Here is a 57671-nt window from a genome sequence, read left to right as displayed (position 1 = left end):
TTCTGCTATCGAGTTGTTTTCTCTTAGATACTCTGCTAATTCTAAGTAAAACTTGATCGCTGATGTCATATCTGTCTGCAGAATAAAGCATTACTAAGTCAGAGGATCTGTCAAAAACGAAATCATATTTTTTATTTTTGGCAAGTTCTTGTACTGCTACAAATACTTGATCTTGTACTGGTTGAACTAACCTTTTCTTTTGGATGAATAGATCTCCATTAGGACCAAATCTTTTTTGTTGATATTCCAGTATTTCTTTTTCTTTAAAAGTAATGTCTTCTTCTCTTTCTTCAATAAGTTCTTTTGTCAATAGAACACGTTCATTATTGAGATCTTTTCTCATCTGTTCTACTTCTTTTAATTCTGCTTCAATTTCGACTTTCCACTTTTGTACTTTGGTTTCTAGATCAGCAGAGGCTTCATTGTATTCAGGTACATTCTCTAAAATGTAATCCATGTCGATGTAGCCAATTCTAATTCCTTTTTGAGCTTCTACAGAATTAGTAAACGATAACCAGGTTATCGTCATCATAATTAAAAGAACTTGTGTTTTCATAATTCAGTTTTGTTAATAGAAATAATCGTGCCAAAATTAAAACTGTTGCCCTATGATAAAGTGAGTTTCCCACCCGTTAGCTCCTGTGTTTGTTCCAGGAATAGGATCAAAACCATATCCAAAATCAATACCAAGCAATCCAAATGCTGGCATAAATATACGCAATCCTAAACCAGTGGATCTGCTTAATTGAAACGGATTAAATTCTTGGAAGCTATCATATGATGCTCCTCCTTCTAAAAAACCAAGCATATAAATTGATGCAGATGGTTTTAAAGTTATAGGGTAACGAAGCTCTAACGAATATTTATTATAAATTGTTGCCCCATCTAATCCAGAATTTATATCATTTGCTCTACTCGCAGGTACTAGAGATTGATTTGGGTACCCTCTAAGCGCTATATTTTCACTTTGGTTTTGCACACCAGTACCTAGTCCATCACCTCCTAAACGAAATCTTTCAAAAGGAATATTTCCTCTATTGCTATTATATGCCCCAAGAAAACCAAATTCAGCTCTGGTTCTTAGAACCAAAGGTTGTTTGCCGATATTCATAAGACGTGTATACCAAGTACCATCAAATTTTATCTTGTAATATTCTAACCACTTAAAACGTTCCTGATCTATTTCTGCGATTTCATCATTGATTTCAGTAAAACGTATGCTTTGCTGAGCATCGGCCGTGTTTAAGTTAGCTTGTTCATTGATTAAATTTTCTCTTTCATTAGCTAAAGCTTCGTAGTCATTTCCATCCCATAAAGAATAAGGTAAAGAAAACTTTGCTACCACATTAAATTCTGATCCTCCCGTTGGAAATATTGGATTAACAGATGTGTTATTTCTATTAAGACCTATTGTATACGCTAAATCATTAGATGATCCATTACCAAATGTAAATAATCTTGTATTATAATTTTTAAGATTATAATGTCTGATACTTATTGCTTGGGATAAAGTGAAATAATTATCAGGCCAGTTTAGTCTTTTGGCAATACCAATTGACCCTCCTGTAATTAAAAACTTACTATCCCTATCAACATCACGATTTCTACTATCAAATAGAAACTGAATAGTATGCGAAAATGAGGTAGAAAGCTGGAATGGTCTTTTACCCCCAAGCCAAGGTTCTACAAATGATAGGCTGTATGTTTGGAAAAATTGACTAGCCTGTGCTCTTACTCTGAGTGTTTGGCCATCACCCATAGGAAGAGGGCTATAAGCCTCTTTATTAAAAATGTTTCTTATAGAGAAATTATTAAATGCTAGTCCTAATGTTCCAATGAAGCCTCCTCCACCAAAACCACCTTGTAGTTCTATTTGACTGGCACCTTTTTCTACTACCGGATAATTAATGTCAATTGTTCCGTCTTGCGGATTTGCATTCTGGAATTGAGGTTCTAATTGTTCAGGATCAAAGAAACCAAGTTGTCCAATCTCACGAACTGTTCTTACGACAAGGTCTTTGCTATATACCTCACCCGGTCTGGTACGTAATATTCTATAAATTACGTGGTCATTGGTTCTATCATTCCCTGAAACAGTAATGTGATTAAAATGAACTAGTTTTCCTTCTCTGATTCGTATCTCAAAATCAATAGTATCATTTTCTACACTTGTTTCTACAGCATCAATAGAAGAAAATAAATATCCATTGTTTTGATATAGATTTGTTAGGTCATTAGCATCAGGTTTAGTATTATCTGCAATTTGTTTTTCTAATAAAACACCATTGTATACTTCTCCCTTTTTGATTACTAATTGCCTTGCCAATTGTCGATCTGTATAAACACTATTGCCTAAAAACGTAATGTCTCCAAAATAGTATTTGTTTCCCTCTTCTACATTAAGGTTTAATGATACACTATTATCATCTTCTACAATTAAGCTGTCTGAAACTATACGAGCATCTCGATATCCTTTTTCTTTATATTTAGATACGATATTTTCTTTGTCTTCCTGATAGTCAGCTTTTATGTATTTTGATCTTTTCCAGAATCTCCAAAACTTCTTTTGTTTTGTGTTTTTCATGGCACCTTTAACTTTGGCGTCAGAAAATTTAGAGTTTCCATTAATTGTAATACGATCCACTTTCACACGATCTCCTTTATCAATACGGACCACCATGTTTACTTTGTTAGTAGGTACAGTGTCTTTTACAGGAGTAGTGTTAATAAGAACTTTAGTGTTAAGAAAACCGTCTTTTCTATATTTGTTAGAAATGAAATTGCGAGTAGTAGTCAGAAGGTTTTCGGTTACTTTGGCCCCTTTAGTTAAGCTATTTTCTTTAAGTAGCTCTTCTGCTTTACGCTTTTTTATTCCTTCAATACGAACTTCTTTTAGCTCGGGAACTTCCTGGATGTTGATTTCTAGATCAGCAACTTCTCCTTCTACCTTAGTTATATAAAAATTAATATCACTAAATAATTCAAGGTCCCATAGTTTTTTTATTACACCACTAATACGATCTCCTGGTAAAAATATACGTTCACCTTTTTTTAGACCGGTAAAAGTAATAACGGTACTCTCATTATAGCTAGTTGTCCCCGTTACTTTTATTTCACCTATAATATAGGATTTTCCATTGGTTCCGGGTAAATTCTGCGCTGAAACAGATATTATATTGATTAAAAATACAAATAATACAAAATGCTTAATAGGTAATTTTTTTGCCATCTTTTTAACTAAGCTGCTCACTAGTTTTTCCAAATCTTCTTTCTCTTTGTTGATAATTGTATATGGCTTCAAATAAATCTGATTTTTTAAAATCTGGCCATAATATCTCTGTAAAATATAATTCTGCATACGCTATCTGCCATAACAGGAAATTACTAATACGTTGTTCACCGCTGGTGCGTATTAATAAGTCTACATCTGGCAGGTTTTTGGTATACAAATGCTTATTAATGACTGCTTCATTTATAAGATGTGGCGAAAGTACATTATTTTTAACTTTATTGCTTATTTCTTGGATAGTTTTTATAAGCTCTTCACGACTTCCGTAACTAAGTGCTAAAGTCAATGTCATTCGATCATTAGTCTTAGTGTTTTCAATAACTTCCAGGAGTTCTTTTCTTGCTTTTTCAGGTAAAGCTTCCAGGTTTCCAATCGCGTTAAGACGGATGTTATTTTTTTGAAGTGTTTTTATTTCTTTTTTTAGAGCACTTACCAGAAGCTTCATTAAGGTTTCTACTTCTAGTTTTGGTCTATTCCAGTTTTCTGTAGAAAATGCATATAGTGTTAGATATTTAATACCTATTTCTGCACTGCCTTCTACAGCTTGTTTTACCGCTTTAGTTCCATTTTCGTGGCCAACTGCTCTAAATAATCCTTTCTTTTTTGCCCATCTTCCATTACCATCCATTATAATGGCTACGTGTTCTGGTATATTGGAATTAAGGTGTTCTTTATCAATCATTTTCTAGAATGCACAATAGCAAGGTATTCTACCCCATGTATAGGATAGTGTTATTCCGGTAAATACATACCAATCATTATTATCTAAATTTCCAAATCCTTGACCAAAACCACTATTAGGGTCACTACCATCAAGGTTATCTGTAAATGTATATCTGGCTCCAATTTCTGCTCCAATTACAAAATCACGACCTAAAGTTTTCTTAATACCAATTACCATTGGAATGGCAAAATTCCATTGGTCACCGTATTCCGTAATTTGGTTACCATTATTCGTATCTACTGATTTTGCCTTATAATTAAAAGCTGTAATCCCAGAATATAAGTATGGAGTGAATTGAGACTCTCCATCATATAAGAACCAATCCCAAAAGTTGAATTCCATACCCACTGATAATTCTTTTACAGAATTATTAAAGCTTAGTCCTCTCTGTTTTCTTCTATCATCACCATTAGAGTCATCTGCATTAAGTTGTGCGTATAAAAATGATGCTCTAAACGCATGTCTCTTACTACGATTCCATTTTCCTATCGCTCCTAATGCAAAATCATTAGGGGCTATGTAGTATGAAGATCCTACATCTCCAATGTAATTAGAACCTCCAGCCATTATACCAACCTCATATGTTTGGGATGCGGCAGAATGTATAAAAAATAAGACGAATACAAATGATATTAAGTATCTCATAGATTTTCAAAAGTTTGCAAATATAACAATTAACTTTAGTACACAAGAATTTGATTGAAATTGTATGAATTAAAAAACACTATTTAGTAGATTTTATTGCCTAATTGCGTTTATCTTCTCCCCAAAGCATTTTTTTGCGCAAAGTTTTAAGGAAACTTTTATCTTGTAAAACCACCATATTAATCTTAAAAGGTGCTTTTTTAATAATTACAGTGGTTTCATTGGGTAATGTATGAATTCTGGAATCTAATGAAACTAAATATGAGTCTTCTCTACTGGATATCTGAAGCTTTATTTCCTGATTGTCCTGTATAACTAAAGGTCTGGCGTTAAGATTATGAGGAGCAATTGGTGTTAGTACCATGCTTTCTGCTTCTGGAATAATCACCGGACCCCCACAGCTAAGTGAATATCCTGTGGATCCAGTAGGAGTAGCAACAATCAAACCATCCGCCCAATATGAGGTTAAGAATTCATCATTAAGGTTCGTATGTACAGTGATCATAGAAGTAGTGTTTCTTCTACTAACAGCAATTTCATTCATTGCAAAATTTAATACTCCGAATTCTTCATTTTTAGGTAATGTCTCTATGGTAAGGATACTTCTGGAAGAAATGTCAAATTGTTTGTTTAAGATTAAATCTATACTATCCTGTATTTCTTCTTTCTGAATAGTAGCCAGAAACCCTAATCTACCTGTATTTATCCCTGCTATTGGTATCCCAAGATCTCTTACATAAGTTATAGTTTTTAGAATTGTGCCATCACCACCAATACTAAAAAATAAGTCATATGAATCGTCTAATTCTTCAAAAGTGCTAAAGTGGGAGTACGTTTTATCAATTTCGTCATGAAGATTAATCAATTCCAGAAAATTCTTTTCTATAACCACTTCGGCCTGATTTTTATCCAAGGTTTCCAGTAATTGCTGAATATATATACCCGAATTCTTGTGGTAAAACTGTCCGTAGATACCTATCTTCATTATGGATTTGTGTTTTCTGGTTGAATAATTCTCTTAGATATTTAGGTATTTTTCTAAATATTGAGATCTTTCCTTTAGGTTTGTTAAGAAAGTATCTTCGTGATGTCTTGAGACGATATTGTAACTATATCTTCTAAAGGTTTGCACTATATTATTAATATCAGTATCACTAATTTTAACTGTTATCTGCGCTACATCATTCTCCATATTTGAAATAAATAACCCTAATACTTTAGCATTGTTAGATTCTACAATTTGTGCTATTTCGCTAAATGAATAGTCTAACACACCTTTTTCTACAGTTAAAATATTACCCGGTTCGCTTAAGAAAGGAGTTTCGTTAAACAAATTCATAATATCTCCAAGTTCAAAAAAGCCTAGGTAATTATTATTGTCATCAAGGACAGGAATGATATTGGAATTGTTCTGTGCAAAAGACTCTAAAATATCTAGCCAGTTATCACCTTCTCTTACATAGAAACCTTCTAAGGCATATTGGTATGCTTCTAATGTTTTTTCAGTTTCAAAACATCTGATATCAGCTTCAGATATACAACCCAAGTATATTTTATCTTTCGTTACTGGAAAATGAGTATAAGTAAGCTCATTAAATAATAATTGAACATCAGCAACTTTTGCAGCTATGTCAACTGGCTCTATCTCGTTTACTATGTATAAGTTCGTCTTCATAATTCTGGGAGCTATATTATGCAAAATAATCAAAAAATATACAATCGAGGCGTTCCCAAGTTTGTATTTTTGTTTTTTTAAAGAAAGTATATCAAAAACTATGACAAAGTTAAGTGTTAACATTAATAAAATAGCAACATTAAGAAATTCTAGAGGAGGAGATGTGCCGAATTTGATTCAAGTGGCTAAGGATATTCAGCGGTTTGGTGGAGAAGGAATAACGATACACCCTAGACCCGATGAGAGGCATATTAGATATCAGGATGCTTATGATTTAAAGCCAATCGTAACCACAGAATATAACATAGAAGGAAATCCCATACCTAAGTTTGTGGATTTGGTATTAAAAGTAAAACCTACTCAGGTTACTTTAGTTCCTGATGCTGAGGACGCGATTACTAGTAATGCTGGTTGGGATACAAAGAAGCATAAAGGTTTTTTGCAAGAAGTTATTTCGGAGTTTAAAAGAAATGACATTAGAACCTCAATTTTTGTTGACCCTATTGTTGACGTTATCGAAGGAGCAAAGGAAACAGGGGCGGATAGAATTGAATTGTATACTGAAGAGTTTGCTTCAGAATATGCAAAAGGAAATGAAAAGGCTATTAATTCTTATGTAGAATGTGCTCAGAAATCTATTGATCTTGGCTTAGGAGTAAATGCAGGACATGATCTTTCTTTAGATAATATAAAGTTTTTTAAAGAAAATATACCTGGATTGCTTGAAGTGTCTATTGGTCATGCTTTGATAAGTGAGTCCATTTATTTGGGGCTGGAAAATGTAGTTAATATGTATTTGCATCGCCTTAAATAATTTGGATTTATGAAGTTACATGCTAATGTTATTGGAGAAGGAAACTCTTTCGTTATTTTACATGGTTTTTTAGGGATGAGCGATAATTGGAAAACTTTGGGGAAAAAGATTTCTGAAGAAAGTTTTCAGGTGCACCTCATAGATCAACGTAATCATGGTAGAAGCCCGCATAGTGATGAGTTTAGTTATGAAATTATGGCTGAGGATCTGGCCGAGTATTGTTCGGATCATAATTTGAAGAATATTATCTTGCTTGGACATTCGATGGGAGGTAAAGTGGCTATGTTGTTTGCGGTAAAATATCCCGAATTAATTAGTAAACTAATCATTGCAGATATTGGTCCAAAATATTACCCTTTACATCATCAGGATATTTTAGATGGATTAAGTGCTTTGGACTTTGAAGTTTTAAAATCCAGAGGAGAAGTAGATAAAGAATTAGATGCTTACATCCCTGATTTAGGAGTTCGAATGTTTTTATTAAAAAATCTGTTTTGGAAGGAAAAAGGGCAACTTGATTTAAGATTAAATCTTGAGGTTTTGGTTAAGAATGCTTCTCAAATAGGAGTTGAGCTTCCATTACATTATACCTACGAAGGAGAAACCCTTTTCTTAAAAGGTGAAAAATCCAATTACATCATTGAAAACGACGAAGTTAGGATTGGTAGGCAGTTTCCAGATTCAAGAATTCAACAAATTTCTTCTGCTGGTCATTGGTTACATGCGGAAAACCCTACTGAATTTTTGACTAAAGTATTAGGATTTGTTAAAAAATAGATTTAAAATACTATGTATGCATAATATTTTAATGATTTCGTTGGATAATTGGTATTTTCTACTAAATTTGGAACATCAATTTTACAAAATCCTAAAAAACAAAAACAATTCTAAATTAATTATGAGAAAACTTTTATTATTAGTTCTATTTGCCTCAACTACTATGGCTACATATGCTGGTGGGTATAGGGTTAGTGTCCAAGGACAGAGAGCTATGGCCATGGGTCATACTGGTGTTGCGGTGGTTAATAGTGCAGAGCTTGTATTTTTTAATCCAGCAGGTTTAGTGTACTTAGAGAATAAATTAAATATCAGTGCGGGAGCTAGTGGTATTTTTACTGATGTTATTTATCAAAATGAAGACCTTTTGTTGTCTTCTGAGACGGATAACTCGGTAGGAACTCCTCTTAATCTTTATGGGTCTTACAAAGTAAATGATTGGATGTCTATTGGTTTAGGGGTGTACACTCCTTACGGTAGTGAGGTTACTTGGCCAACAGATTGGCCTGGTTCTCATTTGGTTAATAATATTGATTTGGCTGCTATCTATATTCAGCCGGTTTTATCATTTAAACTTTCTGATAAATTTAGTATCGGTGGTGGTCCGATTTATGTTACAGGTTCGGTTAACTTTAATCGTAATGCTAGTAGAACATTAACCGATTTTGAAGGGAATCGTTCAAATATAACAGTTGATGATACAGGTGTTAGTAATTGGGGTTGGAGCGTAGGAGCTATGTTTAATCCAACTGAGAATTTTAGATTAGGATTTAGTTATCGTAGTGAGATTATCCTTGAAGCAGAGGATGGAGAAGCTGTATTTAGTAATTTTCCTAATTCTACAAGTTTGCCTGCTAATGGAACAACTACTTTTAGTGCAGAGTTGCCTTTACCTGCAGAGTTGACACTAGGACTTTCATATCAGTTCCATAAGAAATGGTTATTTGCTTTTGATTATAACAGACAATTCTGGGATGTTTACGAATCTTTAGATATTCAATTTGGTAATGGTTCTACCTCTCTTAATCCTCGTGATTATAAAAATTCATCAGTATACCGTTTTGGTTTACAATATCAGGCAACAGAAAAGATTGCGTTGAGAGCGGGTTACTATCGTGACGAGTCTCCTGTTCAGTCTGGTTTCTTTGCGCCAGAAACTCCTCGTAATGATTCTGATGGATATTCTGGAGGTTTCAGTTTTGCAATTACTTCTAAGTTGGCAATTGATGCTTCTTTCTTTTACCTGAGATTTGAAGAAGTTGATGAATCTTATGATTTTGCAACAGATCCTGCCACAGGAGCAAGATCATCTTTTGGAGGGACATATAAATCAAGCGCATTTGCGCCGGGACTTGGTTTAACTTATAAATTGTAATACTGATGATAAAGAATAATATAAAATACTTAGCGGTTCTGGCATTAGGTTTAGTGGCTTGCGAACCAGAATTTGACAATCCAATTGATGAAACAACTTCATTTACAAGTGGAGAAGCCGATTTTAGTAAATATGTAGCTTTAGGAAATTCGCTTACAGCTGGTTTTGCTGATAATGCATTGTATATTTCCGGTCAGGAAAATTCATATCCTAATATTTTGGCAAAACGGTTAGCTTTTGCTGGAGGGGGAGAATTTACCCAGCCGTTAATGAGTGATGATATTGGTGGTTTTAGCAATGATCCTCTTAGATTTCCTCCAAGACTAGTGTTGGAATTTGATGAGAATGGTGAAAATCCTAGCCCAGGTGTTTATGCTGGTGGGGTTCCTACTACAGATTTTACATCTAATTTAGGAAGCTCATTTAACAATATGGGGGTTCCGGGAGCTAGAGTATATCATCTTGGTTTCCCTGGTTATGGTACAGCAAATCCTTATTTTGGACGTTTTGCAAGTGCTGCAAATGCGACAGTTATTGGTGATGCTTTAGCACAAAATCCAACTTTCTTTAGTTTATGGATAGGTAATAACGATATACTAGGTTATGCAACTTCAGGAGGTGTTGGAGAAGATCATAATGTTACTGGTAACACAGATCCAAGCACCTACTCAGTTGCTGGTCTTGATATAACTAATAATAATACATTTGCGGGAACATATAGTCAATTAATTACAGGACTAGTAGGAAGTGGAGCTAAAGGGGTGGTGTTAAACCTACCTAACGTTACTTCTTTGCCGTTCTTTACAACGGTTCCATTTGCTCCTTTAAGTCCATTAAGCCCAACTTTTGGTCCTCAAATACCAACACTTAATGCAACATATGCGGGGTTAAATCAGGCTTTTGCTTTCATAGGAGTGCCTGAAAGATCGATCACTTTTTCTGAAACTGCTGCAAGTGCGGTAGTAATTAAGGATGAATCTCTTACCGATATTTCTGCAGCATTAACGCAGGCGTTAACTCCTACTTTTGGAGCTGGTTTAGCTGGGATTTTAGGTGCGCAATTTGGACAAGCGCGTCAGGCGACTGCAAATGATTTATTAGTGCTTACAAGTTCTGGTATAATAGGTGAATTGGATGAGGATAGAGCTGCACAGTTAGTTGGTTTAGGAGTTCCTCAAGAACAAGCTGGTCAGTTTTCTATAAATGGAGTGACTCTGCCACTTGATGATCAATATGTATTGATTCCGGATGAGCAAGCTGCTATAGAAACTGCTCGTGTAGCGTATAATACAACCATACAGGGTCTGGCTACGGCTAATGGTTTAGCATTTGTTGATATTGCAGCGGCATTGTCACAGGCTGCTAACGGTGGTATTCCTTTTAATGGAGGAGTAGTTACTTCTGCTTTTGCTAGTGGTGGAGGATTCTCTCTTGATGGAGTACATCCAACACCAAGAGCACATGCTTTAGTAGCGAATAGCATCATGGATGCACTTGAAGAAACTTATGGAGCTCAATTACCTAGAGTAGATATAGGTGATTTTGGTACTATTACATTAAGTAATGACGTGATTCAGCCTCCGTCGAATTAAAAAAACTTTTTAAATTATAAAAAAACCTGTCGCCTAGACAGGTTTTTTTGTTGCTCTAATTTTTTACTATCTTCAATATCTAAAATATTTAAACTATGAAGTTTTTATTAAAGATGGTATTAAGCGCTGTCGCAGTATTAGTTTTGGCAGAAATACTACCAGGAGTAAGAATTGACAATTACATTAGTGCTTTGGTAGTAGCAGTACTTTTATCGATTTTAAATACTTTTTTAAAACCAATATTAGTGATTTTTACACTTCCTGTCACTATCGTTACATTAGGATTGTTTTTATTAGTTATTAATGCCGCGATCATTCTCTTGGCAGATTATTTTATATCTGGTTTTGGAGTTAAAGGATGGCTTTGGGCATTGATCTTTAGCTTTTTATTATCCATATTTCAATCTATATTATATTCTATTTTAAAGAAAGATAAAAGTTAACTGTTTTTCAGGTAGTTAAAACTTTGTCGGGTTGTAAAAATGTTTTACTTTTGCAACCCGATTTTTAGTACAAAAAAGTAGAGATAATGAATATTTCAAAAGAGCAATTAGACGAATTAAATGCTGTAGTAACTGTAGATATAGCTAAGGCTGATTATGGCGATAAGGTAGAAAAAATCCTTAAGGATTATCGTAAAAACGCAAATATACCTGGTTTTAGAAAAGGTCACGTTCCTATGGGACTTGTGAAAAAGCAGTATGGTAAAGCAGTTTTGGTAGATGAAGTGAATAAGTTATTGCAGGATGCTTTAAATAAATATTTAACAGAAGAAAAATTAGACGTTTTAGGTAATCCACTGCCTAAAGAGCAGGATAATTTTGACTGGGACGCAGATGATTATTCTTTTGAGTTTGAATTAGGTTTAGCACCAAAATTTGATGTAAAACTTTCAGGAAAAAAAGCAATTACTCATTATAAGATTACTGCAACTGAAGAAATGATTGATAATCAGGTTAAAACTATTCAGAAGCAATATGGGAAATTGGTTTCTAAAGATGTTGCTGAGAAAGATGATTTGATTAGAGGGACTTTTGTAAATGAAGAAAAAGAAATTGAAAATGAAACTACAGTTTCTTTGGATAAAGTAAAAGGCAAAAGAAATCTAGATAAATTTATCGGAGCTAAGGTTGGAGATGTTCTTAAGTTAAAAACTAAAGGATTGTTTAGTGATGATCACGATTTGATCAGCGCTTTAAAAGTTGAGCGCGATGATGCTGAAGATTTAGATATAGAAGTTACATTTACAATAGCTGAAGTTAATACCCAGGAATTAGCTGATCTTGATCAAGAGTTATTTGATAAGTTGTATGGCCCTGGTAATGTAAAAACGGTTACAGATCTTAAGGATAGAATTAAGCAAGATGCAGAACGTCAGTTTGAGCAACAATCTGATCAGCAATTGCTTAATGACATTACAGAGTATCTTTTAGATAGTACTAAATTTGAGCTTCCTGTAGAGTTTTTGCAGAAATGGATCCAAGCTACCGGAGAAGAGCCTTTGACAGCAGATCAAGCAAAAGATGAGTACGAAAAAAGTGAAAAAGGATTACGTTATCAACTAATAGAAGGTAAAATTATTAGTGATAACAACCTCCAGGTTACTTTTGAGGAATTAAAAGATTTTGCAAAAGACTTAATCAAAGGACAGATGGCTCAATTCGGTCAAATGTCTCCAGAAGATAAAGAACTAGAAGATATTGCAGCCAGGATATTATCTAATCAGGATGAGGTGAAGAGAATTTCTGAGCAATTAATGAGTCAGAAACTGCTTACTTTCTATAAAGAAAATACTAAATTGAAAGTGAAAGAAGTGAGTTTTGATGATTTTGTAAAAGAAGTTTACAAATAGTTATACTTATAATTTATACCGAATTTTATACTTATATTTAGGGCGTTAAACCATCTTTTGGTTAGCGCCTTTTTTATAAAAATAAATTCAGGAAAAGAAACATATGGATTACGGTAAAGAATTCGAAAAATATGCTACTCAGCATCACGGGATTAATAGTAACTACTACAATGAAATCATTAGTAGTATGTATCCAACCAATATGACCCCAAATATTATCGAAGAACGCCAGATGAATATTGCTATTTTTGATGTATTCTCACGTTTGATGATGGATCGAATCATATTTTTGGGTACGGGTATCAATGATCAGGTGGCTAATATAGTTCAGGCACAATTGCTATTCTTAGATAGTGTAGATTCTACAAAAGATATTCAGATTTATATTAATTCTCCGGGAGGTAGTGTTTATGCAGGTTTAGGTATTTATGACACCATGCAATTTATAAAGCCTGATGTTGCTACAATTTGTACTGGTATGGCGGCGTCAATGGGAGCTGTGTTGTTGTGTGCCGGGGAGAAGGGTAAACGTTCTGGACTACCTCATAGTAGAGTAATGATTCATCAACCTCTTGGAGGCGCTCAGGGACAAGCTAGTGATATAGAGATTACCGCTAGGGAAATTTTAACACTAAAAGAAGAGTTATATAACATCATCGCGAAACATTCTGGACAAACCTACGACAAAGTATATGAAGATAGTGATAGGGATTATTGGATGAAAGCTGATAAGGCTCTTGAGTATGGAATGATTGATGAAATTTTGACTAGAGAATAACTAAGGATTGTTTGCAAATTCTTATTGTAAATAATTTAAATTAAAATGACTATGGCCAAGGAAGATTTAGAATGCTCGTTTTGCGGGAGGAAGAAGCCAGAAACAAATTTATTAATTGCAGGACTAGATGCGCACATATGCGATCGTTGTATAGTTCAGGCACATGGTATTGTGGTTGAAGAGGCTAGAGAAGAAGATGCGGGTGAACTTAGCAGTGAGCTAATGTTGAGAAAGCCAATGGCTATTAAGAAGTTTTTAGATGAATATGTTATAGGGCAAGAGTTCACTAAAAAAGTGATGTCTGTAGCTGTGTATAATCACTATAAAAGGTTGTTGCAACCTGTAACTGAGGATGATATCGAGATTCAGAAGAGTAATATCATTATGGTTGGGCAAACCGGTACAGGTAAAACATTAATAGCAAAAACTATTGCAAAGATGCTTAATGTACCCCTCGCTATTGTTGATGCCACGGTACTTACTGAAGCTGGTTATGTAGGTGAAGATGTGGAGAGCATTCTTACCCGATTACTTCAGGCAGCAGATTATAATCTAGAAAAAGCGCAAAGAGGAATTGTGTTTATTGATGAAATTGATAAGATTGCTCGTAAAAGTGATAACCCTAGTATTACCAGAGATGTTTCTGGAGAAGGTGTTCAGCAGGCTTTACTTAAATTATTAGAAGGTACAGTGGTAAATGTCCCGCCAAAAGGTGGTAGAAAACACCCAGATCAAAAATTTATTGAGGTAAATACAGAAAATATTTTATTCATTGCCGGAGGTGCTTTTGATGGGATTGAGAAGTCAATCCAAAAACGATTAAATATGAAGGCAATTGGATATAGTGCTTCTAAGAGTGAAGATGCTATAGAGAAAGATAACTTGTTGCAGTATATTATTCCTAAGGACTTAAAGGATTTTGGATTGATACCTGAGATTATAGGACGTCTTCCTGTACTATCTTTTATGAATCCTTTAGATGATAATACGCTTAGAGCTATTTTGACAGAACCTAAGAACGCAATTATCAAGCAATATAAAAAGCTATTTGAGATGGATAGTATAAAATTCTCGATCACAGATGGTGCTTTAGATTATATTGTGCAAAAGGCAGTAGAATATAAGTTGGGAGCGAGAGGTCTTAGATCTCTTTGCGAAGCTATTTTAACTGACGCTATGTATGAGTTGCCTGAAAGCGAAGAAACGGATCTAAGAGTTACTAAAGATTATGCAGAAAAGAAATTGAATAAAGCAACAATAAATAAGCTTAAGGCTGTTTCTTAATCGGTATTTCATTTCAAAATAATAATAAAAAAAACACCTTTGTATCAGCGATACAAAGGTGTTTTTTTTCGGTTGGATAGTTGGATATCGATTTTAATCTAATCTTCTTCTGTATACAATATTTGATCTTTAGTTTTAGCTATAATCTCTTCTGTACTTTTAATGACCAAAGCATCACTCTCTTTTAACTGAATGTCAAAACCATTTTGACAAATCAAAGCTTCGTAAAATGCTACTTTCGACCCTTCACTATAACATACCTTATCAATAGATACTGTCTTTTTGTCTAAAATAGTAGAATCATCTTTAGTGATAACCTTATTTGCTGTGTTGCCAGAATCAACAATAGTTTTCTCTTGTGCGGTTAAGCCTACAATTGATAATAATAAAACAAATGTGAACATTAGGTTTTTCATACTTTGGGACATTGATAAGATTATAACTATCTGATTCCAAATTTAATATGAAAATGAATTGCTAGAAAGAGATTTTTTAATTTTTAGATCAAGCGTTTTTTTTGACCGATGAAATACTCAAATTTTAACCAAATACAGAAATTCTTACGTATATTTTTTATGGTAAAACCGTAAAATAAAATTGTTTTCTGAATCAAATTAGGGGAAAAAACTTCTAATTCATAGTGTTGTATTGCAAATAGTTGTCTTAAGAATAAAAAGAATCAACCTTTTTGTTTAGTTCTAACAACTCTTCTACATAAACCCGGGTATTTGATAAACGTGGTATTTTATGTTGCCCCCCTAGCTTGTCTTTCTGTTTTAGCCAATCATAAAATAAGTTTTGTCTGGCTTCACGAACTGTAAGCATGTTTAGTGTCGTGTTATTATATCTTTTTGCTTCATAGTCGCTATTCACATTTTGTAAATGTTGGTCTAGGATATGAGTAAATTGAGTAATACAATCCGGACGCTTTTTGAACTCAATCATCCATTCATGAGCTCCTTTTTCTTTTCCATTCATAAAAATCGGAGCCGCCGTGTATTCAACAATTTCACAATTAGTTTCTTTTGAAGTCCTCTTTAGAGCTTCTTCGGCATTTTCTATGATTAACTCTTCTCCAAATACATTGATATGATGCTTGGTTCTACCTGATACTTTTATTCTATATGGGTTGATAGAAGTAAAGCGAACAGTATCCCCTATTTTATATCTCCATAACCCTGCGTTAGTAGTAATAATAACGGCGTAGTTTTTTCCTACTTCTACATCACTTAGCGGAATTACCTTTTCTTCTTCTGAACCGTAAGTGTCCATCGGAATGAATTCATAAAAAATACCATAATCCAGCATTAAAAGAAGTTCTGAGGAATCATTGCGATCCTGTATAGCAAAAAAGCCTTCTGAAGCATTATATATTTCATAATATTTAAACGAGTGTCTTGGGAGAATTTTTTTGTATTGATCTCTATAAGGATCGAAACTTACTCCACCATGAAAATATACTTCGAGATTGTTCCATATCTCAAAGAGTTGTTCTTTTCCTGTGGTTTCTAATACCTGGTTTAACAATACCAGCATCCAGGAAGGAACTCCAGCTAAACTGGTTACATTCTCTAGAACTGTCTCAATAACAATGGCTTTCATCTTAATTTCCCAATCACTCATTAAAGATACCTCGCTACTTGGGGTTGAGCTAAAGTCTGCCCAAAATGGCATATTGTCGATGATAATGGCCGATAAGTCACCAAAATATGTTCCATTTTCTTTGTATAGTTCTTTACTTCCTCCTAAACGAAGACTTTTGCCAGTAAAGAGCTTAGAGTTTTCATTGTTGTTGAGGTACATGCATAGTAAATCTTTTCCAGCAGCAAAATGACAATCTTCAAGTGATTCTTGACTTACAGGTATGAACTTGCTTTTGGCGCTAGTAGTACCACTGGATTTGGCAAACCATTTAATATTGGTGGGCCAGAATATATTGTTTTCTCCATGCCGACTTCTTTCGATCATAGATTCATAGTCTTCATAAGATCTTATAGGTACACGTTCTGCGAAGGTCTCATAATTATGAATTGAAGAAAAATCATATTGCTTTCCTAGCTCAGTATTTTTTGCTGTATCTAATAAAAAATGTAATAATTCAAGCTGTACTTCATTTGGATACTTAAGAAAAAGTTCCATCTGATGAAACCGTTTTTTTAAGAACCAGCTGGCAATAGAATTAACTAAAGGGATTGGCATTTTTTAATGTATCTTTGACTGAAATTAATAATGATTTTGTGTTTATTCAGCTGCTTCGCTGGAAACTAAAATAGTAAAAATTATTACATCTGCTTTTTTACAAGCTTAAGATATAACAAAACTTTATATGCAATACCAAGGTGTACTTACTAAAATGCAAACCGAAATCGGTGAGCCAATTCAGTATTATTTAGTATTTGAATCAGATTTTATCCAGGTCAATCAATTATTAGATAAAACGCTGAATATTTCATTTGTTGGATATCAATGTTTAGCATGCGGTGAAAATAAGAAAATCTATCGACAAGGGTATTGTTATGACGACTTTTATAACCGTCCGGAAGTAGGAGATTGGGTAATGCGTCCGGAATTAAGTACTGCTCACTTAAATGTTGAAGATAGAGATCTTGAGTTTGAAAAAAAAGTACAGCTGCAACCTCATATAGTATATTTGGCTAATTCCAGTAATATTAAAGTTGGAGTGACTCGAAAGTCTCAAGTGCCCACCAGATGGATTGATCAAGGAGCTCATGAGGCTATAGAAATTGTAGAAGTGCCTAATCGATATCTTGCAGGTATTACTGAAGTTGCGTTAAAGGATCATATTGCTGACAAAACTAATTGGCGTAAAATGCTTACAAATCAAGTTATCGATGAGGATTTGTTAACTTGTAGAGATAGGTTAAAAGAGTTTATTCCTGCAGAGGTACAGGAGTATTATATAGCGAATAATAAAGAGACTGAACTTCATTTTCCGGTACTGAGATATCCTGAAAAGCTCAAAAGCCTTAACTTAGAGAAAACACCTGAATATTCGGGAGTGCTAAAAGGAATAAAAGGACAATACCTGATATTCGAAGATAACACTGTTTTTAATGTTCGAAATAATGAAGGGTATGTGGTGAAATTAACAGTTTCTTAGTTTAGAATTTCTAGTTCCTGAATCTCTTTTCTTCCATAATCTTCACATTTTTTTAGGGTGTCATTAATGTCTTCAATGGTAGTTCTAGGATTGATTAAACACATTCTAAGTACAACCTGACCCTGTAATACTGTGGTCACTAATAAAGCTTCTCCTGAATCAACTATTTTTTTAGAAATACTCTGATTAATTTGGTCTAATTGTTTTTCTGATAGCTTATGATTAATAGGATGGTATCTAAAATTTATTATAGCCAGTGTTGCGGGAGAGGTAACCTCCCATTGTGCACTTTTTCGAAGAATAGCTTCAGTTTGTTCACAGAGTTCAATATTGTATTGTATGGCTTTTTTAAAAGATTCTAAACCAAATGTTTTTAAAGACATATAAAACTTTAACGCACGAAAACGGCGTGTTAGTTGGATGCCGTGATCATAAAAATTGATTTCTGATTCATTACCTTCAATATCTCTTAGGTATTCTGGTTTTTCGCTAAAAGTGCTGCTTAACCAATTATGGTTTTTTACTAAAAGGCAACCTATTTCATAAGGCTGAAAAAACCACTTGTGTGGATCTACTGTTAGTGAATCTGCTCTTCGAATGCCTTTTAACAGTTTTTTACCGTTTTTCGATAATATGGCAGCTGCTCCATATGCACCATCTATATGTAGCCATAGTTTTTCTTTTTCGCAGATATCGGCAATTTCATCCAGTGGATCTACGGTTCCTGTATTTGTTGTTCCAGCAGAGGCGATAATGCAAAATGGTTTTAACCCTTCCAGGCGATCTCTGGCAATTGCATTTTTTAATTTATTAAGCGATACTTTGAATTCTAAATCTGTAGGGATAATACGGATCTGCTCTTTTTTTAAACCAATTACTTTTATGGCTTTTATATTAGATGAATGAGCTTGATCAGATAGGTAAATAGTGGCTTTAGAAAAATCACTTTTGCATTTAATTCTTCTGGCCGTAACAAGAGCTGTTAGATTGGCCATAGAGCCACCACTGGTAAATATACCTCCACCTTTTTTGGTTGGAAAACCAAAAATCTTTAGTAACCAGTTCATAGTTACTATTTCTAATTGTGCAGCAGCAGGCGATGCAGCCCAACCACCGGAGAATATATTGAATCCAGTGGCAATAGTATCCGCCATTGCACTTATATAATTGCTGGGTCCCGGGACAAAAGAAAATGATTTTGGATGAGATACAATATTGCTATGAGGAATAACATGATCCATAACAAAATCTAAGACTTCGTTGGCAGGTGTAGGGTTGTTAGGGATTTCTTCGGTTAACAATACATCCATTTCTTCTCTGGAAGCTTGATTAACGGGCGTTTTAGAATTCTGGTTTTCGAAATGATTTACAATAAGGTCTACAATCTTATAACCATATTGTTGCATTTTTTCTTTTGGTAATATGAGCTTGCTATTCAAGTCATTTTTATCCATCATAACTTTATTTATCTGTAATAGAAAGCAAATGTAGGAGTAATCACAGGAATGTGCTCGGATAATCCATTAAAAAAACAGTATATTCTTATGATATAAAAGCCTTACGCTATTAAAAATTTAATCCCTTGAAAAAAGGAAAGTGTAATCAATGCTGTGCCAATAATTTTAAAGAGTTTTGCTTTGGATCCGCCTTGTTTCTGTGCCATTTTGTTTCCCCATCTGCTATAAAGGTATAATGTGCTTATTTTTCCCAAATATATGCCTAAAAAGAAAAGAATAAGTGCTAACAGTGATATTTGTGTATTGAGTTTAAAAAGATGTTTGTTAGTAAGTGAGATCGCTATGATCCAGTAAATAATTACCGGAGGGTTTAAAAATGCTAAAGAAAAACCGGTTAAGAATTTAGATTTTCTCAAATTAAGTTGTAGTCGTTTTTTAGGCGTTTCCAATTTAGATTTAACCATTAAAAAGTAAATTCCGATGAATAAAAACAGAAGTATAAATACAATCTGTATCCATTGATTTTGTTCAAAGAAACCAGAAAGTTCCATGCTGCAATGCAATGCGAATAAAGCTAAAAAAACTTCTCCTATGCCTGCTGCGGCAGCTATATATAAAGCTTTTTGTGTGCTCTCTTTTATGGTAGTATTAATTACTGCAATATTTACGGCTCCTAGTGGTAAGGCTCCTAATATTGCCGTCAATAGACCTAAAATAAGATACAATGTAATCATGTTGTTTTAGTAGGAGTAATAATAAAGAACTTACAAGCATTTAATTCGTTTATAAAATTAGAAGCGGCATTAGCCGCTTCTTACCCTAAGTAAATAATACTTCTAGCACAATTATTTATAATCGTGTTTTTTTAAAAATTTCCCTTTACACCAATTCTCATCTTTTTTATGATTTCTTCATAATATAAGATGGTCCAGATTATTTTTTCTGTATCTGCATAAGGAACTAGTTCTTCTATAGCTATTTTCGTAGACTTCAAAGCGTCTTCAGATGCTTCCTTAGTTTTTTTTAAAGTTTTGAGATGATTTGAGTCTTCTTTAATGCCGACATCTCCTAATCTAACTCCTGCTTCATTAGTCAATGATAAAAAGGGCAGTACAGTCATGATCTCTTTTACTCTAGAGTAATACAATGTTAATAAATCTCCTTTTTTCATACTTTCTAAATCACCAATGGTATGAAATCTATTTATTTGGTCTTTTTTTTGAAAAAAAATAGCTTCATTATTATTTTGTGCAAAGGTCATGTTCACTATTATGATGAAAATAAAGCTTACTAATAATTTATGCATAATGTAATTTGTTGTTCTGTTACGTTAGATTAGAAAAACAGTTCTTTCCTCTTTTTGGGGTTTAGAAAAAAGTATTGTTTAACTTTTACTGCATAACCATATATTTATTCAAAGATTGTTTTAGTTGAAATTTTGGCATCACTTTACTTTGTGGGTCATTAAATAAATCATTAACAGCTACAAAATCTTTAGTGAATCTGTTATATTTCAGAATATCTAAAACTCCTGTACTTGGTTTGTAATCTACTTTTACTCCTTCACTATGAATATTAAAGAAGCTATTATCCATAGTAAAAGCTTTTGCTATAAAAGCTAATGAAGTGTATGATTTGTCAAATTTTACAACATCAGAAAAACCTGAGATTTTAGAATTATTAATATAGATCATTGCTGCATTAGTGGCAGAAATTGCAGAGGACGTATGTGCATAATTACTCTTGTCTGATAAATTTACCAAAGTAGCATTAGTAACAGTGACATTTGTTAAAGCATTAGGTTTTGTATATCCCATATCCTTATTGAAACCATTTACTTCTAATGCATAAGAACCCTTTGGGCTTGTTATGTATGGATGACGAATCGCCATTAAGTTATCTAGATCTCCTTTGTAACCTTCTGATATCTGAAAATCATCATCTTCGGCTTTTAGAGAAATAAGGTTTAAGATGTCAATTTTTCCTCCATTAATGCTGTAGGAGTCTTGTGCGGAATAACTCACCATTATATTATCTATGATAGAAGAACTACCCACTCCATATAAAGAAAGTCCATTGGCTCCTTCTGCTCTTTTATTTTTGTTACCTGCAAATTCTATTCTTACATATCTCAGGATAGTAGTTTGTTCATCAGTATCAGTACCTCCGTATATTGAATATTGTGGATTATAGTTTCCTTTGATTATTCCACTTCCGGAAACGGTATTTACATTTCCCGAGCCGGCAATAGTAATTCCTCCCCAATCTCCACTGTTTCTCGATTTTGGAGCCTTGTTAGAGGTAAATACAATTGGATAGGCTTGAGAACCCGCAGCAATTAATTTAGAGCCTTTAGTTACGATTAAGTTAGCAGGATTCTCGTGATCACATCTAATCACGGTTCCTTCTTGTATGGTTAAGGTAGCGCCTGCAATCACATAAACGTCACCAGATAAAAGATATACGATATCGTTTCTTAAGAAGGTGTTATCCGCTATAACATTGGGAAGTTTTTCTTCTGCCTCCGGATAGTTTGTTTTGTTGGGCTCAAAATTGGTCCAACCTTTTGCCCATCTATAATCATGTTGATTAAAATCTTGAGCATTTAAATTAAGTGAACATAATGTAATAAATAGAAAGACTTTAGAAATCGAAGTTCTTAGTTTCATGAAAGTATTATTTTGGGGTTACTTAATCTGGAAGAAAATTCCTTCTTCCGTTTTCAGAAGTACTAAGTTAACATGCTTTGTTAAAACGTAATTACGTGTTTACCGTAAACTTTGTACGTTTGTCGAATTTTTAACTTTATTTAGCAAATTGTTTGAAGTATTATTCTTACTTATTTGCGAATTTAATAATTTGATTTCCAGTATTTTAGTATTTGTTCAACTAAAAGCTTTTGGCGATAAACGATAAAGTGGTTTTTTGTGTTTTTTTAGTTAAAATTGTTAAAATAGTGTTGAATTTTGTGTTAATTAACATAAAATACAGGTGTTTTTTTGAATAATCTGGAAGACTTTTCTGTCGGATTTTGACTAGTATAATAGTAAATAACAATAATTTTGTCAGAAAATTCGATGATTAACTTACACTTTTCTTATTGTTTTAGTATTCCGGTTTTTCTTAATTAAAACTTAGATTTTTAACTCTTCTTATTGATTTAAGGAAGTGTCTTTTTGTGTTTTATAGTAAAAATGTTGTGCTAAAGTCCTTTTATAATTTTTTAGTAGAAAGAAATACTTCGTAAATGGCCTAATGTATTTTTCTAAGCGTTGTCAGTTTTATAGGTTTTAGCCTTTTCTTGATATAAAACAGATCGAAGTAAGAAGATTAGCTTTTAGATTTCATAGTTACTTAAACAAAAAAAATCAGTCGATAAGACTGATTTTTAAAATAAAATGATGTGGTTATGTTTTAGAAATTTCCGTTGGTTCCTATTCGGATTTTTTTAATGACTTCTTCAAAATATAAGATGGACCATATAATTTTTTCAGTATCTGCGTAAGGAACAAATTCAGATATTAGATTACTGGTGTTTTCAGAGGCATCGGTTATAGTCTCATGATGTTTATCTAGTATTTTTAAATTACTAGAGTTTTCTTTTATTCCAAGATCTGATAAACTCACACCTGCTTCATTCGTAAGAGCGAGGTAAGGTATGATTGTTACAATTTCATTTGTTCTGGCTATATATAATTTAATTAGATCCCCTTTTCTTAAGGCTTCTAGCTCATCAATGGTATGAAATTTATTAATTAATGTTGTCTGGTCAAAAAAAACATTCTTTTGTGTTTGTGCGAAACTCATATTCGCAATAAACAAAGCAAATAATAAAACAGTAATGGATCTCATTTAAGTTAGGGTAATTAGTTTATCGTTAGTGTCACAAAGTTACTGCATTACGGTTTGATTATCAAGAGAATCTTTTATTGTAAATTTTGGATTTTTGATATGTAAAGGGTCTTTAAATAAGTCCTGAACATCTTTAAACCGTTTTGTGTACATATTGTACTTTAGAATTTGACCAATATCGTCATTGTCTGATTCATATGCTGCCAGAACAGTATTGCTATGAACATTAAACACACTATTTTCCAAAGAAAAAGCTGAAGATATATCTGAGAAAGATTGATAAGACTTGTCAAATCTTACAACATTAGCAAAACCTGAAATACGAGAGTCTCTAATCTCTATTTGTCCTAAGCTTTTAGATGAAATTGCAGAGGTAGTATGTATATAGTTAGTCTTGTCAGAAAGACTTATTAAAGAAGCGTTAGTTATTTTTATTGAAGATAATGATTCTGGGTTGCTCAATCCCTCCTTTTTATTATAACCGTCTATTTCTATGGCATAAGATCCGCTGGTATCAGAAATGTATGGATGTCTGATAGCTATAATATTATGTAAATCACCTTTAAAACCTTGTGTGAAATCAAAATCATCGTCCTTAGTTTTATAAGATATAAGATTTTTTAGATGAGCAGAGCCTCCATAACACTCAAAAGAATCATCAGCAGAATAACTGATCATAATGTTATCAATGATGGAATTTTTTCCCAGAGCATATAATGATAAACCATTCAGCTCGTTAGATTGGTTGATTTTTTGACCAGCATATTCTATTCGAACATATGACATTACCGTAGTTTCCTCATCATAATTCTGACCACCATACATGGAATGGTGTGGTAAATAATTGCCCTCTATACTGCCAAGTCCTGAAAAAGAATTTACTTTTCCTGATCCGGCAATGATAATACCTCCCCAATCTCCGGGTTTTCTGGATTTAGGTTTTTTGTCAGATGTAAATACAATTGGAGCAACTTTACTTCCTTTGGCAAACAATTTAGAGCCTTTAGTAATAACTAGACTTGTTGAGGTTTCAGAGTCACATCTTATAATGGTTCCTGCTTCAATAGTCAATATTGCTCCATTGGTTACATATACGTTTCCGGACATTAAATAGGTGACATCATTACTAATATAGATGTCACTATCAATAACATTAGGAAGTCTTTCTTCTGCTTGTGGATATTCCTCATGATTTGGATCAAAATTTGTCCAATTTTTCATCCATTTCATCTGATTGTCACTAAAATTGTTTTGAGATAAAACAAATAGAGGTGTGAACAGAAATACCAGAGGTAAAAAAGTCAATTTCATAGCGATGGTTATTTTGGGTGTAAAGTTATTACTGTATTTCACTGCTGAACATCAATACTTTACTAAATGGTTAATTCAGTTTTTGAGAATATATTGTATAAAGAACAACTGTTTTGTTAACAACAAATAGTTGATAATTCATTAAATTAAAATCCCAAAATACACGGAACAATGATTTTTAAAGGTTTTTTAATCGATTGTATTCAAATTAAAATTCTTACGACTTTTTTGTTTTTCCAATGGAAACTTAATAAGAAATGATCACAAATACTTTAATAGAATATTAATTATTTGTTTTTGTAGTATCTTTTTTCTTTTTCTTCTTACCAAATAATCCTCCAAGGACATCTTTTGCAGTATTTTTTAAAGCATCTTCAGTGTTTGGTTGGGTTGTTTTTGTGGAGTCAGTACTTTTATTAGATCCTCCTAATAGGTCACCCAGTACTTTAGTTCCTTCGCCAACGATTTTCTCTTTAGCTTTTTTCTTTTGTTTATCTACAATTTGTTGAGTAAGCTGTTTTACTGCTGTTCCTGTATTGAGATTAACTTTTGGATTTGTGAAATTACCTGTAATTCCAATTGGTAAAGCAACTTTCATACTATTAGCCTCTTGTTCATTTAATTGAGAGATTAGTCCTCCAACTTCGTTACCTAGATATTTCGCAGGGACATCAACAGAAACATTATAATCCATGTTCGTGTCAAAACCGTGACTGCCACCAGCAGTAACTTTGATGCCCTCTACTTCAAAATCAAAAGGTTTTACATTTACCTTTCCGTCAGCAAAGCTAAGGTTGGTTTTAATGTCTTTTAGGTTTAATTTATCTAAATCTATAAAGCTCATTTTTCCATCTAATTGTGAAATTAGAGGGGTTTGAGATGAATTTACTTTCGCATTTAAAATTTCTGCTAAAGCATTTCCTTTTAAAGAATTTAGAACTGGAGTTAAATCATCATTTAGATTACCTTTTAGATCGATTTTAGAAGATAAAACACCATTCAATGCTTTGGCTACAGGAGCTAGGTTTTGTAAAAGTTCTAAATTACTGAAGGATTTAACAATGTCAATTTTGCTTAAATCCAGATTCATCCCAAAAGTAGGGGTGTCTGTTTTGGTGGAAACATTGCCATTAAAAGCTAATCCTCCATCAAAAATATTAGAAGTCACATTTTGAAGATAGGCAGTTTCATCCTTTATTTTTACACTTCCTTTGGTGTTTTTAAGCTCCAGATTATCATAAATCACCTTTTTAGCATCAAAATTTAAAGTAGCGTCCAGAAAAGAAGGGATTTGTAAGGCTTCTGTTTCTGCGGTTTTGTTTTCTTCTTCAGTAGTTTCAGCTTCTGCAACCATAAAATCATTGACGGCAAAAACATCAGAATTCACATCAAAGTTTCCTTTAAGATCTTGCTTAGCAAATAAGAAGCCCATTAAGTTGTCAATGGTTCCTTGAGCTTTTAAGTCTGATTTACCGGTTTTTACATCGATCTGATCTAAAGTGATAGTCTCCGGATTGAAACTAACATTGGCTGTTGAGATTTTAATCTCATTGGGTAATTCTGGTGAAGCATAGGCAAAGTTATCTATACTTGCAGTTCCAGAACTTTTTACATTTTGATATTGTTCTTTTTCCAGGGATTGCATATCAAATTTAGTGCTTACATTAGCTTTTAGAACTCCATTAAGATCTTGTTCTAATTGCATTGGATATGCTTGATCCAGATTGGCTAGATTAAGAGTTCCATTAGCAGTTATATCCACGATCATGTTTTTGGTAAGATTTCGTAAGCTTCCCTTTGCAGCAAAAGTATCCTGGTCTATCTTGAAGGTAAGATTGCCAATTTTAACGTAGGTATCATCAACTAAACCGGTATCATTCTTGATCTGAGTATCAATATTAATATTGGTTACACCTTTTGGTAGGTCAGGATATTTAAAAGATGCATTATGAGATAGAATTTTGATGTCCATCTTTGGGATGTGGGTGTCATCTGATTTTCCTTTGATCTTACCGTCGATCGAGAAGTCACCACTAGTTTGTACTCCATCCAGGTTTTTAGCATAAGCTTCAGGGATTACTGCCAGAAAATTTTTAAAATCAGAAGTAGGAGTCTTAAAACTGAGATCCACATCTGTGTATTTTTCAAAAAGTTGAACAAACCCTTCGAACTCTAGTGGTAACTGATTAACCTGTGCTTTATTTTCTTTAAAAGCAAAGCGTTGGTTTTCAAGGTCTAATTCTAAAGATGCTTCTAATTGAATCTTGTTTTTGTTTAAGTATTTGGTGTCGTCCAGTCCAAAAGAAGCTTCTGATGAAGATTTAGTGTCCAAAATAATTGTTGAACCAGAAAGGCTTCCGTCTCCACTATGGTTGACATCAATCATCTCTAAAAATATTTTGCTAATATCATTTTTGTAAAGTAGTCGACTATTGTTTATTTCATAATGTTCTAGTGCAAAGGTGAACGATCCGCCTTCTTCTTCGGTGCTAGGTTCTGTAGGAGTATCACTTGGTTTTGTAATATCAAAATTGTTATTCCCTATAGAGTCGGTTTTTACTGCAATATTAGCTTCGTCAATAATAAATTTTTGCACACTAATAGCTTCAGTGGCATCTTTGAATAATTCATTAATAGACATATCCAAAGCTATTTTTTTAGCATACGCCAACGTATCGCCTTCAAAAGGAGCAAGATTTATAATAGAAAACTCATCAATAACCACTGATGCTTTAGGAAAACTTCGCATTAAACTAATATCAATTCCTGCAAAATCAACCTTAGCCTCCAGGTGCTCGTTTGCCAGATATCGAATTTTATCTTCGATAGTACCTTTAAACAAAAAAGGTAAAGAAATGATAGCTATAATGAGTAGAACTATTATAATTCCGAAGATTTTGAGGGCTTTTTTCATTGGTTAAGTTTATTTATATCAAAATAACGATTTACAAAGATAGTATGTTGCGTTTTTACAGTTAACTATTTGTTAGATTTTTATTAATGAAACTCTGTTTTAAAAAGTCGCGAAGCGCGAATTTAAAATAGTTGGTTGAACTAATCCCACATTTTCAGAAGGATCTTGTTTTAATATCTCGCCTCTTGATTCTTAAGTCCAGGATTTGCCTGGGGGTTACCTTTTAAACATCCAGGGCTAATTCACCTCCTTGTTTTAGTTTAAATCTTTTTCTTAGAGCATATACGGCAACGTATAAGATAGGAGTATCTAGAGCAGCTACCAATACTTTAAACAAGAACCCATTCAAAAGTAATACTCCAAAACGTTCCCATTCGATAATTCCTCCGGAACATAATAAAAGAAGTACAGTGAACGTATCAATAAATTGAGAAGAGAATGTGGAGAAATTATTTCTCAGCCAAAGATGTTTTCCTTTGGTAACTCTTTTCCAGAAATGAAATATTTGTATATCTATATATTGTGCAAATAGGTAGGCCATCATAGAGGCAAATACTGCAATGGCAGTGGCTCCAAAAACTTTATTAAAGATCTCATCATTTATGGGCGACCATGATGTTGCAGGAACAGATGCAGAGGCATAAACGATAAGTAATGAAAAGAAAGAAGCAAAGATTCCTGCAGTAACGATTTGGTTAGCTTTTCGTTTTCCAAAAACTTCGCTGATGATATCAGTAATTAAAAAAGTAATTGGATAAGGAAGAATGCCGACAGAAATTTCGAAAGTATATATGCCTAAAAAATCCCAAGAAAAGAATTTTTGGAAAATTAGATTGGATGCAACCAATGATGAAATGAACAATGCACCAAGGATAAGATAAATCCGAAAAGCAACTCGTTTGTCAATGGGGTTAAGTGAAGTTTCGTCCAAAATAGAATAGTTAATAATACTTCACATAAAAATAAGGCGAAGTGATTTTGTTTTGTTTAATTTGCTCTTAAAAATAAGGAGTTCTGACCAGAATCTAAATATCAAGTATTGAAAACATCTCATCTCATTCATATTTCATTAGGCAGCAACATGGGGAATCGTCTGGATTTTCTTCAAAAAGCTGTTCAGGAGATTTATAAAACCGTAGGAGATGTTGTTTCAATATCAAAAGTTTATCAGACCCCAGCCTGGGGATTTAATAGTGATGATTTTTATAATGCTTGTATAGCTGTAAAAACGTTTTATTCAACTAGCGAGGTGTTGGATATACTTTTGGGTATAGAAACTTCTCTAGGTAGAAATCGAACAGATTCAGAAGGGTATGATGCTAGAACTATTGATCTGGATGTTATTTTTTCTTCCGAAGGAATTATAGATTCTGAAAAGCTAAAGGTTCCACATCCATCGATTCAGGATCGAAAATTTGTACTGAAACCTCTAGCTGATATCGCTGCTGAAGTCGAACATCCAAAACTAAAGCAAACGGTGCTAGAGTTATTAGAAAAGACTACAGATACTTCTGAAATTACTCCAATCAAGGAGGTAATTCTAAACCCTAAAGATCAATACCATCTATCACGATTTCAATATTTAACTATCGAAGGTAATATCGGAGCTGGTAAAACAAGCTTGGCTCAATTAATTGCTGGAGAATTTAATGCAAAACTAGTGTTAGAACGTTTTGCTGATAACCCCTTTCTTCCTAAGTTTTATGAAGATATGGAGCGCTATGCATTTCCGTTAGAAATGTCTTTTCTGGCAGATCGTTATCAACGATTACAAGATGATATTGCTCAGTTTGATTTGTTTACTGATTTTGTAGTTAGTGATTATGATGTGTTTAAATCATTGATTTTTGCAAAAGTTACACTTCAGGAAGAAGAACTTGTGTTGTATAAGAAAGTCTTTGATTTAATGTATAAGAATCTTCCTAAACCAGGAATGTATATTTATTTATATCAAAATACAGAACGCCTACTAGAAAACATCAAAAAAAGAGGGAGGGATTACGAGCAAAAAATTCCTCCGGAATATCTGGATAAAATCAATAGAGGGTATTTACAATTCATAAAATCTCAACCTGAGTTTAATGTAAAAATTGTTGACGTGTCAGATCGAGATTTTATTTCTAATCGTTCGGATTATATCTCAATTTTAGAAGAAATTATATCTTGATTTACACTTGCTCCTGTATTTTTTTAGCTATCTTTTGAACTTCATCTAAAACTCTGAGTAAATTACCACTCCATAGCTTTTCAATTTCTTCTTCAGAATACCCTCGTTTTACTAATTCTAAAGTTACATTAAATGTTTCTGAAGCATCACTCCAACCTTCGATACCACCACCACCATCAAAATCAGAACTGATCCCAACGTGATCAATGCCTATTTTATCTACCATATAATCAATATGATTTACAAAATCCATAACATCTACTGCTGGTGGGAGATCATCCATTTTTTTAACTTTTTCTCTACGCACTGCCGCCATCTTACCTAAAAAGTCATAATATTTTTCCTTTTCTTCTATACTTAGCTTCATCACTTCTTCGCGTTCTAACCAGGTCACACCCATAGAATCAGCAATTTGTTTGGCGATTTCTATGTCTTTTACTACCCTTTTTTCAAATTTTTCGGTGTTTAGGTAAGACGTGAAAGCTACAGTTTGCACTACACCTCCATTTTCTTTTAGCCATTGCAACTGTTCATCATCCAGATTGCGGCTATGATCACATAATGCTCTGGCTGAGGAGTGCGAAGCAATAATAGGAGCTTTGGTCAATTCTATCATTTGACGCATAGATTCTTTAGAGGGGTGTGAAACATCAATCATAATTCCCCACTTGTTCATTTCAGCAATTACTTCTTTACCCAGATCACTTACTCCATTATGTAGCCATATCCCATCAGCTTCTCCTGTATTAGAATCACAAAGCTGGCTATGTCCGTTGTGCGAGAGTGACATGTATCTACCTCCTAGGTCATGAAACTTTTTTACATTATTAATATCTGTACCAACAGGATATCCGTTTTCAATACCGATCATTGCCACTTTCTTACCGGATTTATGAATTCTGCGGACATCATTAGAAGTAAAAGCCAATTCAATTTGATCGGGTGCAATTTCTTCTGTTAGTTTGTGTATAGCTTCAAATTTGGACATCGCAATTTCATGAGCTTTCTCATAACCGGATGTTGTTAAAGAATCCTGACCAGTATAGACAATAAACCAAGCTACATCCAGTCCTCCTTTTTTCATCTTAGGTAAGGTTACCTGAGAACTTAAGTCTTGAGTGTAATTGATAGAATCCGTAAAATTTTTGACATTGATATCGCAGTGGGTATCCAGTGTAATAATTTTATCATGGATTTCTTTTGCTTTGGCGATCACCTGGTCTTCAGATATGCTTTCACTTTTATTGTTTTCTTGTTTGCAAGAAATAAGAAGTAATGCAACTGTAATGAATATTGAGATATGTTTCATAGTTAAGATGAAATTGTGCGAGTTTAATTCACTTTAAACTTACAAAACAAATCCCAAACAACCACTCCTGCACTCACAGAGATATTTAAAGAATGTTTGCTCCCATACTGTGGAATTTCTATAACAGTATCACTTTCTGAAACAACATCCTGCTGTACACCTTTTACCTCATTACCAAAAACAATAGCATAGGTTTGGTCAGGTTCAGGATTAAAATCATTTAGCATAGTAGCATGTTCAGCTTGTTCGATGGATACTATTTTTATGTTTTGAGATTTTAAATCTTTAATCAATGTTAGTGTGTCTTTTTGATACTCCCAATCCACAGTATCTGTAGCACCGAGTGCTGTTTTCTGAATGTCCTTATGCGGCGGAGTAGCAGTGATCCCACAGAGGTATATTTTTTTGATTAAAAAAGCATCGGCACTTCTGAATACGGATCCAATATTGTTTAAGCTACGAATATTGTCAAGAATAATGATTAATGGTGTTTTTTTAGCGGTTTTAAATTCTTCTACGGATTTGCGATCCAACTCGCTGTTTTTAAGTTTTCTATACATTTTTTTGATGTGCTGTTTGCTTCAGATTTATTTCAAAATTTTGTCAAAGTTATCATTTTAAACTGTTTTTAATATGTAACACGCTCCGGATACTTAGGGGTGTTAGGTATTAATTTGCTTTTTCAAGTTTATGATTATATTATGAATACTTCTGATGGTGATCTTGAGCGATTTTTTTATTTACTTTTAAATCATCTAATCACATTTCATTTTTAACTATGATGCTTTCAGATATTGGGAAACAAAAATTAATAACAATTTTAAAAATATCCGCTTTTGCAATCTTTTTAGGAAGAGCTTATCAGCATATCTTCTGGGATGCTCCATACCGGGCATTTTTATGGGATGAAAGTGTATTACAGGGTGTAGTGGAAAACATTTTCGGGGTTACCTGGCACGATTATGTAACTAGTCTTTCTGTTGATAATGCGATTTCTTTTTCGGTTAAAGGGATAGGTGTTTTATATCTCCTTTGTGCTGTCGTAGTTTTAATTATTAAACCCAATATGAAGAAACTTGGTAAAGTTTTTTTACTAGGAGGGAGCTTTGGGCTTTTTATACTTGCCATTTTGTATTGTAAAGAGAAATTTTTTCATGTAGGACAGTTTTTTGAATATATGGTTCAATTCATCACTCCTGTATTACTTTATATGATGTTGTTTACTACAACTGAATTAAAAAAAATACGCCTTACTGCTTTAATTGCAATTGCCCTTACATTTAGTTGTCATGGACTTTATGCGATAGGATATTATCCCAGGCCGGGTAATTTTATTGATATGACAATCAATACATTGTCTATCGGTGAACCTGGTGCTCATATGATGCTTAAAATTGCTGGGGTTATGGATTTTGTAGTTGCGATAGCTATTTTTATTCCCAGAATTTCCTATGCCGCTTTAGTGTATGCATGTATATGGGGAGGACTTACCGCTTTAGCACGTTTAACAGGACATTTTCATGTCGAATTTCTATGGAATTCATTTCATCAATGGACTTGGGAAGTGTTGATTAGATTACCACATGCTTTAATCCCTTTATTTGTAATGGTAATTGATCGTCCAGAGATTCGATTTTTTAAAGGAAAAGTGTTTAGAAATAAACCTCAGACGATTTCATAAGCCCGAAAAGTTGATAATAATTACAGAAACTGTCCGAAAATGCATATAAACTATTATTCTGTCACATTTTCAGACAGTATTTTTTGAATCAAAATTATATTTATCTCTTTATAAACTTCTTGCTTATAACACCTTTCTCTGTTTTGATATTAATAAAATATATTCCTGATTGCAATTTGTAGGTATTATATGCTGTGGTTTCGGCATCTAATTCAACTTCTTGAATATGTTTTCCCATAATATCTCTAATGATCACACTGTTGTTTTCCGTTTTTGAATAGTTGGGGTTATTAATAGTTAATAATCCGGATTTTATGGGATTAGGATAAATCTTTAATTTAGAAGATAAATCAATATCATCTATACCCAGAATTCCTCCGGTATGCGGATTGTCAATAATGACAACATTCCCACCTGATGGATTCCATAGATCAATATTAGAAGGGAGTGTGAACAGATCATTGTCATTTAATTGTCCAACACTGTTCGCATTATCGACCTTAACGGTTCTAAGTTCGATTTTGTCTTGATCGACCCATAACCATTTAAATTGATTAAACGATCCTGCAGCTTTTGTCCAGTTCTTAGAGTCGTTAGCACTTCTTGTGGGAGCTCCCCAACAACCTTCACCTACATAAACAGCTCTTTTGGGATCTGTATCTGCTCTAATAAATCCTTCATCACTGCCCGAAGCTGTAGATGGTTTGATTGGCCAGGTACGTTTTACTACGTGAGAATCACTCTCCATGACCAATTGTACAGCGTGATCATAGAATGGTTTTGACCAGGCTTCGTACTGATCATTTTGCTCTGATTTTCCGGATTGGTGAGGTCTGGTTGCTCTATGATATTGTGCGACCGCCCAGAAATGACCGGCTGCATGAGCTGTCAAATCATTCTCAAGCCAGGTGCCCTGAGTACCTGCAGGAGTAACCTCGGTATTAAGGGTATATGTTCGTATCAAATTCCCTCCAAAACTTAAAGCATAATATTCTCCTCCGGCAGCGGTTGTGATATCGAATAAATCTCTGATATCGTTAGCACTTTCATGATTACCTCTGGCCGCTACTACCGGAATCATTCTTCCGTCAGATCCAATGGTTAATTGCCAATCATTAAACCAGTTTTGCCATTGAGAATTTGTGGAATCGTCTGTCATATCTCCACCAAACAATACTACATGAGGCCTTAATTTGGCAACTATTTTATTAGCATTCTGTCTTGGAGTCCGATTATTTCTGGAATCACCTCCTGCAACTATTGATAATCTGGTATTAGGATCGTCAGGAGCAGTTTTAAACCAAAACCTTTCAGAAACGCCTTCATTATCTTTAATTACAAAATAATATGCAGTATTGGGTTGAAGTCCTGTTAGTCTCGCAAAATTATTGTTCATCCCTTTTTTAGAAACCGTTCTATCTACAGTTTTAGAAGAAGGGTATGAGTTATAGTTAGTTCCAAAGTCTGTGGTGCCATAATATACTATAGGATTTGAGCCACTTATCTGGTTCCATCCAATAACCATAGTTGTAGCAGGGTCTTCTCTCCAGGTAAGGCGGTACTTTTCAGTAGAAGTCCATCCGATCTGAATTGCCATTATAAACATTAGGATGCCCAGAAATACATGTTTTCTTGCTTTCATGATTTGAGTAGATTTGTGTTGATATTACTTCAAAAATATGTATTTATTCTAAATTAAGTTTTTGATAGTAATCAATTTTATTTGGTTGTTTACCAGTGTGATACGAGTCGTTATATAAAACGTTTAGATATGATTAATAGTATTTAGAGAGCAAAATAATGAGCATAGGTACTGCTTGATTATTTTGTTCACAAAGAATAGCCATTGGTTTGCATTATTTTTTAATTTTAAAATTAGAATGTGAATAAATATGAATAACTCCTAAAAGCAACATTTCTAAAAAAAAAGGAGAATACCTACTTTAGCAAAAGTTATAAAACAGATGGTGAATGGCAGCTAAAAAAGAAAAGAAAGTGACTCCGTTGATGAAGCAATACAATGCGATTAAGGCAAAATATCCTGATGCATTATTGTTGTTCAGAGTTGGAGATTTTTATGAAACTTTTGGAGAAGATGCCATTAAAGCAGCTGCTATTCTGAATATTGTTCAGACGAAAAGAGGAAATGGTAGTGATCAGGAAACTGCCTTGGCAGGATTTCCACACCATTCTTTGAATACCTATTTACCAAAACTGGTAAAAGCCGGAGAACGAGTAGCTATCTGTGATCAATTAGAAGATCCTAAACAAACCAAAACTATTGTAAAACGTGGGGTGACCGAACTGGTAACTCCCGGAGTAGCTTTGAATGATGAAGTACTGCAAAGCAAAACCAATAATTTTTTGTGTGCCGTTCATTACGGAAAGAAAGCACTGGGTATTGCTTTTCTGGATGTCTCTACTGGTGAGTTTTTGACTGCTCAGGGTGATGTAGAGCATATAGATAAACTGATGCAAAATTTCAGACCTAGTGAAGTATTGATCACCAAGCCTAAAAAACAATCTTTTTATCATGATTTTGGGCAGGATTATCATTCCTTTTTTCTAGAGGATTGGGTTTTTAAAACGGATTATGCTCAGGAAACCCTGAATGATCATTTTGGTACAAAAACATTAAAAGGTTTTGGAGTTGATCATTTAAATGAAGGAATTATTGCTGCCGGAGTGATTCTTCATTATTTAGGAGAAACCCAACATCATAAATTACAGCATATTACTTCAATTCAGCGTATTGCAGAAGATCAATACATCTGGATGGACCGTTTTACGATTCGCAATCTAGAGTTATATCATGCTAATGCTTCAGGGGCAGTTACGCTTTTGGATGTGGTGGATAAAACTATATCACCAATGGGTGGGAGAACCCTTAAACGATGGTTAGCCTTACCTCTGAAGAATATTTCTGCTATACAGAAACGACACGAGGTAGTTCAGTATTTTTTGGATAACACGGCTTTACACCAAAAAATCCAACATCAGATTAAACAGATAGGTGATATCGAACGTTTGATTTCTAAGGTTGCCACAGGAAAAGTAAGCCCTAGAGAGGTAATCCAGCTAAAGAATTCTTTGGAGGCTATTGTTCCCATAAAAGCACAAGCTTCTACAAGTGATAATGAAGCGTTAAAAGTTATAGGTGATACTTTGCATGATTGTGAATTACTCCGAAATAAAATCAAGGAAACACTAAATGAAGATGCTCCTGTAAATATTTTAAAAGGAAATACTATTGCTGATGGGTATCTGGATGAATTAGATGAGTTGAGGTCTATCGCCTTTTCAGGGAAAGACTATCTAGATAAAATGCTGGAACGCGAAACCGAAGCTACCGGGATCACTTCCTTAAAAATAGCTTCTAATAATGTTTTTGGATATTATATCGAAGTCAGAAATACGCATAAAGACAAAGTGCCTGATACATGGATTAGGAAACAGACATTGGTAAGTGCAGAACGTTATATTACTGAAGAACTAAAGGAATATGAAGCCAAAATCCTTGGTGCTGAAGAAAAAATTCTTACTCTAGAACAGCAGTTGTTTAATGATCTGGTGGTGTGGATGAATGAATACATTAAACCTGTACAACTCAATGCTGCTTTGATTGGACAATTAGATTGTTTGTGTTCTTTTGCTCAGCTTGCTCAGGAAAATCAATATGTGAGGCCTTTTATTGATGAGTCTCATGATTTGGAAATCAAAAATGGGCGTCATCCGGTTATCGAAAAACAATTACCACCTGGAGAACAATATATCGCCAATGATGTATTGCTGAATCGAGACGATCAGCAAATGATTATGATTACGGGGCCTAATATGAGTGGTAAGTCTGCAATTCTAAGACAGACGGCACTAATTGTGTTATTAGCTCAGATGGGATGTTTTGTTCCTGCCGAAGAAGCCAAAATAGGTGTAGTGGATAAAATATTTACCAGGGTAGGCGCTAGTGATAATATTTCGATGGGTGAATCTACTTTTATGGTAGAGATGAATGAGACGGCTAGTATTCTTAATAATATCTCGGATCGTAGCTTAGTGTTACTAGATGAGATCGGTCGTGGAACCAGTACCTATGATGGAATTTCTATTGCATGGGCGATAAGTGAATTCTTGCATGAGCATCCTGCAAGGCCTAAGACATTATTTGCTACACATTATCATGAATTGAATGAAATGTGCGAGACCTTTGGTCGTATTAAAAACTATAATGTTTCTGTCAAAGAATTAAAAGATACGGTGCTTTTTCTGCGTAAACTAGTTCCGGGTGGTAGTCAACATAGTTTTGGTATCCATGTAGCAAAGATGGCAGGAATGCCACAGCAAGTATTGCATAGGGCAAATAAGATGCTTAAAAAGCTCGAAAAATCGCATAGTAGTGAGGAACTAACGGATAAAATCAAGGACATACAGGAAGATGATGAATTGCAGTTAAGTTTCTTTAATATGGATGATCCATTGCTGGAAGAAATCAAAGAAGAAATCCTGGATATCGACATTGATACGTTGACTCCAGTGGAGGCCTTAATGAAACTTAATGAGATTAAACGTATGTTAACCAGGAAGAAAGCTTCTCAAGTTTAGTGAAACTTTGTTTTGGAAAGTTGCGAAGCAACTCATTCAAAATAGTTAGTTGAGCCTACCTTTGCCGGCAGGCAGGCAAATCTTGTTGAAGAACGGGATCTTATCAGTGATGTGATTTTTTTAAATTTATTTTTTTGATTTACTGTAGGTTAAAAATATTTTCAATTCTTTTTTGCAAAAAGACTTTGGTATTACTAGAATTGTTTTAAATTTGCATCCGCAATAACGAATTGCAAAGTTCTTAAATTACTGCGAAAGTAGCTCAGGGGTAGAGCATCACCTTGCCAAGGTGAGGGTCGCGGGTTCAAATCCCGTCTTTCGCTCTGAGAAACTTATACCAAGCTGAAGTGGTGGAATTGGTAGACACGTTGGACTTAAAATCCAATGGGCTGTAAGGCCCGTACGGGTTCAAGTCCCGTCTTCAGTACTAACCCTCAAAATCCTTAGATTTTGAGGGTTTTTTATTTTAGTCTTATAGCTTATGATTTTTGTGTATGCATTGCTTAGTGAAGTAAAAGATTGGATTTATGTTGGGATGACTGATAATCTGGATCGTAGAGTTCTGCAACATAATAAAGGTTATAATAAGAGTACCGCTCCATATAGGCCCTTTACACTTCTTTTTAAGGAAGAATATCCAAATAGGATTGAAGCTAGGAAAAGGGAGAAATACTTAAAATCGGCAGCAGGCAAAAGATGAATTAGAAAAAATTTTATCAGTTAGTACGGGCCTGTCTAACTGGTGTTAGCCAGGTAGATTCAAGTCCCGTCTTCAGTACTAACCCTCAAAATCCTTAGATTTTTGGGGTTTTTTATTGGTCTCAGATTAGGGTAAAAACCCTGCGATTTCATTGCAATTACTTTAGTTTTTATAAACTTTTTTCGACCAGATTTGTCATTCCGCACTTGATGCGGAATCTACATTTCTAGCTATCTGAATAGATTCCTGCACAGGCAGGAATCCAAAAACAACTACAATGCTCTATAAGAAAGAAGTGCCAGATTATTACATTATTCAGTTAATAACAGGTGGATGATTCCCCACAATTTATTTTATTAGTATAATTTTTAAGTGTATTTTTAGATAGTTAAATATACCTCAGTATATTATTTGGATATACACATATAAGTACCCCATCTCAGAAATTTGATTTGCAAAAGGCGTAGTATAAAAAATTAAGGGAAAAAATAGTCTTTTGATTTTATTTTACTAATTTAGAAACAACAAAAATTGTAAACCACCCCGTGTCTGAAGATATTTCTTCGGGTATGGGGTGTTTATGTATAAAAAAATCATAGCATATAAAGGACATATATCCTCTATATAATTGTTATTGGGGAGTAAGATAGAAAAATGATAGAATCAATAGAAAAAATAGAAAACTTAGGTTGCTTCTCGAAATATGAAAAGCCAGAACAACTGAAAAGCTTTGATGTGGTCAATACTTTCTACGGTGCTAATGGTACTGGAAAATCTACATTAAGTAATCTTCTTTACTGCCTTTCAAAACATTGTCCTAATAAGAATGAATTGATTGAAGAGTATTTTGAAACGAATACTGAAATAGAAATCATAACCTCAGAAGGAAAAATTACTAAGAACAATATTTCTAAAATTAATAAGGACATTTATGTTTTTAATACAAACTTCATTACTGAACATATTTTCAATGGTACTGATGCAAATATCTCTTCGTTTGATGCAACTATCAAATTAACAAACAAAAAAATAGATGTAATTGATGCACATCTAAGAGTACTTAAAGCCAGATTAGATTACATTCAAGAAGTATCATCAAAATTAAATACGAAGTTTGATAACACTTGGGGCATCTATAAAAAAGAGTTTCAAGAACGAGTTGTTGGTCCAAGATTAACAAATGTTAAACCGGATATAACTGCAAATAGTAACGAAAATTTAGCTACCGCAAAATTAGAACTTGAACAACTATATCAATCTTATAAAAAGAAAGATGAAGAAAGTAATTCCCTTGATAAAATTTCACAAATCGAAATCCAGCTTCAAGGAATCAACAATGACCCGGAAATAGTTGATGTAATAAAAAGCATTCTCAAAACTAATGTTAAGGAAGTAACAGGTGAAAGAATCAAGAATAATATTGAATTAGCAACTAGAGAAATTGAAAAAAGGAACCTACAAGATGAGGTTCTCACTCCTTCAAATTGGTTTAGAAATGCAGGAAGGTACTTGTACTTATTTAAAGAAAATTCGAAAGAAAAATGTCCACTCTGCGATTCTGACATTTCTGATAGAATTTCAGATATCATTGATGAGTATTCAGAGTATTTCAATGACAATGCAACTAAACTATTAGACAGTATTCAGAATAGCGAAAATCACCTTCAACAGCTTTCTTATAAAAAAACAGAACAGGTTTTTGGGCTAATAATCGCTGATCTAAAAGACCTTAGTATTACCTATAACTACTCAAAGGCACTAATCACAAAGGAAAAAGTAGATATAGACAAAAAAAAATTATCTTCTTTACTAAGTGACAAAAGAAAGTCATTATCGGAAAAGGTTGATCATGAAGAATTAGTAGGCAGTGATTTAAATCAATATCTCTCACAAATAGATGATAGAATTAGGGAAATAAAAAAACTTATAGATTCAGAGAGAAATAAACTTGAATCAGTAAAGTTAGCGGACATCTTGAGTAAGTTGAAATCTAAAGTTGCAACTATTACAACTTTAGATTTCAATCAAGATCTCAACAAAGTATTAAAGCCATCGAAGAAATTAAATTTTCAATTAGCAACTCAAGCCAATAGGGTCGATGATAAAATCAAAAATGAAACTGATCTTCTAACTGCACAAAGAGCCTCAGAAGTTTCAAAACTTGATGCCGAATCAAAATTTGTAAATATTTATTTATCCTATTTAGGAATCGATCATTTTTCTATACAGAGAAACAAAGCAGCAAATGACAACTTAATTATAAATTATAAATCAGGTGGAAAACCGAAGAAAGGCCTAAAGGCAACATTAAGTGAGGGGGAAAAAACTTCTTTAGCTTTTTCCTATTTCATAAGTAAAATTAGAGCCGAAGTTTTAGAAGGAGAAGAAGATGGATTTAAAGGAAAAACTATTGTGATTGACGATCCGATTTCCAGTTTGGATGAAAATAGACTATTTCAAACTGCTAATTTAATTGATTCATTCTTCTTTTATTCTTTTCCTGAAGTCGAGAAATATCCAGAACAGGTTTTTTTCTTTAGCCACAACTATAGCTTTGCAAAATATTTGAATAACAATCTAAAAACCAATGAAAGAATTAGAGATAAGTGTAGAGATTTTTACATAAAAAAGGAGCGCCCTAAAATAGATTCACTGCCCTCTTCTTTAACCAATTACACGAATACTTACATAATAAAGTTGCAAGAAATAATGAATTTCAAGTCTAAAGGAATTCCGGAATACAATGTTGCAAAAAACTACCTTCCTAATTACATTAGAATCGTAATGGAAACATTTCTTTCTTTCAAACTTGCCACTATTAAAGATGACTTTAATTACTTGCCAACTTTTACTCACCTTATTAGGAAGATGGTCAGTCAATTAGGTGAAATTGATGACTATGAAATAACAGTTGGAGGAAATAAATTCAATAAACAAATGGCAATAGAAAGGTTAAACCATTTGAAAAGAATATCAGATCACGAATCACATGGAAGTATATCAAGTCTTCAAGAAATGAAGTATATTTCAGAAGCGGAACTCAAAAATTTTGCAAAATATACATTACAAGTGATTAACTATTTAGATGATATTCACTTAAATAAAATCAAAGGCATGACATAAAACCTAGCCGATAACAATGTGTATGAGATCAGACTTGCTATTGCTGCGTCCGCTCCATACACTAACCGTTAAAATAAAAGTTCAATAAATCGATGGAAGAAGAATTAAAAGAGTATTTCGAAAGTTTGAGAGAAGCTATTGATCATATAGGGAATAATGATGCAGATGTGGAATCTAGATTACAAATGGCTAAAACAGTTTTGTTATCTATGGCTGATCAAATGCAAAACTTAAGTACGGACATTAGAAGACTTAACAAAGATTACTATAACTTAGATTAAAAGTCTAATAAAACGATAATTATGCACCCAGTTAAAAAAATTCAATTCGAAATTGCTACCATACATGATATGGCTTACAATCCACATGTAGATAAATATCTTAAGGTTTTAGAAGATTTGATTAAAGATGGTTATATTTTAGTATTCTATATGGACGGAGAAGTTTCAACTACTATAAGGGATTTAAAGCATTTTAGTAATTTCAAAAAAAGTTTTAATCTATAAAAAAATTAATAAAACGATAAATTATATCTTAATTAAAGATGGTAACTTCTAAAAAAGAAAAACTAAAAGTCTATTGTGCAACTTGTAAAGTAGACACAATTCACGGCGTTTTAAAAGAAGTAGAAGATAATGGAGAAGCTCCTATGAGTTACTATCCAGAAGATTTATATTGGTGGAATTCTATGTACCAAATTATTCAATGTCTAGGGTGTGAAAGAATCTCATTTAGAGAAGAAAACTATAATTCGGAAGATGTTGACGAAAACGGTGCAATTTTAAATGAAAGTTTGTATCCAAGCAGAGATTTTGATTCAATAATTAATAAAGACTTTTATGCTGCTCCATACTCAGTAAGACAAATATATTATGAAACCATTGAATGCTATAATGGTAATTTATTGATATTATGTGCTGCAGGCACAAGAGCTTTAGTTGAAAATATTTGCAAGTCAAACGATATTGTAAAGGGAACAGTTTATTGGGAAGAAGATGGAGTAAAAAAGAGTAAGGTTTCTAATTCTTTAGGCGGTAAAATAAATGGCTTATTTGAAAAAGGAATAATATCAAAAAACAACTCTGATGCACTTCACGAACACAAATTTTTAGGAGATAAAGCAATTCACGAATTGAAAACGCCCTCTAAAAAGGATCTTAAAATAGCTATTGAAATTATTGAAACGATAATCGAAAGTATTTATGAAATACCTAAAAAGACGAGAAAACTAAAAAGGAATAGAGAAATTTAAAAAGTTCAATAAAACGATAATGTCTATTACTAATCTTACTGAAAAAAGAATGTTTTTTCTGATATTACTACTTATTACGTTGTCCGTATTTATGGATAGAGGACATCAGACAGGTATAAACAAAACACTTGGTTGGTTTTGGGACGCATCTAACTGGATTTATTGGTTTAGTTATTTCAATTGGATTGTATTAATTGGTTATGGATTTTTGGCTCTTAGGCGATATAAATCTAACAAGTATTTTTCAGGGATGCATTTGGTTCTTATATTATCCTCATTTCTGATCTATGAGTTGTTTTATTTCAGTGTCAATTGGATAGTTATTATTAATACTTGTATGATAATCATTTTCATAATAAACTTTATCATATCTGTATTGGCTAAGAGAATGTATTAAATAAAGTAAAGTTCAATAAAACTGATTGTATAAAAAAATAAATACAAGAATAATAAGGGATTTGTCCTTTGTTAGATTACATAAATAGATCTGTAGATAGAAATGAATGTAATTGAATCATTTTTTAAAACTTACTATTCCAAAATGAAAGAATTCTATTTGGAATTTGAAGCCGAAGAATACGGACTTACACAAGATAATTATTGGGAAAAAGTAATGAAACCTAGTGAAATTGGTGAAAAAGATTTTAAACCCATCGAACGTAGGCTTAATTTATCATTACCCACTCCTTTTAAGGAGTTCTATAAGTCATATTATTCACTTGAAAAAGATTTTGATACCGGAGGGCTTTTCATAGCCGGAAATAGAGAGAATAGTAAATTATCATCTCTGTCTGACTACTTTTTTAATATTGGATTATCCTCCAATATTTTAGGTTTAGGGTTAATTCCATTCGGCCTGTATAACGATGAATGGTATATATGTTTAGACATGAATGGAGATCAAAATAATCCTCGGATTGTACTTTTCGAAATGAGCAACTGTGGAGCAGGAAAGGATGCAATATCGCATCGACCTTGGTTTTCAAACTTCAATTCCTTTATCAGATGTATTACGGACTATCAAGAAAATGGAAATTGGGATAACTTCAAGGAGTTAGATCCTGGAAATAATTACTTAACAGCTTACGACTATTGGAAAAACTAAGCAACAACCTAACGCCCTATAAAAAGCACATTAAAACTCTGACTAGCGAAATAATAAATTAAAAATTCAATAAAACGATAATTTTGAGTAACAAAAGGACTCCCCCGCTCCCGCTAGTCTGTGACTAGTGGCGTTCTGAGTAAGAAAGTAACAATAATTACAAATAAAAGCTATCATTAGAAATATGATAGCTTTTTGTATTTTGCTAAAATGAGTAGAAATTATAAGTTTCATAATACATCAGGACTGTATTTTGTAAGTTTTGCAACTATATATTGGATCGATATTTTCACTAGAGAACTATACTTATCATTGTTAGTAGAAAGTTTAGTGTATTGTAGAAAAGAGAAAGGAATGGAAGTATATGCATATTGTTTTATGCCTAGTCACGTACATTTGGTTTTTCGATCCACAAATGATGATCCTTCGGGTCTTATCAGAGATTTTAAGAAATATACTTCCAAAAAAGTAATTAAAGCTATAGAAGAAAATTCACAAGAAAGCAGAAAAGAATGGTTATTGTGGATGTTTGAAAAAGCTGGCAAAAAGAACCCCACAGTAACTAAAAGGCAGTTTTGGCAGCAACATAACAAACCAATAGAGTTATGGACCGACAAAGTAATTCAACAAAAAATCGACTATATCCATAACAATCCGGTAGCATCGGGTTTTGTTACAGATCCCATAGATTGGAAATATAGCAGTGCTAGAAATTATCAGGATGATCATACAGTTTTAAAAATTGATAGTTATGGTTATTTATTAGGATTAACCAAAAAATGATGCCACTAGTCGCAGACTAGCGGTAGCGAGGGGAGATGGACGTAATGTAAAACTAGAATATGTTTTAAATAATGAATTCAATATTCAAACAGAATATATTGGATGTTTACCTTCTCAATTCGAAATATGCTATAACGAAAAAATGGATGAAGTGATTTTTAAAAAATATGGGAATAAAATTTATAAAGAAGCTATGAAAAAAGCGAAAAAACTAAAAATAAAAGATCTAGAAAAAAATTAAACTATCTACAACACTATCAAAACATAGTTGCCCTTCGTGACAACGATGTTTGTTATATTTAGCGTTACAACCAATTGTATCTTAACGAACATATGAGAATAACATTAATTACTTTATTTATTATTTCTACAAATGTTTATTGCCAGCAGAATAAATCTGAAATTCTGGAATCTAAATCTGGCTCTGAAAATCAATCTCTAGATAAAATTTCTGAAAATACTGTTTTAACTCTAACAGCCTATTTCCCAGATCTCGGTGAATTTGGAGGTCACGAAGAAGAAATATTGATCAAAAGAAAGAAAAATGAAGTTTTAGAGGCCACAATTTTGGAATATAATCGAATTTGTAATAGTTGCGAAAAAGTAGAAGAACTTAAAGTTGTAAAAAATGAAATTCTAAGTATTGACAAAAAGGGTGAAAAAGCTATTTTGAATTATCTTAATAAAATATTTTTGGAGAGCATGAAAAATAATCATTTACCTAGTCATGCAATGAACAGATATTTTGCCAAAATGGAAAGTCATCTAAAGTTACCTGAATTGGATTATAAGTACACCTGTTTTACGATTAATTTTGAGGATACTAATGAATGGGGTGAATTTAAAAAGTTAAAAGAATTATTAAAAAAATAAATGTTGTTAACATTATATAAGGGAACATAGCAACTAAGTGATCAATCGATTGGTTGTTGTATTTTTGGTAAGGCGCAATGCCTGCTCTATGAAAAAGTTAGCAACCAATGCGCAGAAAAATCAAAAAACAAGGTAACATTTTGCCCCGCTACGACACATATATTAAACATTGTGTTTAATCAAATAATACATATGAAAATTACATTAACAATTCTTTTCTTTTTTTTATCTATAAATTCATTTTCTCAAAAAAAAATAGTTTTTGAGAAACTCAATTTAAGCGACAACATTAGGTTAATTGGAATGTATCCTCATTACGATGAAGAAAAAACATTTGAAAAATATAATTTTATATTAGAGGATCTAAGAACTATAGATTCAATATCCAAAATAATCGTAAAAGGAAAAGAAGTAAAAAACCAAGCAACAAGAAATGAGTTTCATATTAGGCTTTTAGAAGGAGATAAGATAATTAATGTTTGGTCATTTAATCCTCAGTATTCGTATATACGAACCGAGAGCAAATCTTATGAGTTTAATGCTGAACAAATACTAAATATTGCTCAAAAATTTGGATTCAAATATACCTTTAGTAAAAAGAATTATAGTTCTCCAGAACAATTTGATGAAGACTATAAAAAACTAAGAACTGACGAAAAGTTACTTTTTGTATATAAACCTAATTTCAAATTCGAAGGTGTTTTTAATATTAAATTTCCAAAAACAAAAAAGTTTAAACACCCAAAGGCAATCTCAGAGTATATAAGAAAAAAGATTTTGAACGGTCGAAAGCCCAGTGAATATAGACTCTACTATACCGCTAATGAATTTAATATAAAAAATAAGGATCAATTTACTATGACTATAGAATCCGACTATGGATTATTTGAAAATTTTGAAGAAAAAAAAGCTGAAAAAGGAATTTGGACAAAAAAGAATTACACAGCAACAATTTTTATAAAAAACTAAACACAACACTATGTAAAATGCGTTTTAACGCATTTTACATTAAACGTTGTACAACATATGAAAAAACTCTTCCTGACAATATTATTTCTACATTCAATAATCGGATTTTCACAAAATGAAAAAGAAAATGAAGTTCTGATTAAAGGAATTGTATTATCTGAAGTAAACGGAAATCCTTTAAAAAATGTTTTTATAATGGTTAACTCAACTGGAGGGATAACAAATGAAAATGGACGTTTTAAGCTTAACTATAAGCCTCGTAAAAATGACAGCCTTATAAAGATTAGCTTTTCCGATTTAGGCTATAAAACAGTAGAAAAGATAATTGACGTGAGAAAAGTAACTGAACAAAATTTTGACATTGTTCTCAAGCCAAGATTTGGAGTAAATCGACAACAAGCTCTTGATCATATAAAGATTGGTGAAATTAATATACTATTATCTGGCGGAATAGCTCCAGTAATCTATCAGTCTGACGAAAAATTCTCTAAAAAGTACAAGCTAAAATTCGTTGAATTTGGATGTGAAGCAGTTTCTGAGGAAAGCCTTTATGAATACAACAAAATCGTTTTTGAATATCTTGACAAAAAGTATGGGAAAAAGTGGCGCAAAGAAATACGTGAAGATGTAATCGGATTAAAAAAATAATAAAACAGCAGACAACATTGTGTAAGATTGCATTGATAAAATAGTTTGCCTTCGCTATCGCTTCGCAAAACGATTTAATCAACGACGCTAAAGCTCTCTTACACCTATCATTAGCATTCATTAAAAACTATATTTCATTAAAGTGAGGAAAATTCTAATATTAACGTTCATAGTTTTATGCAATTGTAGTTATGGACAAGTAGCCATAATAAAAGATAAGGATGGCTATACAAATGTTCGGAAAGAGCCAAATATTAATTCAAAGGTCATATACAAGCTAAAAGACTCAGAAGTATTTATATATGAGGATTCGGATACCGCGGAAAATTCTAATTGGATAGCTGTAAATATTTTTAAGAATAAATTTTCTATAGAATCAGGCAATGATCAACTATTATTAGGGTACATCCATAAAAGTCGTTTATATCCACTAGAAAAACTAAAAGCGTATAATGGGAATCGTTTTTCTTTCAGTTATAAGCTTCAAAAATTTGATTTTGAAAATAAAATCACTAATTATGATGGAAAATATGTAACTAAAATTAACGGTAGAAGGTTTTATGGTACTGACGGAAATATTCCCAAGATTCAAGTTAGTCAAATCAATGCATCAGTGGATGGTAAAAACATAAATATTCCTGATGTTCTTTTTGAGGATATTTTTGAATGCGATAATGATTTCGTTATAAACAAAAACAAAGAGGATTATATAATACATCAATGGAATAGTGATGGTGCTGGCGGATACTTAATTGTTTGGGTTTTAGATAAGAATAAAGTAAAACAACGACTGATATTTATCCCTTAAAAAACGAAATACTAATATTATATATGAAATCAGAGCAATTTTGTACAAGATCGAAAGGTCATTTTCTTTTTGCAAAGGTGCTAATTTTTATAAGTTCTAAACGAAATAAAAATGAGCAGATAGATCAATTGGTTCAGGTGTGCTTACCTTGCTTCGATTCATATATTTAGCGTAAAAGTTCAAATAAACTATAAAAACCTTACTTCATGATGTATAAGATTTTGGGCGTTGTTATAATAATAATCTGCTTATTTGTATACTTGGCATTGTTATCAATTTTACCTGAAATTTTTAAACTTGTGATTATGGTGATAAAAACTAACAATGGCTATCATTGGGGAGAACTTTCGGCATATGTTTTTATAACTGGGATAATTGGAGTTGGAAATTATTACCTTCTTAAATTTGGTATAAAGCTTTCTAAAGTATAAAATTTATTAAATTAATAGTTCAAATAAACGATAAGAATGATCAAAATAGTTTACACTTTTATTTTACTAATATCAACCGGAGTTTTGTCTCAAAGTTCTCCCTTAAATGGAGTCTTTAACATTAAGCTAAATATAAAAGGCACACTAATTATTAATAACGATATATCAATTGAACTGAGTAAAGGATTAGATTCAACTGAAGTAAAAATTTTCAAGAATCCAAAGATACACAACAAAAGAAAAAATAATAATCAAGATAGTTATGAAGAAAAGGACTTTCATAACATAAAGTATATATCCAATTCTTCCTTTAAAAAAATTCAAACATTACTTGAAAACATACAAATAAATAATTTGACGAATAATTTTACCATGGGAACGGATGGTACGGTTACGACCGTAGAATTTGGTAACCTTTTTAATTCAGTAATATTTAACTTATGGGAAGTTAACTTGCCCCATAACACAAAGGACATGTCCAGAATAGAGATGGTAATTTCTGAAATATTGAAAATAGGAGAAGTTGATCATAAAAAAGTCTATTATTAAGTAATCTATTAAAATTTCTAAATTAGAGTAAATGATCAGCAACATTATATGATAATCTTTAAAACAAAAGTTCAATAAAACGATAAATAGAATATTTCATTAATATAAAAATGCATAGAACATAAAGGACATGTCCTTTATTATATTATTGTAGGCAATCTTAAACCAAACCGTATAATTTATGGACGAAACTTTACGAATTTATTGGAAGCTTTATAACGAGATATTCTCTAATGAAATAATGATTCATAAAAGCCATAATTTACTTAGAAAATTTGAAGAGGAATTCATTGACGGACCAATACTTGAATTAGGTTGCGGACAAAGTAATTTTTTGGTAGAGTTTTCAAAAACTGGAAAAGAAATATTTGCAATTGACAATGAAGAGTTTCAATTAAATCTATTAAAAAAACGAATTGAATCATACACTGGAAAAAATGCTGGAAAACTGCATTTATTGAATATTACAATTCCAGAGCAAGAAATTCCCCAAGAGATTTTTTCTTTAGTAATTGCATCTGATTTTTTACATTTTTTCTCAATCAATGAATCTAAAAAAATCATATCTCAGATAATTTCAAGAACACAAAAAGGTTCTTTAATTTATGTCAGAGTTCATTCAAAATTGCATTCTTATAGTGATTCCTCAGATCCAGGAGTGCGCGAGTATTATAAACATTTTTTTACAGAAAAAGATTTTACCGAACTGTTTGACGAAAAACATTTCGAAAGAATGATTTTCTCTAATACAGTCCAGAATATTAGATCTAAGTTTACAAGAGAAATGCAAACAAAGTGGACAGAAAAAGTATTAGATGAATATCAAATTTTTGATCCACAAGAAAGACAAGCACAGTTTGAAGAAAATAAGAAAGAATTAAATGTTGGATTTTTAGAATGTGTTTATAGACGAAGATAAAAACAACATATAACATTTCGTATGTGATCAACACATACCGTAACGTCAAAAGTTCAAATAAATGATAATTCATGGAAAGTCATATAAAATTATTCCTCAAACCTTTTGTTGATTTCTTAAATCAGGAAATTAGTAACATCAAACATAAGTATAAAACAGTTAAATGTTATTATTCATACGGTAATGAAAATAAAGTTAAGAGTATAGATTATAATTCAGGTTATTTAGATGAACTTATTCAAAAATCGACTGAAAACAATGTTAGAACGGCTATTATAGATATAGATATTGATGTACTATCTCCTAAAAAACAAAGGTTAGCTGAAATAAGGTTTAATCAAGAGCTAACATTTAATGGAAAGGAAGTTATACTCAAAGCCCATAGTTTAAGACTCGATGAGCCTTTTATTATTGACTATGATATGATGAATGATAAGGGAGCGAAAGAATTGGCAAAAGAATATTTTAAGAAAGTAATTGCAGCTAATAACCTTATAGAGGATTAAATGTCCAAATAATAGATTGAAAAGTTTAAATATACTATGATTGAAGAACTACTTGATTTAATAGCAGAAATAATTAAGAGCAAAAAGAGGTTATCAGTAATACTTGCAATTTTAATTCTACTTTTATTTACAGGATATTTAATTTACACTAAAGTTCAATAAAACGATGAAAACTATAGAAAAATTAAACGATGCAATAAAAGAAAAAATGGAAGAGCATGGTATTAATAAAGATACCCCCATTAGAGTAGATAGTATTCCCTTCGAAAGGGGAAGTACTCAATTAGAAGAAGGTGTATATTTAGATGTAGAATTAGAAGATGTTTATAATCCATACACCAGTGAAATTGAAAAAATAAAAATAATTGTAATAAAATCTAAATCTCAAAAATACGAAGAACAAAAAGAAAAACTAGGTTATAAAAGAACATCTATTTCTTTAAAAAACAAAAAGTCTAAATAAACGATGAATTATCAAATGGATTTTGAAAAATCAAATAGCACTCTAGGCAGAGCCAATTTCCGAGTTGAACCCTTAAGAAGGGACAACTGGGAAAAACTACTTGAACTCTTTGGAGAAAAAGGAGCTGGCGCAAATTGTTGGTGTATGCATTTTCGGTTACATAAATCGGAACATGAAGAAGGAAAAGTTAATGGTGGAAATAAAAGTGCGTTCAAAAAGTTGATTTGGGATGGTAAACCAGTTGGACTTATTGGATTTTACGATGATATTCCTGTGGCATGGTGTGCACTATCCCCTAGAGAAGACTTTGTCAGATTACAAAGATCTAGGGTACACAAACCAATTGATGACAAAAAGGTTTGGTCAATACCTTGTACCTTCGTTTCCAAAGAGTTCAGAAAGCATGGGATTTCGGTCGAGCTTTTGAAAGGAGCGGTGGAGTATGCAAGACAAGAAGGCATAAGAATTTTGGAAGCTTATCCAACAATTCCAACTCAAGATAAATTTCCTGATGGTTTTTTATGGATAGGTCATTACAAGTCATTTGAGAATGCAGGTTTCGAAATTGTTGATAGGACGTCGAAACATAGACCAATGGTAAGGTATTATATTTAGCATTGAAGTTCAATAAAACGATGGTAATTGTCGTACTTTTTATTCACTAGATAAAAGTCATCGAAATGCTAGACCCAACAAAACCTTAGGATTAAAAAGATTGGGAAAAATGCTCATGCAACATTTTAAAAGAAAGTGGGAAACGGTTATTATTTATGAAAACCTACCAAACGATAGAGAAATTGTTAAATATCGGGAGGGTGTTAGAGTACATTAAGTAAATTTTTTATAGATTTTGATTATAACCATTTATTATAAATAAGGCATGTTTGGGAGTAATTATTAATTACTCCCAAACATGCCTAACCTAATGACATCACAAAGTTGTTACACTGCTATTGTTAAGTACAATAAATATTACAAAAATACCCGTAATATACTGTAATTACGCCATCTCTACAGACTAATTCAAAAACAGCTCTATCAAATAGAGGATCGCTGGGGCAAGCCCTACCAAGAACGCAGTATGGTGTTGGAAATAGTGTGCAGGTTGCTTTAAGGTTTTTGTTTGTAGTAGGTTTATGTATACTTAGCGCTTCAAACTGTTTGACCGATAAGACACCATTAAGTTTTTCGGCATCAAGTAATTCTCCGTCTTTAAGTTTTGCTCCAATATCCTCTAAAAGTCCTTGAGATTTCAGATAATCTGAAATTCTATAGTTCTCTTTAAGCAATTCATGTTCTTTCGCTGATAATTGATTAAAATAATTGTGTTTCTCTTCTTCGGTTTTACTTTCAAAACCTTTTGGAGGTTTCAAATAGACAATATTGTCATTTAATTCTGGCGTAACAGAAATTAATTCTTTGTCGTTCTGATTTTCAATTTCATCAGATGCTACTTCATCTTTACTACAAGATAATACAAACATGGATATCATTACTAAACCTGCTAGGTTTAATAGAGATGATGTGAATTTAAAATTTTTCATAATTTGGTTTTAAGATTAAATATTAACTATAATTAAATTACGATCTAATCAGCTAAGAACAGTTTCGATGTGGATAAACTGTAGTATTTTGTTGTTTTTCGTTTGAAAATCAGTGATGTATGTAAAGTGGTAATTAAATTTTCCCCTATTTTTTGTTTTGTATACTAAGAAAATGTGCTTTGGATAGAAATAGAAGAATTACTGATTTTTTTTGAAAAAGTATAATAATGGGATTATATTAATCATATTTGGAGAAGCATAAAAAAACTTAGTAAAAAAAGAGTTCAATAAACCGATGAAAATTTTCTACTGGATTGTAACTATTATAAGCGGCGTGATTTGTTCATTTGCAATCCTTTTTATTATCGCAGGCATCACATGTAAAGGAGAGCAATGCATGGTAAGAATATTTAGTATGATAGCGATTCCTGTATTAATACTATAAGGAATTATATTTTTTATATACGTGAGAAGATTAATAAAGTTTAGAAACAAAAACAGTGTTTAAAGTTCAATAAAACGATGAATGCAATTTTAGAAATAATTGAGACCAGGAACTTATATTCACATCTAATACTATTTAAATTATATTTAGATTCAAAAGGAAGAATAAATGATATTTATAATGGAAATCTTGATTCCGAAATTTCAGAATTATTAGGTGACGAATTTAGTAAAGAATATTTATACAATGCTAAACAATGGTTAAATAGCAAAGGTTATACTAAATACATTGGTTCTAGAGCTTTATCAGAATATGGCAGAGATTATTTAGAAAGTTGGATATTGAATTTTGAGAAACTCGAATCAAAAGACAAAGAGATTTTAAAAGAGAAGTTGCCAGAAAAAGTGTTTAAATATTTTGGTATTGCAGCCGATGCCTATACGGTAGGTACTTTTATACAAACTCTACAATTATTATAAATTTAATAGAAACAAAAGTTCAATAAAACCGATAATTTTGAGTAACAAAAGGACTCTTATTAACATTAATAGTTAGATTACTGAAAAAACTCAAAATGATTAAAATTTAAGTGTAGCCTTCCCTAAAAGTAGCTACAGTTAGAATCAAAAAATAAACAAAGTATAACTTTAAAAAAGGAATCATGAAAAAATTAAGTTTAGAAAGTTTGAAAAAGAATAAATTAACCAGAAAATCATTAAATACAATATATGGAGGTGGTATAGGTACTGATCTTAGTAATGAACAACGTCTTAAAGTATCAAGGCAGAATGCAAATTAATTACAGAAATTAAGTTTTATGATACTTCCAACTTTTAGGGCATTGTAATCTACATCTAGGCTCAGACTTAATTATATATAAAAGTTAAAAAAAGATATTATCCTAGATAGAACAAATTAGTCGGGGACATAAAACCTATTTTTTTAGTAATTTAGAAGTAACGTAAAAAATTATAACTAAACCCCATATTCAGTTTAACTCTGAGTATGGGGTGTTTTGTTCAAATAAATGATTGCCTCAATGACAATTCTAAAGATTATAGTATACATAATAGGAAGTTTGATTTTATTGGCCATTCTGTTTATAGGATTAATCAAATTGCTAGTCTATTTAGGAGATCGGGGTGCAGAAAGAAAAGGAAGAAAATATTGTGAATTGCGAGGATACACATTTAAAAAAGTAGAGGCATTTCCTAATCATTATGGATTATATTTTAAGAAGGGCGGGATGCATTTTTATTCAAGTTTTCATTATGAACGAAATGGATCATTAACTTGGATAAAAGGTTCTCCTGAAGAAAAAATAGAAGCTCGATTAAGAAAGAAGGAAGAAACAAAAAGTAAAACAAAAGTTCAATAAAACAAAGGTGGTTTTGGGTTTTGTCATTTAGCTAATTCCTTAGATGAATTTCTTGACAAATGCTATCTAGAACGGTAATAAATATTTTATAATTTTACCCAGCCTGCTTTTATAGCATAGAGTACGAGCCCAACCCTATTTTTTACATTTAATTTTTCAAAAACTTTTTTTCGATATCCATCCACGGTTTTTGGGCTTAAACACATTTTATCAGCAATTTCATTATAAGTCATTTCGGTACATGCATATCTGATGAATTCTTGTTCTCTTTCTTTTAGTTCATGAAATTCTATAATGCTTTCGTGTTTTGAGACTTCATTTTGAATAGAATGAATTACTTTACCAGTAACAAAATCGGTATAATAAGATCCTTTATTAAAAATGGATTGAAGAGCTTCTCCTAATTCTTTAGGTTCTACATCTTTACTTAAATACCCTTTTACTCCCAATTTTATCATTCTTAAAATAGTTTCTTCTTTTCCTACCATACTAACAACTAGTACTTTTACCTCTGGAAAATTTTGGTGTAACCACGAGACACTTTCAAAACCATTCATTTCGGGCATGTTAACATCCATTATGATAATATCTGGTAGACAACTATTATTTATTTTTTGTTGAAGTTCAACACCATTATTTGCTTCAAACATAATAGAATAGTCGTGATTCAATTTATTGATAAGACTTACTAATCCTTTACGAAATAATTTGTGATCATCTACAAGAGCAAGTTTGATGGTAACATCCATAGTTAAGATATTTATAGTTGAACTTCAATTATTATAGTCGTTCCTTCATCTATTTTTGATTTGATTTTAAAATCGGCATTTATTAATCTAGCACGGGTATTCAAATTAATCAAGCCAGACCCTCCTTCTTTCAATTTATTTTTTAAATCAAAACCAATACCGTCATCGTTAAAAACTAATGTAAGTTTTTTTTCAGTTTTAGTAACATCAATAGAGATGCGTTTAGCTTTACTATACTTAATAGTATTATTTAGTATTTCTTGAATCATGCGATAAAGTATGATTGTGGTATTAGAATCTATATCTGGGAATTCACTTGGTTTAGTTAACTTAATTTGGAAATTCTTTATTTTTTTTAACTGTTCAACTTCAAATTCTAGCCCTTTTGAAATTCCTAATTGAACAACTCTTTCACTATTAAGACTAATTGATAGTTGTTTAATATCCATTATCAATTGTTTCGTTAACTCTTTGATATTGTCAACTTCTTGTTTGGCAGTATCTTCATCTTCAAAAGACAATAGGTTTAGATGAATTTTAATAAGACTTGCTACTTGTCCTAAGTTATCATGTAACTCATAACCAATTTGTTGCAGAGTTTGTTCTTTTATTTCTAATCTTGATTGAAGTAGGGTTTTTGAAAACTTATCATTTAATGCCTTTTTCTCGTCATGGTATTTACGTTCCTTATTTTGATAACGAATTATCGATAGAATAAAAATAGTAGCCAGAAAAATCATTAAAACAACTCCTCCAATCACAGAGTAGAAGACTTCGCTGACTTCTTGTGACGTATTGAACATATAAAAGAATAGCATAATAAGATGTAAAAGATAAAATTCAAGTTTAAGTTTATATTTCTTCTTAATTTGTAAGCTAATTCTGTTCTAGCATCAACAAGATAGTTATAAACACCGTTGTAAAAAAACACTCCTGAATATAAAATTATTATTGCGGTACATATCCAAAATATAGGTAATTGTATTAATTTCACCTTTTTATTAAATTCCAAGTTGAAGAGTAATAGCGAACTCCAAATAATCAAAAAACCAATACCAAAATTATAAATAATACCAGGATAATCTTTACCGAAAGAATAGTAGAATATTGAAAAATATAGAGCAACTAAAACATAAATGATAAAAGAAAAGTTAATTAGAGTTTTTACCAATTTGACTTTTAAATATTTTTTCAAAAAAACACTTAACATTATATACTCAAAAGGAATATAAAAATAATGAATAGGACTAGGAGGAGCGTGAACAGCTTTGTAATTACTGTTGATTAAATCGACAGATAATTCACTACAAAATCCAACAATTAATAATATTCGTAAGTAAATAAGCCCCCGAAAGTGATCTTTGGGAGCTATTAGACTCAAAATAATTGCGCTTAGCAATAAAATATAATATATGATATCTGTGAAGTCGAACATTAGCTTAATATAACTTGACTGACAAATTCTTCTTTAGAATCTATCATTTGCAAAATTTCAGACATAGTTTTGCTTTCTTGCTTTACTTCGTATATCAAAAGGTTTTTTGGAAGAGTATCCTTTGAGGATTTTTCTTTTTCTCCGATTGGCTGCCCATTACGGTCTACACCAAATAACACAATGGATTTTTCTTTTCTGTAAACGCAGTTTACATACCTTATGCCTTCACATCTTGGTTGGGATAAAATATGAAGTAAAGTATCTCGTCCGTATATCCCGGATACAATTTCATTATGTGGGTCTAAAAGTGCTGTCTCCTTTTGTTTTTCCCTGGGAACAAAATGTTTAAAAAGTTCATGAACTTTATTTTGTCTGTTGTAGTATGCTTTTACGACTTTTCTAAATAGTCTAATTGTAATAGGCATTCCTGATCCAGAGATCGTCTTATTATCAGGTATAGGGTAATTAATTGGTGTAATATCATTAGGATCATCCTCTTTGTTACCAACATCTTTACCTGGGATAGTTATAAAATTCTTTAGTTTTTTTTCATTGTGATTTGTGTTAAGATCATTCATAATATATGTTATTTTAATTATACAGCTCTAAAATAATAAACATTTCATTATCAAATCTATACAGGTTTTAAATACCTTGTTTTTCTCAAAAAAAACAGGAAAAACCCTTACGTAAATTTCAAGCATTCTCCTCTTGATTTCTATTAGCATTTTAGTGCAATTTTGATACCGTAAAAATTGTATAAAAACAATAATGGGTTATTAATTAAAAAGTAATGAATCATGACAAAACAACTCAAAAAGTACATCGTAACCTTCCATGAAGGTAATGTGTCAACAAAACAGGTACAAGAAATTCTTGGACTTAGTAAAAGAAATTATAAAGAAGGCAATAGCTTTTTAGCTTCGGACGAAGAAATCATGGACGAAGATGTTGTCAACTTTGAAGAATTAGGTGTCGCTTCTGTAACGCTAAGCGAATCAGAAGTTTCTAAATTAGAAAAAAATGATCGAGTTATGGCCGTAGAAGAAGATATAGAAATGGGTATTCTCGAAGTTGAAAATTATATAGAAGATGATATAACTGTAAATATTAATGGGGGTGATATCTTTTTTAAGGAAGATTTTCAAGAATCTGAGGGCTTTGAAAATGAATTCGAAAATTATGACTACGATATAGTTCAGGAACCAGAAATTGACAATTATTACTATCCTGAAGAATATAATTTAGATTCTACAGATTTTCAAGATGGTGCAGAAAAAACCATGAATTTTGTATTAAAATCACTTTTGAATAGTAATGGTGCAAGTGAAAACATAAGTGGTCCAACTACACCAACACTACCTAAATTTCCGATAAAAAATCCGCGTTTAAACCCATTAAAACCTATTAAACCTTTTCCATTTTTTAGATATAAATACATTCCAATACCATGGAATATACATGCTGTTAAAGCAACTAATGCATGGAGAAGAGGTATTACGGGTAGAGGTGTAAAAGTAGCTGTATTGGATACTGGTATAACAAGACATCCTGACCTTTATGTTAGAGGAGGAGTTTCATTTATTCCGGGATCTACAAGTTATTTAGACAAGCATAGCCATGGAACGCATTGTGCTGGTATTATTGCAGGAAGAAATAATAATGGAGTAGTCGGGGTTGCTCCCGGAGCTTCTTTATATGCTGTAAAAGTTTTGAATGATAGTGGAAGAGGAAATATGTCCTGGATTATAGCTGGGATGAATTGGTGTGTCACT

At 32.3% G+C, this 57671-nt stretch carries 55 protein-coding genes and 2 tRNA genes (2 of these 57 cut by a window edge); 34 read left to right on the top strand and 23 right to left on the bottom strand.

Translation table 11 applies throughout. From position 1 onward, the window contains the following. From J8M14_RS01185 to J8M14_RS01160, 6 genes are all read right to left on the bottom strand, one after another. Nucleotides 1-556, bottom strand: partial view of an OmpH family outer membrane protein gene (locus tag J8M14_RS01185; RefSeq protein ID WP_211072517.1) — the 5' portion only. 290 nt of this gene lie to the left of the window's left edge; 556 of the gene's 846 nt are visible here — the first part of the coding sequence; it begins with the start codon at nt 554-556; its stop codon lies beyond the left edge, outside the window. Nucleotides 557-592: 36 nt separating this feature from the next. After that, nucleotides 593-3229: a POTRA domain-containing protein gene (locus tag J8M14_RS01180; protein ID WP_211072516.1), complete on the bottom strand. Its 2637-nt coding sequence runs from the start codon at nt 3227-3229 to the stop codon at nt 593-595. A gap of 4 nt (nt 3230-3233) precedes the next feature. After that, the gene (locus tag J8M14_RS01175) at nt 3234-3971 is read right to left on the bottom strand and encodes an isoprenyl transferase (protein WP_211072515.1); all 738 of its coding nucleotides are present in this window, start codon (nt 3969-3971) and stop codon (nt 3234-3236) included. Between the two features lie 3 nt (nt 3972-3974). Then, the gene (locus J8M14_RS01170; RefSeq protein WP_211072514.1) at nt 3975-4658 is read right to left on the bottom strand and encodes a DUF6089 family protein; all 684 of its coding nucleotides are present in this window, start codon (nt 4656-4658) and stop codon (nt 3975-3977) included. Nucleotides 4659-4758: 100 nt separating this feature from the next. After that, nucleotides 4759-5643 (bottom strand): NAD kinase, encoded by an 885-nt coding sequence (locus tag J8M14_RS01165; protein ID WP_211072513.1) that lies wholly within the window; start codon nt 5641-5643, stop codon nt 4759-4761. A gap of 33 nt (nt 5644-5676) precedes the next feature. After that, complete coding sequence (locus J8M14_RS01160; RefSeq protein ID WP_211072512.1) at nt 5677-6333, bottom strand: CBS domain-containing protein; 657 nt, start codon at nt 6331-6333, stop codon at nt 5677-5679. A gap of 100 nt (nt 6334-6433) precedes the next feature. On the opposite strand from J8M14_RS01160, the gene J8M14_RS01155 reads away from it, so the two are divergent. From J8M14_RS01155 to clpX, 8 genes are all read left to right on the top strand, one after another. Beyond that, the gene (locus J8M14_RS01155) at nt 6434-7147 is read left to right on the top strand and encodes a pyridoxine 5'-phosphate synthase (RefSeq protein WP_211072511.1); all 714 of its coding nucleotides are present in this window, start codon (nt 6434-6436) and stop codon (nt 7145-7147) included. 9 nt (nt 7148-7156) lie between these two features. Beyond that, entirely contained in the window at nt 7157-7924 is a 768-nt protein-coding gene (locus J8M14_RS01150) for an alpha/beta fold hydrolase (protein ID WP_211072510.1), read from the top strand. Between the two features lie 121 nt (nt 7925-8045). Continuing rightward, entirely contained in the window at nt 8046-9299 is a 1254-nt protein-coding gene (locus J8M14_RS01145; protein ID WP_211072509.1) for an outer membrane protein transport protein, read from the top strand. Nucleotides 9300-9304: 5 nt separating this feature from the next. Beyond that, on the top strand, nt 9305-10891 hold the full coding sequence (locus J8M14_RS01140) for a G-D-S-L family lipolytic protein (RefSeq protein WP_211072508.1): 1587 nt from the start codon (nt 9305-9307) through the stop codon (nt 10889-10891). A gap of 95 nt (nt 10892-10986) precedes the next feature. Further along, nucleotides 10987-11334: a phage holin family protein gene (locus tag J8M14_RS01135; protein WP_211072507.1), complete on the top strand. Its 348-nt coding sequence runs from the start codon at nt 10987-10989 to the stop codon at nt 11332-11334. Between the two features lie 86 nt (nt 11335-11420). Further along, a complete protein-coding gene (gene tig / locus J8M14_RS01130) occupies nt 11421-12743 on the top strand; it encodes a trigger factor (RefSeq protein WP_211072506.1) in 1323 nt (440 codons plus the stop codon). Nucleotides 12744-12846: 103 nt separating this feature from the next. Then, nucleotides 12847-13521 carry an ATP-dependent Clp endopeptidase proteolytic subunit ClpP gene (gene clpP, locus J8M14_RS01125; RefSeq protein WP_211072505.1) on the top strand — a complete coding sequence of 225 codons (675 nt, stop codon included), beginning with the start codon at nt 12847-12849 and terminating at the stop codon, nt 13519-13521. 51 nt (nt 13522-13572) lie between these two features. Beyond that, nucleotides 13573-14805: an ATP-dependent Clp protease ATP-binding subunit ClpX gene (gene clpX / locus J8M14_RS01120; RefSeq protein WP_211072504.1), complete on the top strand. Its 1233-nt coding sequence runs from the start codon at nt 13573-13575 to the stop codon at nt 14803-14805. Between the two features lie 98 nt (nt 14806-14903). On the opposite strand, the gene J8M14_RS01115 is transcribed toward clpX, so the two are convergent. Together J8M14_RS01115 and J8M14_RS01110 are read right to left on the bottom strand one after the other, a co-directional pair. Next, nucleotides 14904-15221, bottom strand: coding sequence for a hypothetical protein (locus tag J8M14_RS01115; RefSeq protein ID WP_211072503.1), 318 nt, complete (start codon nt 15219-15221; stop codon nt 14904-14906). Between the two features lie 247 nt (nt 15222-15468). Then, entirely contained in the window at nt 15469-17004 is a 1536-nt protein-coding gene (locus J8M14_RS01110) for a GH3 auxin-responsive promoter family protein (protein ID WP_211072502.1), read from the bottom strand. Nucleotides 17005-17131: 127 nt separating this feature from the next. On the opposite strand from J8M14_RS01110, the gene J8M14_RS01105 reads away from it, so the two are divergent. Further along, nucleotides 17132-17926 carry a DUF2797 domain-containing protein gene (locus tag J8M14_RS01105; protein ID WP_211072501.1) on the top strand — a complete coding sequence of 265 codons (795 nt, stop codon included), beginning with the start codon at nt 17132-17134 and terminating at the stop codon, nt 17924-17926. Here J8M14_RS01105 and J8M14_RS01100 read toward each other — a convergent pair. The 8 genes from J8M14_RS01100 to J8M14_RS01065 all read right to left on the bottom strand — a co-directional run bounded on the left by J8M14_RS01100 (nt 17923) and on the right by J8M14_RS01065 (nt 28391). Next, nucleotides 17923-19380, bottom strand: coding sequence for an aspartate aminotransferase family protein (locus J8M14_RS01100; protein ID WP_211072500.1), 1458 nt, complete (start codon nt 19378-19380; stop codon nt 17923-17925). The genes J8M14_RS01105 and J8M14_RS01100 overlap by 4 nt on opposite strands. A 104-nt stretch (nt 19381-19484) precedes the next feature. Further along, nucleotides 19485-20117 carry a LysE family transporter gene (locus tag J8M14_RS01095; RefSeq protein WP_211072499.1) on the bottom strand — a complete coding sequence of 211 codons (633 nt, stop codon included), beginning with the start codon at nt 20115-20117 and terminating at the stop codon, nt 19485-19487. A gap of 131 nt (nt 20118-20248) precedes the next feature. Beyond that, nucleotides 20249-20689 (bottom strand): hypothetical protein, encoded by a 441-nt coding sequence (locus J8M14_RS01090; protein WP_211072498.1) that lies wholly within the window; start codon nt 20687-20689, stop codon nt 20249-20251. An 85-nt stretch (nt 20690-20774) separates the two neighbouring features. Further along, on the bottom strand, nt 20775-22052 hold the full coding sequence (locus J8M14_RS01085) for a hypothetical protein (protein ID WP_211072497.1): 1278 nt from the start codon (nt 22050-22052) through the stop codon (nt 20775-20777). A gap of 745 nt (nt 22053-22797) precedes the next feature. Next, complete coding sequence (locus J8M14_RS01080) at nt 22798-23235, bottom strand: hypothetical protein (RefSeq protein WP_211072496.1); 438 nt, start codon at nt 23233-23235, stop codon at nt 22798-22800. Nucleotides 23236-23274: 39 nt separating this feature from the next. Beyond that, a complete protein-coding gene (locus tag J8M14_RS01075) occupies nt 23275-24546 on the bottom strand; it encodes a hypothetical protein (protein WP_211072495.1) in 1272 nt (423 codons plus the stop codon). Between the two features lie 283 nt (nt 24547-24829). Beyond that, nucleotides 24830-27460, bottom strand: a complete 2631-nt coding sequence (locus J8M14_RS01070) for an AsmA-like C-terminal region-containing protein (protein ID WP_211072494.1) — start codon at nt 27458-27460, stop codon at nt 24830-24832. Nucleotides 27461-27683: 223 nt separating this feature from the next. Beyond that, the gene (locus J8M14_RS01065) at nt 27684-28391 is read right to left on the bottom strand and encodes a queuosine precursor transporter (RefSeq protein WP_247672519.1); all 708 of its coding nucleotides are present in this window, start codon (nt 28389-28391) and stop codon (nt 27684-27686) included. A 108-nt stretch (nt 28392-28499) separates the two neighbouring features. Between J8M14_RS01065 and folK the strand changes: the two genes are divergently transcribed. Next, a complete protein-coding gene (gene folK / locus J8M14_RS01060; RefSeq protein WP_211072493.1) occupies nt 28500-29627 on the top strand; it encodes a 2-amino-4-hydroxy-6-hydroxymethyldihydropteridine diphosphokinase in 1128 nt (375 codons plus the stop codon). Between the two features lies 1 nt (nt 29628). Here folK and J8M14_RS01055 read toward each other — a convergent pair whose 3' ends face one another. Continuing rightward, on the bottom strand, nt 29629-30936 hold the full coding sequence (locus J8M14_RS01055) for a dipeptidase (protein ID WP_211072492.1): 1308 nt from the start codon (nt 30934-30936) through the stop codon (nt 29629-29631). Nucleotides 30937-30959: 23 nt separating this feature from the next. Then, the gene (locus tag J8M14_RS01050; RefSeq protein WP_211072491.1) at nt 30960-31496 is read right to left on the bottom strand and encodes an RNA methyltransferase; all 537 of its coding nucleotides are present in this window, start codon (nt 31494-31496) and stop codon (nt 30960-30962) included. Between the two features lie 218 nt (nt 31497-31714). On the opposite strand from J8M14_RS01050, the gene J8M14_RS01045 reads away from it, so the two are divergent. Next, the gene (locus tag J8M14_RS01045; protein ID WP_211072490.1) at nt 31715-32617 is read left to right on the top strand and encodes a hypothetical protein; all 903 of its coding nucleotides are present in this window, start codon (nt 31715-31717) and stop codon (nt 32615-32617) included. Between the two features lie 100 nt (nt 32618-32717). Here the strand turns inward: J8M14_RS01045 and J8M14_RS01040 are convergent, their stop codons facing one another. Continuing rightward, entirely contained in the window at nt 32718-34259 is a 1542-nt protein-coding gene (locus tag J8M14_RS01040) for a fibronectin type III domain-containing protein (protein ID WP_211072489.1), read from the bottom strand. A gap of 329 nt (nt 34260-34588) precedes the next feature. Between J8M14_RS01040 and mutS the strand changes: the two genes are divergently transcribed. The 19 genes from mutS (at nt 34589) to J8M14_RS00945 (ending at nt 50960) form a co-directional block, all read left to right on the top strand. Beyond that, complete coding sequence (mutS, locus tag J8M14_RS01035) at nt 34589-37216, top strand: DNA mismatch repair protein MutS (RefSeq protein ID WP_211072488.1); 2628 nt, start codon at nt 34589-34591, stop codon at nt 37214-37216. Nucleotides 37217-37467: 251 nt separating this feature from the next. Next, a tRNA-Gly gene (locus J8M14_RS01030) sits at nt 37468-37539 on the top strand. Between the two features lie 18 nt (nt 37540-37557). Further along, nucleotides 37558-37643: transfer RNA gene (locus J8M14_RS01025), tRNA-Leu, on the top strand. Between the two features lie 54 nt (nt 37644-37697). After that, nucleotides 37698-37916, top strand: a complete 219-nt coding sequence (locus J8M14_RS01020; RefSeq protein WP_211072487.1) for a GIY-YIG nuclease family protein — start codon at nt 37698-37700, stop codon at nt 37914-37916. Between the two features lie 654 nt (nt 37917-38570). Continuing rightward, on the top strand, nt 38571-41039 hold the full coding sequence (locus J8M14_RS01015; protein WP_211072486.1) for an AAA family ATPase: 2469 nt from the start codon (nt 38571-38573) through the stop codon (nt 41037-41039). A 92-nt stretch (nt 41040-41131) separates the two neighbouring features. Beyond that, nucleotides 41132-41320, top strand: a complete 189-nt coding sequence (locus tag J8M14_RS01010; protein WP_211072485.1) for a hypothetical protein — start codon at nt 41132-41134, stop codon at nt 41318-41320. A gap of 21 nt (nt 41321-41341) precedes the next feature. Further along, nucleotides 41342-41545, top strand: coding sequence for a hypothetical protein (locus J8M14_RS01005; protein ID WP_211072484.1), 204 nt, complete (start codon nt 41342-41344; stop codon nt 41543-41545). 38 nt (nt 41546-41583) lie between these two features. Next, a complete protein-coding gene (locus J8M14_RS01000) occupies nt 41584-42291 on the top strand; it encodes a DUF4145 domain-containing protein (protein WP_211072483.1) in 708 nt (235 codons plus the stop codon). A gap of 541 nt (nt 42292-42832) precedes the next feature. Continuing rightward, nucleotides 42833-43396, top strand: a complete 564-nt coding sequence (locus J8M14_RS00995) for an SMI1/KNR4 family protein (protein ID WP_211072482.1) — start codon at nt 42833-42835, stop codon at nt 43394-43396. A gap of 210 nt (nt 43397-43606) precedes the next feature. Further along, nucleotides 43607-44179, top strand: coding sequence for a transposase (locus J8M14_RS00990; protein WP_211072481.1), 573 nt, complete (start codon nt 43607-43609; stop codon nt 44177-44179). 333 nt (nt 44180-44512) lie between these two features. Continuing rightward, the gene (locus J8M14_RS00985) at nt 44513-45052 is read left to right on the top strand and encodes a hypothetical protein (RefSeq protein ID WP_211072480.1); all 540 of its coding nucleotides are present in this window, start codon (nt 44513-44515) and stop codon (nt 45050-45052) included. A 192-nt stretch (nt 45053-45244) separates the two neighbouring features. After that, nucleotides 45245-46021, top strand: a complete 777-nt coding sequence (locus J8M14_RS00980; RefSeq protein WP_211072479.1) for a hypothetical protein — start codon at nt 45245-45247, stop codon at nt 46019-46021. 57 nt (nt 46022-46078) lie between these two features. After that, nucleotides 46079-46669: a carboxypeptidase-like regulatory domain-containing protein gene (locus tag J8M14_RS00975; protein WP_211072478.1), complete on the top strand. Its 591-nt coding sequence runs from the start codon at nt 46079-46081 to the stop codon at nt 46667-46669. A gap of 142 nt (nt 46670-46811) precedes the next feature. Further along, nucleotides 46812-47477: a hypothetical protein gene (locus tag J8M14_RS00970; protein ID WP_211072477.1), complete on the top strand. Its 666-nt coding sequence runs from the start codon at nt 46812-46814 to the stop codon at nt 47475-47477. A gap of 467 nt (nt 47478-47944) precedes the next feature. Further along, nucleotides 47945-48457: a hypothetical protein gene (locus J8M14_RS00965; RefSeq protein WP_211072476.1), complete on the top strand. Its 513-nt coding sequence runs from the start codon at nt 47945-47947 to the stop codon at nt 48455-48457. 181 nt (nt 48458-48638) lie between these two features. Further along, nucleotides 48639-49376 (top strand): class I SAM-dependent methyltransferase, encoded by a 738-nt coding sequence (locus tag J8M14_RS00960; RefSeq protein WP_211072475.1) that lies wholly within the window; start codon nt 48639-48641, stop codon nt 49374-49376. 71 nt (nt 49377-49447) lie between these two features. Further along, nucleotides 49448-49882 (top strand): hypothetical protein, encoded by a 435-nt coding sequence (locus J8M14_RS00955; protein ID WP_211072474.1) that lies wholly within the window; start codon nt 49448-49450, stop codon nt 49880-49882. Between the two features lie 166 nt (nt 49883-50048). Then, the gene (locus J8M14_RS00950; RefSeq protein ID WP_211072473.1) at nt 50049-50345 is read left to right on the top strand and encodes a hypothetical protein; all 297 of its coding nucleotides are present in this window, start codon (nt 50049-50051) and stop codon (nt 50343-50345) included. A gap of 3 nt (nt 50346-50348) precedes the next feature. After that, complete coding sequence (locus J8M14_RS00945; RefSeq protein ID WP_247672518.1) at nt 50349-50960, top strand: GNAT family N-acetyltransferase; 612 nt, start codon at nt 50349-50351, stop codon at nt 50958-50960. Between the two features lie 341 nt (nt 50961-51301). Here J8M14_RS00945 and J8M14_RS00940 read toward each other — a convergent pair whose 3' ends face one another. Beyond that, nucleotides 51302-51889, bottom strand: a complete 588-nt coding sequence (locus J8M14_RS00940; protein WP_211072472.1) for a hypothetical protein — start codon at nt 51887-51889, stop codon at nt 51302-51304. A 522-nt stretch (nt 51890-52411) separates the two neighbouring features. Between J8M14_RS00940 and J8M14_RS00935 the strand changes: the two genes are divergently transcribed. The 3 genes from J8M14_RS00935 to J8M14_RS00925 all read left to right on the top strand — a co-directional run bounded on the left by J8M14_RS00935 (nt 52412) and on the right by J8M14_RS00925 (nt 53712). Then, complete coding sequence (locus J8M14_RS00935; RefSeq protein ID WP_211072471.1) at nt 52412-52813, top strand: hypothetical protein; 402 nt, start codon at nt 52412-52414, stop codon at nt 52811-52813. A gap of 182 nt (nt 52814-52995) precedes the next feature. Then, nucleotides 52996-53133, top strand: coding sequence for a hypothetical protein (locus J8M14_RS00930; RefSeq protein ID WP_211072470.1), 138 nt, complete (start codon nt 52996-52998; stop codon nt 53131-53133). A 240-nt stretch (nt 53134-53373) separates the two neighbouring features. Next, nucleotides 53374-53712, top strand: a complete 339-nt coding sequence (locus J8M14_RS00925; RefSeq protein WP_211072469.1) for a hypothetical protein — start codon at nt 53374-53376, stop codon at nt 53710-53712. An 86-nt stretch (nt 53713-53798) separates the two neighbouring features. On the opposite strand, the gene J8M14_RS00920 is transcribed toward J8M14_RS00925, so the two are convergent. From J8M14_RS00920 to J8M14_RS00910, 3 genes are all read right to left on the bottom strand, one after another. After that, nucleotides 53799-54461: a response regulator transcription factor gene (locus J8M14_RS00920; RefSeq protein ID WP_211072468.1), complete on the bottom strand. Its 663-nt coding sequence runs from the start codon at nt 54459-54461 to the stop codon at nt 53799-53801. An 11-nt stretch (nt 54462-54472) separates the two neighbouring features. Then, nucleotides 54473-55222, bottom strand: a complete 750-nt coding sequence (locus J8M14_RS00915) for an ATP-binding protein (RefSeq protein WP_211072467.1) — start codon at nt 55220-55222, stop codon at nt 54473-54475. A gap of 673 nt (nt 55223-55895) precedes the next feature. Continuing rightward, on the bottom strand, nt 55896-56474 hold the full coding sequence (locus J8M14_RS00910) for a hypothetical protein (RefSeq protein WP_211072466.1): 579 nt from the start codon (nt 56472-56474) through the stop codon (nt 55896-55898). Nucleotides 56475-56696: 222 nt separating this feature from the next. On the opposite strand from J8M14_RS00910, the gene J8M14_RS00905 reads away from it, so the two are divergent. Further along, nucleotides 56697-57671, top strand: the 5' portion of a protein-coding gene (locus tag J8M14_RS00905) for a S8 family peptidase (protein WP_211072465.1). It continues 528 nt past the right edge of the window; only the first 975 of its 1503 coding nucleotides appear in the window; it begins with the start codon at nt 56697-56699; its stop codon lies beyond the right edge, outside the window.

This window comes from Aquimarina sp. MMG016, from assembly GCF_018100805.1.
In the GTDB taxonomy this organism is placed as follows: domain Bacteria; phylum Bacteroidota; class Bacteroidia; order Flavobacteriales; family Flavobacteriaceae; genus Aquimarina.
This window is presented reverse-complemented; position numbering and strand designations above follow the sequence as displayed.

Excerpts from the sequence above, each read along its gene's own strand:
- J8M14_RS01180 (WP_211072516.1), bottom strand. The coding sequence starts at position 3,229 with ATGGCAAAAAAATTACCTATTAAGCATTTTGTATTATTTGTATTTTTA.
- J8M14_RS01175 (WP_211072515.1), bottom strand. The coding sequence starts at position 3,971 with ATGATTGATAAAGAACACCTTAATTCCAATATACCAGAACACGTAGCC.
- J8M14_RS01170 (WP_211072514.1), bottom strand. The coding sequence starts at position 4,658 with ATGAGATACTTAATATCATTTGTATTCGTCTTATTTTTTATACATTCT.
- J8M14_RS01165 (WP_211072513.1), bottom strand. The coding sequence starts at position 5,643 with ATGAAGATAGGTATCTACGGACAGTTTTACCACAAGAATTCGGGTATA.
- J8M14_RS01160 (WP_211072512.1), bottom strand. The coding sequence starts at position 6,333 with ATGAAGACGAACTTATACATAGTAAACGAGATAGAGCCAGTTGACATA.
- J8M14_RS01155 (WP_211072511.1), top strand. The coding sequence starts at position 6,434 with ATGACAAAGTTAAGTGTTAACATTAATAAAATAGCAACATTAAGAAAT.
- J8M14_RS01150 (WP_211072510.1), top strand. The coding sequence starts at position 7,157 with ATGAAGTTACATGCTAATGTTATTGGAGAAGGAAACTCTTTCGTTATT.
- J8M14_RS01145 (WP_211072509.1), top strand. The coding sequence starts at position 8,046 with ATGAGAAAACTTTTATTATTAGTTCTATTTGCCTCAACTACTATGGCT.
- J8M14_RS01140 (WP_211072508.1), top strand. The coding sequence starts at position 9,305 with ATGATAAAGAATAATATAAAATACTTAGCGGTTCTGGCATTAGGTTTA.
- J8M14_RS01135 (WP_211072507.1), top strand. The coding sequence starts at position 10,987 with ATGAAGTTTTTATTAAAGATGGTATTAAGCGCTGTCGCAGTATTAGTT.
- tig (WP_211072506.1), top strand. The coding sequence starts at position 11,421 with ATGAATATTTCAAAAGAGCAATTAGACGAATTAAATGCTGTAGTAACT.
- clpP (WP_211072505.1), top strand. The coding sequence starts at position 12,847 with ATGGATTACGGTAAAGAATTCGAAAAATATGCTACTCAGCATCACGGG.
- clpX (WP_211072504.1), top strand. The coding sequence starts at position 13,573 with ATGGCCAAGGAAGATTTAGAATGCTCGTTTTGCGGGAGGAAGAAGCCA.
- J8M14_RS01115 (WP_211072503.1), bottom strand. The coding sequence starts at position 15,221 with ATGAAAAACCTAATGTTCACATTTGTTTTATTATTATCAATTGTAGGC.
- J8M14_RS01110 (WP_211072502.1), bottom strand. The coding sequence starts at position 17,004 with ATGCCAATCCCTTTAGTTAATTCTATTGCCAGCTGGTTCTTAAAAAAA.
- J8M14_RS01105 (WP_211072501.1), top strand. The coding sequence starts at position 17,132 with ATGCAATACCAAGGTGTACTTACTAAAATGCAAACCGAAATCGGTGAG.
- J8M14_RS01100 (WP_211072500.1), bottom strand. The coding sequence starts at position 19,380 with ATGGATAAAAATGACTTGAATAGCAAGCTCATATTACCAAAAGAAAAA.
- J8M14_RS01095 (WP_211072499.1), bottom strand. The coding sequence starts at position 20,117 with ATGATTACATTGTATCTTATTTTAGGTCTATTGACGGCAATATTAGGA.
- J8M14_RS01090 (WP_211072498.1), bottom strand. The coding sequence starts at position 20,689 with ATGCATAAATTATTAGTAAGCTTTATTTTCATCATAATAGTGAACATG.
- J8M14_RS01085 (WP_211072497.1), bottom strand. The coding sequence starts at position 22,052 with ATGAAACTAAGAACTTCGATTTCTAAAGTCTTTCTATTTATTACATTA.
- J8M14_RS01080 (WP_211072496.1), bottom strand. The coding sequence starts at position 23,235 with ATGAGATCCATTACTGTTTTATTATTTGCTTTGTTTATTGCGAATATG.
- J8M14_RS01075 (WP_211072495.1), bottom strand. The coding sequence starts at position 24,546 with ATGAAATTGACTTTTTTACCTCTGGTATTTCTGTTCACACCTCTATTT.
- J8M14_RS01070 (WP_211072494.1), bottom strand. The coding sequence starts at position 27,460 with ATGAAAAAAGCCCTCAAAATCTTCGGAATTATAATAGTTCTACTCATT.
- J8M14_RS01055 (WP_211072492.1), bottom strand. The coding sequence starts at position 30,936 with ATGAAACATATCTCAATATTCATTACAGTTGCATTACTTCTTATTTCT.
- J8M14_RS01050 (WP_211072491.1), bottom strand. The coding sequence starts at position 31,496 with ATGTATAGAAAACTTAAAAACAGCGAGTTGGATCGCAAATCCGTAGAA.
- J8M14_RS01045 (WP_211072490.1), top strand. The coding sequence starts at position 31,715 with ATGATGCTTTCAGATATTGGGAAACAAAAATTAATAACAATTTTAAAA.
- J8M14_RS01040 (WP_211072489.1), bottom strand. The coding sequence starts at position 34,259 with ATGAAAGCAAGAAAACATGTATTTCTGGGCATCCTAATGTTTATAATG.
- mutS (WP_211072488.1), top strand. The coding sequence starts at position 34,589 with ATGGCAGCTAAAAAAGAAAAGAAAGTGACTCCGTTGATGAAGCAATAC.
- J8M14_RS01020 (WP_211072487.1), top strand. The coding sequence starts at position 37,698 with ATGATTTTTGTGTATGCATTGCTTAGTGAAGTAAAAGATTGGATTTAT.
- J8M14_RS01015 (WP_211072486.1), top strand. The coding sequence starts at position 38,571 with ATGATAGAATCAATAGAAAAAATAGAAAACTTAGGTTGCTTCTCGAAA.
- J8M14_RS01010 (WP_211072485.1), top strand. The coding sequence starts at position 41,132 with ATGGAAGAAGAATTAAAAGAGTATTTCGAAAGTTTGAGAGAAGCTATT.
- J8M14_RS01005 (WP_211072484.1), top strand. The coding sequence starts at position 41,342 with ATGCACCCAGTTAAAAAAATTCAATTCGAAATTGCTACCATACATGAT.
- J8M14_RS01000 (WP_211072483.1), top strand. The coding sequence starts at position 41,584 with ATGGTAACTTCTAAAAAAGAAAAACTAAAAGTCTATTGTGCAACTTGT.
- J8M14_RS00995 (WP_211072482.1), top strand. The coding sequence starts at position 42,833 with ATGAAAGAATTCTATTTGGAATTTGAAGCCGAAGAATACGGACTTACA.
- J8M14_RS00990 (WP_211072481.1), top strand. The coding sequence starts at position 43,607 with ATGAGTAGAAATTATAAGTTTCATAATACATCAGGACTGTATTTTGTA.
- J8M14_RS00985 (WP_211072480.1), top strand. The coding sequence starts at position 44,513 with ATGAGAATAACATTAATTACTTTATTTATTATTTCTACAAATGTTTAT.
- J8M14_RS00980 (WP_211072479.1), top strand. The coding sequence starts at position 45,245 with ATGAAAATTACATTAACAATTCTTTTCTTTTTTTTATCTATAAATTCA.
- J8M14_RS00975 (WP_211072478.1), top strand. The coding sequence starts at position 46,079 with ATGAAAAAACTCTTCCTGACAATATTATTTCTACATTCAATAATCGGA.
- J8M14_RS00965 (WP_211072476.1), top strand. The coding sequence starts at position 47,945 with ATGATCAAAATAGTTTACACTTTTATTTTACTAATATCAACCGGAGTT.
- J8M14_RS00960 (WP_211072475.1), top strand. The coding sequence starts at position 48,639 with ATGGACGAAACTTTACGAATTTATTGGAAGCTTTATAACGAGATATTC.
- J8M14_RS00955 (WP_211072474.1), top strand. The coding sequence starts at position 49,448 with ATGGAAAGTCATATAAAATTATTCCTCAAACCTTTTGTTGATTTCTTA.
- J8M14_RS00950 (WP_211072473.1), top strand. The coding sequence starts at position 50,049 with ATGAAAACTATAGAAAAATTAAACGATGCAATAAAAGAAAAAATGGAA.
- J8M14_RS00945 (WP_247672518.1), top strand. The coding sequence starts at position 50,349 with ATGAATTATCAAATGGATTTTGAAAAATCAAATAGCACTCTAGGCAGA.
- J8M14_RS00940 (WP_211072472.1), bottom strand. The coding sequence starts at position 51,889 with ATGAAAAATTTTAAATTCACATCATCTCTATTAAACCTAGCAGGTTTA.
- J8M14_RS00935 (WP_211072471.1), top strand. The coding sequence starts at position 52,412 with ATGAATGCAATTTTAGAAATAATTGAGACCAGGAACTTATATTCACAT.
- J8M14_RS00930 (WP_211072470.1), top strand. The coding sequence starts at position 52,996 with ATGAAAAAATTAAGTTTAGAAAGTTTGAAAAAGAATAAATTAACCAGA.
- J8M14_RS00925 (WP_211072469.1), top strand. The coding sequence starts at position 53,374 with ATGACAATTCTAAAGATTATAGTATACATAATAGGAAGTTTGATTTTA.
- J8M14_RS00920 (WP_211072468.1), bottom strand. The coding sequence starts at position 54,461 with ATGGATGTTACCATCAAACTTGCTCTTGTAGATGATCACAAATTATTT.
- J8M14_RS00910 (WP_211072466.1), bottom strand. The coding sequence starts at position 56,474 with ATGAATGATCTTAACACAAATCACAATGAAAAAAAACTAAAGAATTTT.